Source organism: Myxococcus sp. AS-1-15 (genome assembly GCF_020037055.1).
GTDB lineage: Bacteria > Myxococcota > Myxococcia > Myxococcales > Myxococcaceae > Myxococcus > Myxococcus fulvus.
The window spans coordinates 286,483-344,153 of the sequence record NZ_JAIQDF010000001.1 but is presented as its reverse complement, the minus strand read 5'-3'; the positions used below and the strand labels follow the sequence as shown (position 1 = coordinate 344,153).

General features: G+C 70.3%; 49 protein-coding genes (2 of these 49 only partly in view). 27 read left to right on the top strand and 22 right to left on the bottom strand.

The features are described 5' to 3' along the window. The 6 genes from K8625_RS01390 to fabI all read right to left on the bottom strand — a co-directional run. Positions 1–1,732: the 5' portion of a response regulator gene (locus K8625_RS01390; RefSeq protein WP_223781624.1), read on the bottom strand. 431 nt of this gene lie to the left of the window's left edge; 1,732 of the gene's 2,163 nt are visible here — the first part of the coding sequence; its start codon is at positions 1,730–1,732; its stop codon lies beyond the left edge, outside the window. Further along, positions 1,722–2,267: a chemotaxis protein CheW gene (locus K8625_RS01385; protein ID WP_141330172.1), complete on the bottom strand. Its 546-nt coding sequence runs from the start codon at positions 2,265–2,267 to the stop codon at positions 1,722–1,724. Before K8625_RS01385 ends, K8625_RS01390 begins: the two co-directional genes overlap by 11 nt. Continuing rightward, positions 2,264–3,496 (bottom strand): protein-glutamate O-methyltransferase CheR, encoded by a 1,233-nt coding sequence (locus tag K8625_RS01380; protein ID WP_223748417.1) that lies wholly within the window; start codon positions 3,494–3,496, stop codon positions 2,264–2,266. Before K8625_RS01380 ends, K8625_RS01385 begins: the two co-directional genes overlap by 4 nt. After that, positions 3,493–4,359 (bottom strand): response regulator, encoded by an 867-nt coding sequence (locus tag K8625_RS01375; protein WP_141330176.1) that lies wholly within the window; start codon positions 4,357–4,359, stop codon positions 3,493–3,495. The genes K8625_RS01380 and K8625_RS01375 overlap by 4 nt, the downstream gene beginning before the upstream one ends. Positions 4,360–4,363: 4 nt before the next feature. Continuing rightward, entirely contained in the window at positions 4,364–4,750 is a 387-nt protein-coding gene (locus tag K8625_RS01370; RefSeq protein WP_141330178.1) for a response regulator, read from the bottom strand. 165 nt (positions 4,751–4,915) lie between these two features. After that, positions 4,916–5,746: an enoyl-ACP reductase FabI gene (gene fabI, locus K8625_RS01365; RefSeq protein WP_223748416.1), complete on the bottom strand. Its 831-nt coding sequence runs from the start codon at positions 5,744–5,746 to the stop codon at positions 4,916–4,918. Between the two features lie 255 nt (positions 5,747–6,001). On the opposite strand from fabI, the gene K8625_RS01360 reads away from it, so the two are divergent. The 3 genes from K8625_RS01360 (at position 6,002) to K8625_RS01350 (ending at position 10,486) form a co-directional block, all read left to right on the top strand. Beyond that, on the top strand, positions 6,002–8,893 hold the full coding sequence (locus K8625_RS01360) for a 2-oxoglutarate dehydrogenase E1 component (protein WP_223748415.1): 2,892 nt from the start codon (positions 6,002–6,004) through the stop codon (positions 8,891–8,893). Next, positions 8,883–10,097: a 2-oxoglutarate dehydrogenase complex dihydrolipoyllysine-residue succinyltransferase gene (gene odhB / locus K8625_RS01355; RefSeq protein WP_223748414.1), complete on the top strand. Its 1,215-nt coding sequence runs from the start codon at positions 8,883–8,885 to the stop codon at positions 10,095–10,097. The genes K8625_RS01360 and odhB overlap by 11 nt, the downstream gene beginning before the upstream one ends. Positions 10,098–10,282: 185 nt before the next feature. Continuing rightward, complete coding sequence (locus tag K8625_RS01350; protein WP_141332297.1) at positions 10,283–10,486, top strand: cold-shock protein; 204 nt, start codon at positions 10,283–10,285, stop codon at positions 10,484–10,486. Between the two features lie 123 nt (positions 10,487–10,609). Here K8625_RS01350 and K8625_RS01345 read toward each other — a convergent pair whose 3' ends face one another. Next, a complete protein-coding gene (locus K8625_RS01345; RefSeq protein ID WP_223748413.1) occupies positions 10,610–12,817 on the bottom strand; it encodes an alpha/beta fold hydrolase in 2,208 nt (735 codons plus the stop codon). A gap of 117 nt (positions 12,818–12,934) precedes the next feature. Here K8625_RS01345 and K8625_RS01340 point away from each other — a divergent pair, with 117 nt between their 5' ends. Continuing rightward, complete coding sequence (locus tag K8625_RS01340; protein ID WP_223781623.1) at positions 12,935–13,711, top strand: UPF0489 family protein; 777 nt, start codon at positions 12,935–12,937, stop codon at positions 13,709–13,711. 4 nt (positions 13,712–13,715) lie between these two features. On the opposite strand, the gene K8625_RS01335 is transcribed toward K8625_RS01340, so the two are convergent. Next, complete coding sequence (locus K8625_RS01335; RefSeq protein WP_370640365.1) at positions 13,716–15,542, bottom strand: BamA/TamA family outer membrane protein; 1,827 nt, start codon at positions 15,540–15,542, stop codon at positions 13,716–13,718. Positions 15,543–16,242: 700 nt separating this feature from the next. Between K8625_RS01335 and K8625_RS01330 the strand changes: the two genes are divergently transcribed. The 3 genes from K8625_RS01330 (at position 16,243) to K8625_RS01320 (ending at position 18,671) form a co-directional block, all read left to right on the top strand. Next, positions 16,243–17,160, top strand: coding sequence for a cation diffusion facilitator family transporter (locus tag K8625_RS01330; protein ID WP_223781622.1), 918 nt, complete (start codon positions 16,243–16,245; stop codon positions 17,158–17,160). 88 nt (positions 17,161–17,248) lie between these two features. Continuing rightward, on the top strand, positions 17,249–17,593 hold the full coding sequence (locus K8625_RS01325; RefSeq protein WP_223781621.1) for a DUF3703 domain-containing protein: 345 nt from the start codon (positions 17,249–17,251) through the stop codon (positions 17,591–17,593). A 136-nt stretch (positions 17,594–17,729) separates the two neighbouring features. Continuing rightward, on the top strand, positions 17,730–18,671 hold the full coding sequence (locus K8625_RS01320; RefSeq protein WP_223748409.1) for a sulfotransferase domain-containing protein: 942 nt from the start codon (positions 17,730–17,732) through the stop codon (positions 18,669–18,671). On the opposite strand, the gene K8625_RS01315 is transcribed toward K8625_RS01320, so the two are convergent. Beyond that, a complete protein-coding gene (locus tag K8625_RS01315) occupies positions 18,647–19,408 on the bottom strand; it encodes a sulfotransferase (RefSeq protein ID WP_223748408.1) in 762 nt (253 codons plus the stop codon). The genes K8625_RS01320 and K8625_RS01315 overlap by 25 nt on opposite strands. 63 nt (positions 19,409–19,471) lie before the next feature. Continuing rightward, a complete protein-coding gene (locus K8625_RS01310; RefSeq protein ID WP_223781620.1) occupies positions 19,472–20,719 on the bottom strand; it encodes an MFS transporter in 1,248 nt (415 codons plus the stop codon). Between the two features lie 135 nt (positions 20,720–20,854). Between K8625_RS01310 and K8625_RS01305 the strand changes: the two genes are divergently transcribed. Beyond that, a complete protein-coding gene (locus K8625_RS01305; RefSeq protein WP_223748406.1) occupies positions 20,855–21,274 on the top strand; it encodes a helix-turn-helix domain-containing protein in 420 nt (139 codons plus the stop codon). Positions 21,275–21,277: 3 nt separating this feature from the next. On the opposite strand, the gene K8625_RS01300 is transcribed toward K8625_RS01305, so the two are convergent. After that, positions 21,278–21,727, bottom strand: coding sequence for an OsmC family protein (locus K8625_RS01300; RefSeq protein WP_223748405.1), 450 nt, complete (start codon positions 21,725–21,727; stop codon positions 21,278–21,280). Positions 21,728–21,855: 128 nt separating this feature from the next. Continuing rightward, the gene (locus tag K8625_RS01295) at positions 21,856–22,719 is read right to left on the bottom strand and encodes an ABC transporter substrate-binding protein (RefSeq protein ID WP_223748404.1); all 864 of its coding nucleotides are present in this window, start codon (positions 22,717–22,719) and stop codon (positions 21,856–21,858) included. Positions 22,720–23,008: 289 nt separating this feature from the next. Between K8625_RS01295 and K8625_RS01290 the strand changes: the two genes are divergently transcribed. From K8625_RS01290 to K8625_RS01275, 4 genes are all read left to right on the top strand, one after another. After that, positions 23,009–24,610: a serine/threonine-protein kinase gene (locus tag K8625_RS01290; protein WP_223781619.1), complete on the top strand. Its 1,602-nt coding sequence runs from the start codon at positions 23,009–23,011 to the stop codon at positions 24,608–24,610. A 41-nt stretch (positions 24,611–24,651) separates the two neighbouring features. Then, a complete protein-coding gene (locus K8625_RS01285; RefSeq protein WP_223782046.1) occupies positions 24,652–27,123 on the top strand; it encodes a TonB-dependent receptor domain-containing protein in 2,472 nt (823 codons plus the stop codon). Beyond that, entirely contained in the window at positions 27,120–28,373 is a 1,254-nt protein-coding gene (locus tag K8625_RS01280; protein WP_223781618.1) for a hypothetical protein, read from the top strand. Before K8625_RS01285 ends, K8625_RS01280 begins: the two co-directional genes overlap by 4 nt. Positions 28,374–28,515: 142 nt before the next feature. Beyond that, positions 28,516–28,998: a response regulator gene (locus tag K8625_RS01275; protein ID WP_046715893.1), complete on the top strand. Its 483-nt coding sequence runs from the start codon at positions 28,516–28,518 to the stop codon at positions 28,996–28,998. 306 nt (positions 28,999–29,304) lie between these two features. On the opposite strand, the gene K8625_RS01270 is transcribed toward K8625_RS01275, so the two are convergent. The 4 genes from K8625_RS01270 to K8625_RS01255 all read right to left on the bottom strand — a co-directional run bounded on the left by K8625_RS01270 (position 29,305) and on the right by K8625_RS01255 (position 33,512). Next, on the bottom strand, positions 29,305–29,931 hold the full coding sequence (locus K8625_RS01270; protein ID WP_223748401.1) for a sulfite oxidase heme-binding subunit YedZ: 627 nt from the start codon (positions 29,929–29,931) through the stop codon (positions 29,305–29,307). Positions 29,932–29,935: 4 nt separating this feature from the next. Beyond that, positions 29,936–30,925 carry a protein-methionine-sulfoxide reductase catalytic subunit MsrP gene (gene msrP, locus K8625_RS01265; protein WP_223781617.1) on the bottom strand — a complete coding sequence of 330 codons (990 nt, stop codon included), beginning with the start codon at positions 30,923–30,925 and terminating at the stop codon, positions 29,936–29,938. Between the two features lie 6 nt (positions 30,926–30,931). Further along, positions 30,932–31,708: a fatty acid desaturase gene (locus K8625_RS01260; protein WP_223781616.1), complete on the bottom strand. Its 777-nt coding sequence runs from the start codon at positions 31,706–31,708 to the stop codon at positions 30,932–30,934. Between the two features lie 79 nt (positions 31,709–31,787). After that, the gene (locus K8625_RS01255; protein WP_223781615.1) at positions 31,788–33,512 is read right to left on the bottom strand and encodes a hypothetical protein; all 1,725 of its coding nucleotides are present in this window, start codon (positions 33,510–33,512) and stop codon (positions 31,788–31,790) included. Between the two features lie 178 nt (positions 33,513–33,690). Here K8625_RS01255 and K8625_RS01250 point away from each other — a divergent pair, with 178 nt between their 5' ends. The 3 genes from K8625_RS01250 to K8625_RS01240 all read left to right on the top strand — a co-directional run bounded on the left by K8625_RS01250 (position 33,691) and on the right by K8625_RS01240 (position 37,689). Further along, on the top strand, positions 33,691–34,491 hold the full coding sequence (locus K8625_RS01250; RefSeq protein WP_223781614.1) for a carbohydrate-binding protein: 801 nt from the start codon (positions 33,691–33,693) through the stop codon (positions 34,489–34,491). A 148-nt stretch (positions 34,492–34,639) separates the two neighbouring features. Then, positions 34,640–36,607 carry a molecular chaperone HtpG gene (htpG, locus tag K8625_RS01245; RefSeq protein ID WP_223748396.1) on the top strand — a complete coding sequence of 656 codons (1,968 nt, stop codon included), beginning with the start codon at positions 34,640–34,642 and terminating at the stop codon, positions 36,605–36,607. Between the two features lie 146 nt (positions 36,608–36,753). Next, positions 36,754–37,689, top strand: coding sequence for a hypothetical protein (locus K8625_RS01240; RefSeq protein ID WP_223748395.1), 936 nt, complete (start codon positions 36,754–36,756; stop codon positions 37,687–37,689). Between the two features lie 185 nt (positions 37,690–37,874). Here K8625_RS01240 and K8625_RS01235 read toward each other — a convergent pair whose 3' ends face one another. Then, positions 37,875–39,140, bottom strand: coding sequence for an NAD(P)/FAD-dependent oxidoreductase (locus K8625_RS01235; RefSeq protein WP_370641866.1), 1,266 nt, complete (start codon positions 39,138–39,140; stop codon positions 37,875–37,877). A gap of 174 nt (positions 39,141–39,314) precedes the next feature. On the opposite strand from K8625_RS01235, the gene aroF reads away from it, so the two are divergent. The 7 genes from aroF to K8625_RS01200 all read left to right on the top strand — a co-directional run bounded on the left by aroF (position 39,315) and on the right by K8625_RS01200 (position 45,498). After that, on the top strand, positions 39,315–40,340 hold the full coding sequence (gene aroF, locus K8625_RS01230; RefSeq protein ID WP_046715901.1) for a 3-deoxy-7-phosphoheptulonate synthase: 1,026 nt from the start codon (positions 39,315–39,317) through the stop codon (positions 40,338–40,340). A 6-nt stretch (positions 40,341–40,346) separates the two neighbouring features. Beyond that, entirely contained in the window at positions 40,347–41,363 is a 1,017-nt protein-coding gene (trpD, locus tag K8625_RS01225) for an anthranilate phosphoribosyltransferase (protein ID WP_223781613.1), read from the top strand. Between the two features lie 59 nt (positions 41,364–41,422). Further along, complete coding sequence (locus K8625_RS01220) at positions 41,423–42,181, top strand: indole-3-glycerol-phosphate synthase (protein WP_223781612.1); 759 nt, start codon at positions 41,423–41,425, stop codon at positions 42,179–42,181. Then, entirely contained in the window at positions 42,178–42,816 is a 639-nt protein-coding gene (locus K8625_RS01215; RefSeq protein WP_223781611.1) for a phosphoribosylanthranilate isomerase, read from the top strand. The genes K8625_RS01220 and K8625_RS01215 overlap by 4 nt, the downstream gene beginning before the upstream one ends. Before the next feature lie 5 nt (positions 42,817–42,821). Beyond that, positions 42,822–44,027 carry a tryptophan synthase subunit beta gene (gene trpB, locus K8625_RS01210; RefSeq protein ID WP_141333160.1) on the top strand — a complete coding sequence of 402 codons (1,206 nt, stop codon included), beginning with the start codon at positions 42,822–42,824 and terminating at the stop codon, positions 44,025–44,027. Beyond that, positions 44,024–44,815, top strand: a complete 792-nt coding sequence (gene trpA / locus K8625_RS01205; RefSeq protein ID WP_223748392.1) for a tryptophan synthase subunit alpha — start codon at positions 44,024–44,026, stop codon at positions 44,813–44,815. Before trpB ends, trpA begins: the two co-directional genes overlap by 4 nt. A 125-nt stretch (positions 44,816–44,940) precedes the next feature. After that, positions 44,941–45,498, top strand: a complete 558-nt coding sequence (locus K8625_RS01200) for a hypothetical protein (protein WP_223781610.1) — start codon at positions 44,941–44,943, stop codon at positions 45,496–45,498. A gap of 31 nt (positions 45,499–45,529) precedes the next feature. Here K8625_RS01200 and K8625_RS01195 read toward each other — a convergent pair whose 3' ends face one another. Both K8625_RS01195 and K8625_RS01190 read right to left on the bottom strand, forming a co-directional pair. Then, on the bottom strand, positions 45,530–47,857 hold the full coding sequence (locus tag K8625_RS01195; RefSeq protein WP_223781609.1) for a YfhO family protein: 2,328 nt from the start codon (positions 47,855–47,857) through the stop codon (positions 45,530–45,532). Between the two features lie 102 nt (positions 47,858–47,959). Next, the gene (locus K8625_RS01190) at positions 47,960–48,376 is read right to left on the bottom strand and encodes a hypothetical protein (protein WP_141329415.1); all 417 of its coding nucleotides are present in this window, start codon (positions 48,374–48,376) and stop codon (positions 47,960–47,962) included. Between the two features lie 84 nt (positions 48,377–48,460). On the opposite strand from K8625_RS01190, the gene K8625_RS01185 reads away from it, so the two are divergent. Next, positions 48,461–49,060 carry a histidine phosphatase family protein gene (locus K8625_RS01185; RefSeq protein ID WP_223781608.1) on the top strand — a complete coding sequence of 200 codons (600 nt, stop codon included), beginning with the start codon at positions 48,461–48,463 and terminating at the stop codon, positions 49,058–49,060. Positions 49,061–49,063: 3 nt separating this feature from the next. Here K8625_RS01185 and K8625_RS01180 read toward each other — a convergent pair whose 3' ends face one another. The 3 genes from K8625_RS01180 to K8625_RS01170 all read right to left on the bottom strand — a co-directional run bounded on the left by K8625_RS01180 (position 49,064) and on the right by K8625_RS01170 (position 51,753). Further along, positions 49,064–49,540 carry a hypothetical protein gene (locus tag K8625_RS01180; protein WP_223781607.1) on the bottom strand — a complete coding sequence of 159 codons (477 nt, stop codon included), beginning with the start codon at positions 49,538–49,540 and terminating at the stop codon, positions 49,064–49,066. A 159-nt stretch (positions 49,541–49,699) separates the two neighbouring features. After that, positions 49,700–50,263 carry an aminodeoxychorismate/anthranilate synthase component II gene (locus K8625_RS01175; RefSeq protein ID WP_223781606.1) on the bottom strand — a complete coding sequence of 188 codons (564 nt, stop codon included), beginning with the start codon at positions 50,261–50,263 and terminating at the stop codon, positions 49,700–49,702. Then, positions 50,260–51,753, bottom strand: coding sequence for an anthranilate synthase component I family protein (locus tag K8625_RS01170; protein WP_223782044.1), 1,494 nt, complete (start codon positions 51,751–51,753; stop codon positions 50,260–50,262). Before K8625_RS01170 ends, K8625_RS01175 begins: the two co-directional genes overlap by 4 nt. A gap of 259 nt (positions 51,754–52,012) precedes the next feature. Here K8625_RS01170 and K8625_RS01165 point away from each other — a divergent pair, with 259 nt between their 5' ends. The 4 genes from K8625_RS01165 to pdeM all read left to right on the top strand — a co-directional run. Further along, positions 52,013–53,077: a ligase-associated DNA damage response exonuclease gene (locus tag K8625_RS01165; protein ID WP_370641865.1), complete on the top strand. Its 1,065-nt coding sequence runs from the start codon at positions 52,013–52,015 to the stop codon at positions 53,075–53,077. A 3-nt stretch (positions 53,078–53,080) separates the two neighbouring features. Continuing rightward, positions 53,081–54,676, top strand: a complete 1,596-nt coding sequence (locus K8625_RS01160; protein ID WP_223781604.1) for an ATP-dependent DNA ligase — start codon at positions 53,081–53,083, stop codon at positions 54,674–54,676. A gap of 130 nt (positions 54,677–54,806) precedes the next feature. Continuing rightward, positions 54,807–57,230 (top strand): ligase-associated DNA damage response DEXH box helicase, encoded by a 2,424-nt coding sequence (locus K8625_RS01155; RefSeq protein ID WP_370641877.1) that lies wholly within the window; start codon positions 54,807–54,809, stop codon positions 57,228–57,230. Then, positions 57,200–57,671: the 5' portion of a ligase-associated DNA damage response endonuclease PdeM gene (gene pdeM / locus K8625_RS01150; RefSeq protein ID WP_223781602.1), read on the top strand. Its footprint extends 182 nt past the window's final position; the window shows 472 of its 654 coding nt (coding positions 1–472); it begins with the start codon at positions 57,200–57,202; the stop codon falls past the right edge of the window. The genes K8625_RS01155 and pdeM overlap by 31 nt, the downstream gene beginning before the upstream one ends.

The following is a 57,671-nucleotide window of genomic DNA, read 5'->3' as shown; positions in this document are numbered from 1 at the left end:
GGCAGATGAGCAAGAGCTCGCCTCGGCTCAGCGTCGCCGCGCCCTGCCACGCCGGCACGTCGCGGACCTCGGAGGGCAGCGGCCGGATGACCAGGTCGCGGTCCCCCACCACCGCGTCCACGCCCAGCGCCACGCGCTTGCCTCCGCTCTGCACGATGAGCAGCGGCTGGCCTTCCGCGGGCGGCGCCAGCGCGCGCAGGCCCAGCCTGGCGCCCAGGTCCACCACCGGCAACAGCTGCCCCTGGTACTCCAGATGCGCCTTGCGCTTGCCCAGCCGCAGCGAGTCCGCGCGCGCCAGCTGCGTGGCCTCCACCGCGAGCATCGGCAGGCCCACCAGCTGCTCCAGCGCGCGCACCACCAGCACGGGCGAGCTGCCCAGGTCCACCGGCAGCGTCATCACGAACCGCGTGCCCTGGCCCGGCGTGCTGTTCACCTCGATGCGGCCCTGCAGGCCCTCCACCGACGCGCGCACCGCGTCCAGGCCCACGCCCCGGCCCGACGTGTCCGTCACGTCCGAGCGCGTGCTGAAGCCCGGCCGGAAGATGAGGTCGCGCAGCTGGTTCTCGTTGAGCCGCTCCGCCTCGTCGGAGGCGATGACGCCGCGCGACTCGGCCACCTTGCGCACCCGCGTCACGTCGATGCCCGAGCCGTCGTCCGCGCACTCGAGGAAGAGCAGGTTGCCCTGCTGCTCCACGCGCAGCGTGAGCGCGCCCTCGTGGTGCTTGCCCGCCTTCTCGCGCTCGGACGGCAGCTCCAGGCCGTGGTCCACGGCGTTGCGCAAGAGGTGCACCAGCGCGCCCTGGAGCTTCTCCAGGAGGCGCCGGTCCAAGGACAGCTCCGAGCCCACCACCGACAGCCGCGCCTCCTTGCCCAACTGGCGCGACAAGTCACGCACCATGCGCTGCAGCGGGTCCAGGATGGTGCGCACCGGGCGCGTGGTGATGGCCTTGAGGCCCTCCTCCAGCGCGTCGACGATGTCGCTCGTCTCCTCGCCATCGGTGCGCAGCGAGCGCGACGTGCCGGACAGCAGCGTGCGCGCCTCGGCCGTCTCCGCCAGCAGGCCCTGCTTGGCCAGCACTGTCACCACGCGGTCCAGCTCGCGGCCGCGCTCCTCCACGCGCAGCCGCACCTCGCGCAGCCGCTCCACCTCGCGCATCAGCGCCGTCACCTGCCGCACGCTGACGCGCCAGCCCGTGTCCGCGGACTCCGCCTGCGCGTCCAGCTGGGCCGACAGCTCCTGGGCCCCGGCGTCCTCCGAGACGCCGTTCGTCTCCGGCTCCGCGGCGCCGTTCGAGCCCGCGGCCGCCTGCGCGCCCACCGACTCCGGCGCGGGGCCGTCCGCCACCAGCTGCGCCAGCGCGGCGGCCGGGTCCGGCAGCGAGTCCCCGCGTCCATCCGCGTGCGCCTGGGCGCGCAGCATGAACAGGTCCAGGCCGTGCAGCAGCACGTCCACCACGGACCGGGGCATCTTCTGCGTGGTGGCCTTCAGCGGCGCGAGCGCGTCCTCCAGCTTGTGGGCGATGTCGCCCAGGTCCTGCAGCCCCAGGCTGGACGCGCTGCCCTTGAGGGTGTGCAGGTGCCGGCCCAGCCGGACGTAGAGCTTCGCGAGCGCGCCCGAGTCCAGGCCCTCGCGCTCCAGCTCCAGCAGGTCCATGGTGACCTTCTGGATGACCTCCTGGGCCTCGACGGCGAACCCCGTGACGAGTCCCTGCAGCATCGGGTCAACGGGCATTGCGTCCTCCCGTCGAGCGGGTGGTGAACAGGCGCTTGAGGTCGATGAGGTGGATGAGCTGCCGGTCCTGGGTGAAGACCTCCATCACCGGCCCCTCGGCCCGCACGCGCGCGGCCTCCACCGCGCTCGCCGGCAGCGTGGTGGGGCGCGGAATGGCCTCGCAGTCCAGCGCGCACAGCTCGCCGTCGCCGCGGTCCACCACCAGCAGCACCGCCGGATCCTGCCGCCAGCCGTGCCCGCCCAGCATGGACGCGAGGCTCAGCGCGGAGAGCACCTGGCCCTGGAAGCGCAGCACACCCACGACATGCGGCGAGGACAGCGGCACCGGCGTCACCATCCGCAGGGGCAGCGCCGCGCGCAGCATCTCCAGCGACAGCGCGTAGCGCTCCTCGCCCAGCGGGAACTCGGCAATCCAGTGGACCGCCTCCTCCACCGTCGTCTCGGCCTGCTCGCGCAGACGCGAGGCGCGCCGCTCGAGCAGCTCGACGGCCTCCTGCTCCTGGGCCTCCTCCATGCTTCTGGGAAGGATTTTCATTCGAGGGCCCCTTGATTGAGGTAGGCGTCAGCGGACGCCTGATAGAACCGCGCCGGCAGGGCCTCGGGCCCGTCCACGAGGTGGTCCGGCGCCAGCCGCTCCGCGCGAACCCGCAGCGCGCGCATCAGCGGCACCGCCGCCTCGCGCGCCCCGGTGCGCTCCCGAAGCAGCGCGAGCTCGAGCAGCCCCGGCAGGTAGTCGGGAGCCTGACGCACCAGCGACTCCAGCACCGCCGCCGCGCCCTCCACGTCGCCCTCCTCGATGCGCTCCAGCGCCTCCAGGTGCAGCCGGGACGGCGGGGGCGGCGGCGTCACCCGCGCGGGCACCACCGGCACGGGCGTGGCCTTGGGCTTGCGGAACAACGGCGCGGGCGGCTCGGCGCGCTCCACCGGGCGCGGCGCGGGCGCGGGCGTGGTCAGCTCACCGGGCGCCAGCATGCGGAAGGTCTGCAGCTCCGGCGGGCCCTCGCGCACCATGCCGGGCGGCACCCGGTCCGCCTCCACGGCGCCCAGGAACAGGAAGCCGCCCGGGTTGAGCGCCCGCGTCAAGAGCGAGATGGCCTGCTCGCGCGCGGCCGGGGAGAAGTACGTGAGCACGTTGCGGCAGAGGATGAAGTCGAAGCGGCCGAAGCGCTCGGGCAAGGGTGCCAGCAGGTTCCCCTGCGCGAAGGTGGTGATGCGGCGCACCACGGGGAGGATGGTGACCTGCCGCTCCGGCGCATCCAGGTAGAGCGGGAACAGCCGCGGCGCCGACTCGCGCCGGGACCAGGTGCCGTAGGACGCGCGCCGCGCCGTCTCCAGGCTGGCCTCGTGCAGGTCCGTGCCCAGCACCTCCACCGGGAAGCCGTGCGGCACCGACGCCAGCAGCGCCGCCGCCAGCGAGTAGGCCTCCTCGCCCGTGGCGCAGCCCGCGCTCCAGCCGCGCAGCGCGAGCGCGCCCTTGCGCAGCGCCGCCGGCACGCCCACCTGCGAGATGAAGCGGAAGTGCTCGGGCTGCCGGAAGAAGTACGTCTCCCCCACCAGCGCCGCGCGCACCAGCGTCCCGGACAGGGGCGACTGGGGGAAGAGCATCTCCCCCAGGAGGTCCGCCGACGAGCGTCCGCGCGCGAGTTCCTGGCGCACCACGCGCTCCATGGCCTCGGAGGCGATGGCGTCGTCGCGGAAGCCGGTGATGGAGGACACCACTTCCCGCGCTCGGGTCAGAAGCCGCGGGTCGAGCTCTGCGCTCATGCGCTCCGCCTGGCCTCCGCGGCCTCCACCATCTTGGGCAGGTCCTGCAACAGGCCCCGCGCCACGAACACCCGCGGGTCCAGGATGGGCAATAGGTGCCCCCCGGCGCGCAACATCCCGATGAGCCCCTCGCGCAGCGGACCATGGTCCGTGCCGCCCACGCGCTCGCGCCGGTCGATGTCCGCCGCCGCGTACTCCTCCGGGTCCTTCACCGTGTCCACCGCGAGCGCCAGCGCCACCCCGTCCACCTGGATGACCACCAGCATCCGCTCCACGCGCGGCAGCGAGTGCTCCACGCTCAGGCGGCGCGCCACGTCCAGCACGCACAGCGCCTCGCCGCGCACCTCCACGTATTCGCGCAGGTACGAGGGCGCCGTGGGCAACGGCCGCGTCGCCGGATGCAGCAGCACCTCGCGCACCGCGTCCAGCGGCACCGCGAACTCCAGCGTGCCCACCGTCACCCGCAACACCAGGAGCGAGCCGGTGCGCGCGCGGCGGCGCGAGTTGGCCAGCGCCTCCCCCACCGCGTGCAAGAGCTCATCCGCGCGGAAGGGCTTGGCCAGGAACGTCTCCGCGCCCAACCCCAGACACGCCTCCGCGCGCGACTTCTCCGAGGAGATGATGATGACCGGGATGTCCGACGTGGCCGGGTCCGCCTTCATCCGCTGGAGGACCTCGTCGCCGTCCATCTCCGGCATCGACAGGTCCAGCAGCACCGCGGCGGGCCTGAGGCGGGAGACCTTCTCCAGCGCCTCGCGGCCGTTGCTCGCGGTGTGGATGGTGTAGTGGCCGGAGAGGATGGCGCGCTCGAGCGCCAGGATGGCGTCGCTGTCGTCGACGAGCAGCAGGGACGGCAGGCTCACGGCATCAAGCCTTGGTCAAGAACTGACGGACGGTCTCCGTCAGCTCGTGGTGGGAGACCGGCTTCTGGATGAACGCGTTGGCGCCCGCCTCCGTGCCCCGCTGGCGCAGGGCAACGTCCTTCTCCGCCGTCAGCAGCAGGATGGGCACGGTGCGCAGCTGCGCGTTCTTGCTGGCCCGGACCTCCTTGACGAAGGTGATGCCGTCCATCCCGGGCATGTTGATGTCCGCGATGACCAGATTCACCGGGACGAGTTTGAGGAGTTGCAGCGCACGAGATGCATCTTCCGCCTCCACCGTCCCTACCTTGAGGTTCATGAGGTAGATCTTGACGATGTTCCGAACGGTCGGGCTGTCGTCCACCAGCAAGATGTTGGTGCTGTTGGTGCTCACGGTGCCACGGCTCCTGCGCAGGGGTTGGGCCAATGCGGCCGTCCCCTGCGAAACGTGGGAGGACTCTACCGTGAGCGCTCTCACGGGAGAAAGCGGGGGGACCTGTCCGCATTCACGGCGGGCGGGCAGGTGTCGGATGACCTCGACGCCGGGAGCGGGTGGCGCCTACTCGCTCGGAGGCTTGGTGCCTGCGGGCTGGGCTCCCGCCACGGACTCCGGGGGCACCGGTGGCGCACCCACGGCGTGATAACCACCGTCCACGTGGATCATTTCGCCCGTGGTGGAGGGCAGCCAGTCCGACAGCAGGGCACACGCCGTCCTGGACACCATGTCGTGGCTGTCCTTGGCGCTCCAGCCCAGTGGGGCCTGGGTACCCCACCCCGCCTCCAGCGCCTTGAAGCCCGGGATGCCCTTGGCGGCCATGGTGGACAAGGGACCCGCCGCCAGCGCGTTGACCCGGATGCCCTTGGGGCCCAGGTCCCTGGCCAGGTAGCGGACGGTGGACTCCAGCGCGGCCTTGCACACGCCCATCCAGTCGTAGATGGGCCACGCGACGCGGTTGTCGAAGTCCAGCGTGACGATGGAGCCGCCCGGCGGCATCAGCGGCACGCACGCCACCGCGAGCTCCTTGAGGGAGAACGCGGAGATGCGGAACGCCGTCTGGACGCTCTCCCAGGGCGTGTTGAGGAAGTTGCCGCCCAGGGCGTCGTCCGGGGCGTAGGCGATGCCGTGGAGCACGCCGTCCACGCGGTCCCAGCGCTGCTTGAGCGACTCGGTGAGCGCCTTGAAGTGCTCGGGGTTCGTGACGTCCAGCTCCAGCACCTCGAGCCCCGGCTTGAGGCGCTTGGCGCTGCGCTCGGTGAGGGACTTGGCCCGACCGAAGCCCGTCAGGAGGATGTCCGCGCCCTGCTGGAGCGCGTGCTCGGCGATGCCATAGGCGAGGGACTGGGGGGTGAGCACCCCGGTGATGAGCAGCTTCTTGCCCTGGAGCAGCATGTGAGGCGGCCTCTTGGGAGGGAGAAGGGGTTGGGGGAGCGGGCTGTCTAGCACTCCTTTCGACCGAAACGGGACGAAACGGGTGCTGGGAGTCCCCGGGTGTCGGGGTGTTCCCAGGTGAAGCTGGGCTCAACAGCGGCATGACTTGGCCTGCTCCCCTGAACAGGCCCCTCCCCTGGGGTGCCGCCAGGGCCCAACAAAGACGCCTCGAAAAACCCCCAACGGGGCGGTCATCCAGTAAAAGACGACACCGCCATGGCGAACTTCCAGGACTCGTTCCTTTCCGGCGCCAACATCGACTTCATCGAGGGGCTCTACGCCCGCTACCTCGAGGACCCCGCCAGCGTGGATGCAAGCTGGCGAGAGATCTTCGAGCGAAACGATGGTGCCGGCCGTCCCATCTTCAGCACGAAGCTCTTGGAGGTGCCCGCGGCGGCCGTCGCGCCCGGCAAGGGCAACGGCAAGGCCGCGGGTGCCGCCCAGGCCCCCGCCGCCGCGCCGGCCGCGGCCCCCGTCGCCGCCCAGAGCACCGCCCAGGCCCAGGCGCTGGAGCTGCAGTCCAAGGTGGACCAGGCGCTCTTCGCGTTCCGGCTGCGCGGCCACCTGCGCGCCGACCTGGATCCGCTGAACCGTCCGCGTCCCGCGCTCGCCCACGTGGCGGACGTGAGCATGGTGGATGACGGCCACTTCTCGCCCAAGGAGCGCGAGCAGGAAGTGGAGACGCACAACGTCTTCCCGCAGCAGAAGGTGAAGCTGGACGAGCTGCTCGCGCGCCTGCACCGCACGTACACGGGCAGCGTCGGCGTGGAGTTCATGCAGATCCTCGACAGCGAGCGCCGCCGCTGGCTGATGCAGCGGATGGAGCACAGCGAGAACCGCACGGCGTTCTCCGTGGAGGACCAGCGGCACATCCTCACCAAGCTGTCCTACGCGGAGGGCTTCGAGAACTTCCTGCACACCAAGTACGTGGGCGCCAAGCGCTTCAGCCTGGACGGCGGCGAGGCCCTCATCCCCATGCTGGACGCCATCGCCGAGGTGGGCAGCGGCCTGGGGCTGAAGGAGGTCGTCATCGGCATGGCCCACCGCGGCCGCCTCAACGTGCTGACGAACATCCTGGGCAAGCAGCCGGGACAAATCTTCAGCGAGTTCGACGGCCCCAAGGACCCCCGGGCGTACCTGGGCCGCGGCGACGTGAAGTACCACATGGGCTTCTCGTCGGACCACACCACGCGCCAGGGCAAGAACGTGCACCTGTCGCTCGCGTTCAATCCCAGCCACCTGGAGGCCGTCAACCCGGTGGTCGAGGGCCGCGTGCGCGCCAAGCAGGAGCGCTTCGGCGACACCGAGCGCGTGGGCGTGATGCCCCTGCTCATCCACGGCGACGCGGCCTTCATGGGCCAGGGCGTCGTCGCGGAGACGCTCAACCTGTCGGGCCTCAAGGGCTACACGACGGGCGGCACGCTCCACGTCGTCATCAACAACCAGGTCGGCTTCACCACCGACCCCCACGACTCGCGCTCCTCCATCTACGCCACCGCCATCGCGCAGATGCTGGACATCCCCGTGTTCCACGTGAACGGCGATGACCCGGAGGCCTGCGTGCACGTGGCGCGGCTGGCGGCGGAGTACCGCCAGACGTTCCACAGCGACGTGGTCATCGACCTCATCTGCTACCGCCGCTACGGCCACAACGAGGGCGACGACCCCTCGTTCACCCAGCCGGCGATGTACGACATCATCCGCAAGCACCCCACGGTGCGCACGCGCTACGCGAAGGCGCTGGCGGACGGCAACCGCATCAGCGCGGAGGAGTCGGAGGCCATCAAGCAGCGCTGCCTGGCGGAGTTCGACGCGGCGCTGACCCGCGCGCGCCAGGAAAGCGAGTTCAAGGAGCCCAGCGCGCTGGAGGGCCTGTGGAAGGCCTACCAGGGCGGCTCGGTGAAGAGCGCGCCCCAGGTGTCCACCGCCGTGGACAAGGCGAAGCTGCGCGACGCGCTCCAGCGGCTGTGCACGGTGCCCGAGGGCTTCCACGTGCACCGCGACGTGGAGCGCACCGTCATCAAGAAGCGCCTGGGCATGCTCGACAGCGAGGAGCTGCAGTGGAGCGAGGGTGAGTCGCTGGCGTACGCCACGCTGCTCTCCGAGGGCCACCCGGTGCGCCTGTCCGGCCAGGACTGCGAGCGCGGCACGTTCAGCCACCGCCACGCGGTGCTGCACGACGTGCAGACGGGCGCCAAGTACACGCCCCTGCAGCAGTTCTCCACCGGCCGCGCCAGCTTCCAGGTCGTCAACAGCGCCCTGTCGGAGATGGGCGTGCTCGGCTTCGAGTACGGCTACAGCCTGGACGTCCCGGACGGCCTCACCCTCTGGGAGGCCCAGTTCGGCGACTTCGCCAACGGCGCCCAAATCATCATCGACCAGTTCATCGCCGCCGCGGAGAGCAAGTGGCGCCGGCTGAGCGGAATCACGCTGCTGTTGCCACACAGCTACGAGGGCCAGGGCCCCGAGCACTCCAGCGCGCGCCTGGAGCGCTTCCTGGACCTGTCCGCCGAGGACAACATCCAGGTCTGCTACCCCACGACGCCCGCGCAGATCTTCCACCTCCTGCGCCGTCAGGTGGTGCGCCCGGTGCGCAAGCCCCTGGTCATCATGTCGCCCAAGAGCCTGCTGCGCCGGCCGGAGGCCACCAGCAAGGTGGACGAGCTGGCCACGGGCGGCTTCCAGGAGGTCATCCTGGACAGCGTGGCGCCCGCGGGCGTGACGCGGCTGCTCCTGTGCAGCGGCAAGGTGTACTACGACCTGGTGAAGGCGCGGAACGAGCGCAAGGACGACAGCATCGCCATCGTCCGGGTGGAGCAGCTCTACCCGTTCCCGGCGGACGAGCTGGCGAACCTGGTGGCGAAGCTGCCCAGGCTCGCGGAGGTCTACTGGGTGCAGGAGGAGCCCCGCAACGCGGGCGCGTGGCACTTCATGTTCCCGCGCCTGCATGACCTGGTGTCGTCGCGCTCGCAGCAACCCGTGAAGTTGGGCTACATCGGGCGCGCGGAGGCCGCCAGCCCCGCAACCGGCTTCCCGAAGACTCACGAAATCGAGCAGCAGCTCATCATCGAGGAAGCCATCTTCCGAGGGACCAAGAATGGCCGTTGAACTGAAAGTACCCCCCCTGGGCGAGTCCATCACCGAGGCCGTCGTCGGCAAGTGGAACAAGAAGCCGGGTGACGCGGTGTCCGCGGACGAGCCGCTCGTCGTCCTGGAGACCGACAAGGTCACCATCGACGTGCCCGCGCCCGCGGCCGGTTCCCTGGCGTCGGTCGCCTTCAAGGAAGGTGACAAGGTGCGCGTGGGCGACGTGCTCGGCCTCATCGAGGCCGGTGCCGGCGCCGCCGCCAGGCCCGCGGCGGCCGCTGCTCCCGCCGCTCCGGCGGCCGCGCCCGTCGCCGCCGCGCCCGCGCAGGACGCCGCGTCCGACGCGCGCATCACCCCCACCGCCAGGAAGATGGCGGAGGAGAACAAGGTCGACGTCACCCAGCTGAAGGGCAGCGGCGCCGGCGGCCGCATCACCAAGGAGGACGTGCTCGGTCAGCTCAACCGCCCGGCCGCGCCCTCCCAGCCCGCCGCCCCGGCCCAGCCCGCGGGCCCGCGCCCCAACGCCGCGCGCGAGGAGCGCGTGCGCATGACGCCGCTTCGCAAGCGCGTCGCCGAGCGCCTGGTCCAGGCCCAGTCCAACGCCGCCCTGCTCACCACCTTCAACGAGGTGGACATGGGCGAGGTGATGGCGCTGCGCAAGAAGTACAACGACAAGTTCCAGGCCCGGCACGGCGTGAAGCTCGGCTTCATGAGCTTCTTCGTCCGCGCGTCCATCGAGGCCCTCAAGGCCTTCCCCCAGGTCAACGCGGAGATCGACGGCGAAGACGTCATCTTCAAGCACTACTACGACATCGGCGTGGCGGTGAGCGGCAGCCGCGGCCTGGTCGTGCCGGTCATCCGCAACGCGGACAAGCTGTCCCTGGCGGAGCTGGAGAAGGGCGTGGGCGACCTGGGCACCCGGGCGCGCAACGACAAGCTCACCCTGCCGGAGCTGCAGGGCGGCACCTTCACGATTACCAACGGCGGCATCTTCGGCTCCATGCTGTCCACGCCCATCATCAACCCGCCGCAGACGGGCATCCTGGGCATGCACAACATCGTCGAGCGCCCCGTCGCCCGCGACGGCCAGGTGGTCATCCGGCCCATCATGTACGTGGCCCTCACCTACGACCACCGCCTCATCGACGGCCGCGAGGCCGTCCAGTTCCTCGTGCGCGTGAAGGAGTGCATCGAGGACCCCGAGCGGCTCCTGCTCGACGTCTGAGGCCGCCAACGCGACGCGTCAGTATTGACTGAGATGCCCGGCCTCAATGCAAACCGGGCATTTCAGGTCGCTGGCTGGACTTCCAGGCAGGCGTTTCACTAAAACCGGACATGTCTCCCGGTCGTCGGGGGGCGGGAAGAACGGGCGACTCTCACGCGTCGCCCCGCGAGACTGAAGGAAGTGCAATGGCAACCGGTACCGTGAAGTGGTTCAACGACGCGAAGGGCTTCGGCTTCATCACCCAGGACGGCGGTGGTGAGGACGTGTTCTGCCACCACACCGCCATCAACATGGACGGCTTCCGCACCCTCGCCGAGGGTCAGAAGGTGGAGTTCGAAGTGACGCGTGGCCCCAAGGGCCTGCAGGCTCAGAACGTTCGCGCCGCCTGAGACGTCGTTGCGATGAGCCCTTCCCCGCGAGGGGCTCACGAACGGAGGCCCGGCCCCTGTCCCCAGGGAACCGGGCCTCTTGCTTTCCGGAGCGTCCCCCGGACGCGCCCGGGCCCGCGCCCGTCACAGGTTCTTCTTGAAGTGCTCCATCACGCGCTCCCACTGGCGCTGCTTCACCAGCGGGTCGGGCACCATGTGCGTCAGGCCGCTCAGCGGGAGCAGCTCGTGCGGCTTGCCGGCGCGGAACAGGGCGTCGCTCAGCTTCAGCGTGTGGAAGAAGTAGACGTTGTCATCCGCGGTGCCGTGGATGAGCAAGAGCTTGCCGATGGGCTTGTCCGCCTTGGCGTAGGTGAGCAGCGAGCTCTTCTCGTACGCCTCGGGGTGCTCCTGGGGCAGGCCCAGGTAGCGCTCGGTGTAGTGCGTGTCGTAGTCGAGCCAGTCCACCACGGGGGCGCCGGACACCGCGGCCTTGAAGACGTCCGGGCGCTTGAGGGCGGCCAGCGCGGCCATGTAGCCGCCGAAGCTCCAGCCCTGGATGCCCACGCGCTTGAGGTCCAGCTCGGGCAGCTCCTTGGCCAGCGCCTGGAGCGCGTCCACCTGGTCATCCAGGGTGACGGTGGCGAAGTCGTACTTCACCTCTCGCTCCCAGGCGGCGCCGCGCAGGGGGGTGCCGCGCACGTCGAACTTCACGACGAGGAAGCCCTGGTCCGCCATCCACTGGGACATCAGGTGCGCGGCCATGCTGTGGTGCACCACGGTGGTGGTGGGGCCGCCGTAGATGTCGACGATGACGGGCAGCTTCTTGCCGGGCTTGAAGTCGCGCGGGCGGGTGATGGACGCCCAGTAGCGCTTGGGGCCCACCTGCCTGAGCTCCGTGTTGGGGACGAAGGGCGGCTCCTGCGCCACCTCCGGCAGCTGGCCCACGCGCGTGCCGTCCGCGCGCAGCACCTCCGTGCGGCTCATGCTCTTGAGACTGGACGTGTTGACGACGAACACCCCGCCGTCGCGCGAGGCGGAGCCACCCTCGATGCCCTCGCCGTTCTTCGTCACGCGCTCGGGCACCCCGCCGTCCTTCACGCGCCAGAACACGCTCTGCGTGGGGTTGGGGCCGCCGTTGAAGAACAGCGTGCGGTCCTTCTGCACGAAGCGCGTCATGCCCCGGAAGCCCGCGTCCGGCTTGACGAAGCTCTTGTCGAGCGAGCCGTCCGCCTTTCGCAGCTCTACCTCCGGGCCGCCGTTGCGCTCGGTGTACCAGAGGAAGCCCGAGCCATCGTCCAGCCACAGCGGGAAGTCCTGGTCCAGGTTGAGCCAGGCCGAATCCTTCTCCACCAGCAGCTCCCGCGTCTTGCCCGTGGCCGGGTCGACGGCGAGCAGCTGCTGCTCCGTCTGGACGCGGTTCTGCACCAGGATGGTGAGCGGGCCGCCCTTGGGCCACACCACGGTGGCCAGGTACGGGTACTTCGCCGCGTCCCACTGCACCCACGTCGTCTTGCCACCGGTAACGGCCGTGACGCCCAGGCGCACCTTGGCGTTGGGCTTGCCGGGGCGCGGGTACGCGAAGATTTCGCCGCCGCGCTCGGGGTGCATCACGTCGACGATGGTGAGCTTCTCCACCTCCGAGGTGTCGGACTCGGTGTAGGCGACGCGCCTGGCATCGGGGCTCCACCAGTAGCCGGAGAAGCGGCTCATCTCCTCCTGGGCGACGAACTCGGCCACGCCGTGCGTCTTCTCGGCGGTGCCTCCCTTCGTCACGCGCTGCTCCTTGTTCGCCGCGATGTCGATTCGGTAGACGTCGTTCTCGCGGACGTAGGCCACCTGCTTGCCGTCCTGGGAGAAGCGCGGGTCCAGCACGCCGGGGCCCGTCTTGAGCTCGGTCACCTTGCCGCTCGCGCGCTCGACGACATAGAGCCGGCCGGAGAGCGGGACGAGCAGGCGCGTGCCGTCGTCGGAGATCTGGTACGAGGTGAAGCCCCGGGCGCTGACGCGCATGCGCTCACGGCGGGCCTTCTCCTCGGGGGTGAGCGTCTCCTCGGTGCCCTTGAGCAGCGCCTCGGGGGTGAGCACCTCCTTCACCTCCCCGGTCGCCACGTCGAACGCATAGAGCGTCTGGACGTTGGAGGTGTCCTGGGTGCGCAGGAAGAGGACCTGCTTCTCGTCCGGGGTGACCCGTACGCTCACCGGGCGGCCGCTGGAGAAGTTGCGGGTCTCCGACAGCTGCCTCAAGAAGGGGTCTTGCGAGTGCGCCGTCTGGGGCATGGTGAGGGGCTTCATCTCCTGGGCGTATACGGGCGCGCTCACGAAAATGAGCGCTGCGGCGAGGACCTGGCGCATGCGTAGTCGAACTCCCGCCAGCGGCGGGGCTCCTTTCACGGAAAGGTGCGGGGAAGCCTACACTCGGCCGCCGCGCAAGCTGAGCAAACCCGCGACGGACGCGAGGATTCCCGAGGCATGAAGACCGACGACGACGCCCTGCTCCACCTGCGCCTGGCGGGCATCATCCGGCTGGGGCTGGGAGGCGGCCGGGGGCCGCCGGACGCGTACGTCTTCGACCCCCACCGGCTCGCCCTGCCCTCCTGGGCCATGGCCCTGGGGGACTCCGGGCCCGCCGCGCTGCTCGTCACGCTGGACCGCCACCTGGACGTGGTGGTGCCCCGGAGGCCGGAGGCGGTGCCGGACCGCTCGGCGGGCCTGCGAGCGCTGGATGAGCACGCCCGGTGGGAGTTGGACGTGCGCAACTACGACCACATCCTCGCGGCGATGGAGGCGGGGCTGGTGGGGGATGCGTTGTTCATCGCCCGGACGCGGCCCCGGGGCGCCTTCGCGGGGGACACCTACGTGGACACGCGAGGCCGCTCGCACCGACTGGTGGTGGTGCCCACGGTGGACCGCGCGTCCGAGGCGTGGAGCCACCCTGCTCCGGGTGACGCGGTGCGGGACGTGCTGGAGGACGCGGAGCGGGTGCTGCTGGACGTGGACCTGGACTGCTTCACCTCGCTGAGCGACGCGGACCCGACGACGGTGCTGCCCTGGCCGCGCGCCATCATCCGAGAGTTCCTCCTGCCCGACGGCTCCGAGCCCTTCTGGGACGCGGTGCTCCAGCGCGCGGTGGCGCTGACGCTCGCGAGGGAGCCGCACCACTGCGGCGGACTGCTCGCGTCCGGGGAGCTGTTCCGGGATGTCGCCGAGGTGTTGTTCCGGGAGCTCTTGCGCGTCGAGCCGCCGTGAGCGGCTACAGCGGTGAGTCGAGGAAGCTGGGGCGCAGGTCCGTCACCTGGCCGCCGGCGAACGTGAAGCGGCTGCCGATGGGAGGCCGGTCGCCGTTGAGCACGTAGCCGAAGTCGATTCGGAACGGGTTGACGTTGAACTGAGGGAAGAGCAGCCGCAGGCCCACGCCCACGGACGTCACCATGTCCGGCCTGTCGTTGAACGCGCTGCCCGAGTCGAGGAAGAGCACGCCGCCCACGTGCACGGTCTTGATGACCAGCGGCGCGGTGCGGTACTCCACGTTCACGAGCAACATCCGCTTGCCGGAGTACTCGTCCGCGGGCGCGCCGCGAAGGCCGTTGCCTCCACCGAGGAGCGTCACCCGGTCGAACAGGTCGTCGATGTTGACGTCCAGCAGGCCGCGCGCGACGAAGCGTCCTCCGAGCACCTTGGGCGACACCTGCGTCAGCTCCGCGGCCCAGTGGCGGTTGTTCCAGGTCGCCGCGTCGCCCATCTGTCGACGGATGGAGCCGGAGGCGGCGACAGTGGTGAGCGCCTCGCCCCAGCGCAGGCGGTAGCGCGCGGCCAGCCCTGCCTCCGTGAAGTGCGTGTCGTCACCGAAGACGGGCGGCGCGTAGCGCAGCGTCGCGGAGAGCCAGTGCCCCATCTGGTAGTCCTCGGAGAGGACATAGGAGTCCACGTCGCGGAGGACTTCGTAGCGGGCCTCGAAGGCGCGCAGGGACATGGACACGTAGCCCGCGTCCTCGGCGCGCGGCAGGTAGTTGCGCCGGAACCAGGCGGACTGGTCCTCGGTCAACATCGACGACCTCGGCGGGTCGTAGGCGTAGTGGTACGCGCCCACGGAGCCGCTCAGGTTGAGCTTGTAGCGCAGGCCGAAGGAGCGCGTGTACGAGGCCGCGCCCGCGACCTCCTCCGTCCGGTACACGTAGGGCACCGTCGGGCCACCGGGGAACGGGAGCTGCCAGATGTCCGCGCCCCGGTAGACGCGATTGGTCTCCACGTTCCACGCCACGGATGAGCTGACGCTCCACGGCGTCGACAGCGAGTAGAGGGGCCGGCTCACGGAGACGCTGCCCCGCGAGCCCTCGGCCTGGCCGCTCTCGCGTCCGATGATGATGGCGGCGGACTCGGTGAACGACCAGCGACTGCCCAGCACGCGCGGGTCGGTGTAGCTCTGTCCGAGGCTGAGCGTGTCCAGGCGCAGGATGAAGTCCACCGCGAGCTTCTTGCCCCGGCCCAGGAAGTTCTGCTCCGTGCCCTGCAGCCGCAGGTACTGGAGCAGCGAGCCGACCGCGGAGAAGTCGCTGTTGAGTCGTAGCGACCAGATGTCCTTGGTGACGACGAGCAGCGACACCGTGCCGGGCGTCTTGCCGACGAGCGGGACGACTCGCACCACGGAGAACAGGCGCAGTGCGCGCAGGTTGCGCGCCGTCTCCTCCGCGAGGCGCGTGGAGTAGGGCTGACCGAGCGGCAGCAGCACCTCGCGCCGGACGACCTCGTCGCGCGTGCGCACGTGGAAGATGTTGAGGAAGTCAGGATACGGGTCGCTCTCGGCCACCACCTCCTCGGTGTCCACGAGCACATCCGAGAGCGGCTTTCCTTCCGGGGAGGGGTCCACCTGGCGGCCATGCCGGACGAGCGACTCGACGACGAGGGCCTCCTCGTAGTTCTCCTGCGTCAGCCCGGGTGCGCGCGCGGGTGGAGGCTCCACCGTGGCGCCCTCGGGCTGCTCACCCTGCTGTGTCGCGACGGGCGCGTCCGGCGGCGGAGTCGCGACGACGGGAGCCGGTGTCTCGGAGACGGGCTCCGCCAGTTCGCTTTGCTGCGTCACGCCCAGTAGCGGCGACGCAACGGCGGGAGTCGGGGTCTCCGAGACGGGCTCCGCCAGTTCGCTTTGCTGCGTCGCGACGAGCGCGACCCGTGGCGGAGACGCAACGACAGGCGCCCGCTTCTCGGGGCTGGGGGCCGCCTGCACGCCCTGTGGCGTCGCGACAAGCGCGGCAGGTGACAGCAACGCGACGACAGGCTCCGCCTGGAGTGGAGTCAGGGCAAGAGGAACGACGATGAGGGCAACCAGTGGTAGCGCCACCCCACCATCCTGGCATGCGCCGCATTCCTGGCGAGCATCTTCATCGCGGGAAGCTCGGATGGCGCGGTTCGTCGACGTCGGCCCCCTCCGTGATGTCCGGGCTATCGCTCGGGCGAGAACCGCCCAGGTCCAAGGACCCCAGACAGCACCACCACGTGCACGGAGCACCTCCTTCGGTGCGGCTCCTGGCGCGGGCCTCTCGGTGGTGGCTGTCGCCCGAGTCGCAGGACGACCAGGGCCCTGTGTCGGAACCGAATCCGCCGCGCGGAGCCTCCCGAGCAACGGGCCCGCTGGCAGCACGCTCGCCGTCGAAAACCCTCGGGAAATGCCGCTGTAATACCGCGCGAAAGGTGGCGTCTTCCTCGATGAACGGTGGGTCGCGGCTCGTGGGTCCTCGAGCGCTCGCCCCCGGAGCCATCCATTCCTGGAGGTCCCTTTCCCCATGTCGGGTTCACACAGCCACGCGCCCACGTCACACGGCCGAGCCTTCGCGCTCGGCGTCACGCTCAACCTGGCCTTCGTGGCCATCGAGGCGCTGTACGGCTTCCTCTCCGGCTCGCTGGCGCTGCTCGCGGACGCGGGCCACAACCTGAGCGACGTGCTGGGGCTCGTGCTCGCCTGGGGCGCCAGCATCCTCGCCCGACGCCAGCCCACCGAGCGGCGCAGCTACGGCCTGCGCGGTGCCTCCATCCTCGCGGCCCTCTTCAACGCGCTCATCCTGCTGGTCGCTGTCGGCGCCATCGGCTGGGAAGCCCTCCGCCGCTTCGGCGAGCCAGCGCCCGTCGCCAGCCTCACCGTCATGAGCGTCGCGGGCATCGGCGTCGTCATCAACACCGCCACGGCCCTGCTGTTCTGGAAGGGGCGCAGGAACGACCTCAACGTGCGGGGCGCGTTCCTGCACATGGCGGCCGACGCGGGCGTGTCGCTCGCCGTGGTGCTCAGCGGCGCGCTCATCTACTTCACGGGGCAGGCGTGGCTGGACCCGGTGGTGACGCTCGGCATCGCGCTGCTCATCCTCGTCAGCACGTGGAGGCTGCTGGTGGACTCCTTCAACCTCGCGCTGCAGGCCGTTCCCGCGAACATCGACCTGGGCGCGGTGCGAAGCCTCATGACGCAGGCGCCCGGCGTCACCGGCGTGCACGACCTCCACGTCTGGGCCTTGAGCACCACCGAGTCGGCCCTCACCGCCCACCTCGTGGTGGATGCGCCGTCCGGTGACGAGGCGCTCGTCCCCTCGCTGAAGGCCCGGCTGCACGACACGTTCGGCATCGAGCACGTCACACTCCAACTCGAACCCGCGCTCGCCGCGACCTGCCACCCCTGCGCCCCTGGTGACACCCGCCACGCCGCATGCGCCTGACGGCACCGTGCGAGTCCGGCCCCGCCGCCGACCTCGACTCCCTCGCCCTGACGATGCCCCCCTCGCCAGCGCCCCGCCGAGACCTCCGATGACCCCGACCCTGCGAACCCACTTCGACCTCGAGCTGCGCCGCGCCGAGCAAGCCCATGCACGCGGTGCCCATCAAGACGCCTGGCGCTTCCTGGAGCGCGCCCACGTCCTGAGTCAGGCCCATGCGTGGCCCCACCTGCGCGTCCACGGCGCCATGTTCCGTTGGGCCGTTCGACACGGAGACTGGCGGGAGCTGCTCGGACAGTTGCCGCGACTCATCCTGGCCGCGCCGGGCTCGTGGCTCGGTCGCGCGCCGCTGGGCAACACGGGCGGCGCCAACGTGGGCATCTTCACACCCATGGACATCCCCGAGGACCTCCGCGCCATCCTGACCGCGCGATAACTCCCCGCGTCGAAGTGACATCCCGCGTCGAACGGCCTTCGACCAAGGCCCGTGACGAACGCGGCACGCGATGCGGGCACGGACTGACGCTAGGCTCCCGCGCGGGTGGAGTCACTCCACCTGGGGGGCACGCCGCATGACCACGTCGGACGCCGCGCACCGTCAGCCATCATCTCGCCTGCCGAAATCGCTTCCGGAGCTGCAGGCCCTGCGCGCATGGCGCGAGCCCATCTCCGGCCCCGCGCACTTCCACGTGGAGCCGACAGACATCTTCGTCGCCACCTATCCCAAGTGCGGAACCACGTGGACGCAGCAAATCGTCCACGGCCTGCGCACGCGCGGCGACATGGGCTTCGAGGAGATCTCCCTCGTCGTCCCGTGGCTGGAGAGCCCACCCCTCCCGGGCGTCGACCTCGCGGGGCCCCAGGTCGCGAAACCGCGCGCGTTCAAGACGCACCTGCATTGGGAGCGGGTGCCGAAGGGCGGGCGCTACATCCACGTGATGCGAGACCCGGCGGACACGCTCACGTCCTTCTACCACTACGTGAACGGCTGGATGTTCGAGCCCGACTCCGTCAGCGTGGAGGAGTTCTGCTTCGGCATCTTCCTGAAGGACGCGCGCTTCGGCCGCTATTGGGAACACCTGCGCGCCTGGTGGAGCGTCCGCGAGCGCGACGACGTGCTGCTGCTCGCCTACGAGGACATGAAGGAGGACCTGGCGTCCGCGGTCCGACGCATCGGCGCCTTCATGGGCATCCCCCTGGACGACGCGCTCGTCGCGCTCGTGACGAAGCAGTCCACCTTCGAGTTCATGCACGCGCACGAGTCCCAGTTCGACGACCACCCGACGACCGAGGCCGTCAATCGACTCACCGCGCTCCCACCCGAGGTCCAGACCACCAAGGTCCGAGCCGGCCGCGTGGGAGACTCCTCGGAGCTGTCCGCGGCGGTGCACGACGCGCTCGCCGCGACCTGGCGCGCGGACATCGAGGTGCCACTCGGAATCCCCTCCTATGCACGGCTTCGCCAGCAACTGCGGTCATCCCCACCCGCTCAAGCCCGGACGAGGCGCTCGTAGCCCAGCGCCTCCAGCACGTCCTCATGACCCGCGAGCGCCGTGTTGATCTCCTCCAGGTCCGCGGCGCTCATGCGTCCGAGCGAGTCCCCGTTGAAGTCACGGATGGTGCTGCGCTCGCCCATGATGTCGAACGCGCGGCCGACATCCAGCCGCCCCAGCTCCGGGATGTACTCGAGGATTCTCGCGGCGATGGTCTCCGGGGACTGACAGAGGTCCTCGTACCGGAAGAAGAGCGAGCCTCGCAGCACGGCCCGGTTGCGGAGCTGCAGCCGGCTGGAGCGCACCCAATGCGCCGTCGCGACGGACAGCGGATAGCCGCGCTTGCGCCGCACGCCCTCGGCGAAGGCATACGGACTGCGCACCGAGACGATGAACCGCGCGGGCGCGAACTGCTCCTGCAACAGCGGCGCGGCCATCACCATGGGCGGGCTCTTCTCCACGAGCACCGCCTTGCCCAAGTCCCACGCGCGATGCCAGACAGCCTTGATGCGCTCCCAGTGGTAGCGCTGGGGGTCCGCGAACTTCGCCTCGTTCGTCGTCCAGTTGCGAAGCTCGTCCGACTCGGTGTCGGGGATGGGCATCGCCTCCGGGTCATCCCGGTGCACCAGCCACTGTCCCTCGTGGTTCATCGAGTCGAAGACGGAGACCTGGTCCGACGTGGCCAGCAGCCGCACCAGCAACGTGCTGCCGCTGTTGTTCGGACAGATGACGAATGTGTACAGCGGCGACCTGCGCACCACCTGCTCCACGAATCACCCCCGGGACCGGAGGGCAGGCGTCTCACGAATCGAGCACCCACGTCATGACGAGACGCGGCGAACCCTCGCGAATCCCCGCTCCCGCGCCGCCAGTCGCGTGACGCCCCAGAACCCCAGCGCCACGGCGGCGATGGTCGCCCCCTGCACGCACACGCCCACCCAACCCGCGTGCGCGAACACCACCGTGGACGCGAGCGAGCCCGCGCCACTGCCGATGGAATAGAAGACCATGTAGCCCGCCACCAACCGGCTGCGCGCCTCCGGGCGGACCGCGTACAGCTCGCTTTGGTTCGTCACATGCAACGCCTGGATGGCCAGGTCCAGACCGATGATTCCCAACCCCAGCGCCCACAGCGACTGGTGCGTCTGCGTCAGCACGATGGGAACCCACGACACCAGCAGCAGCCCGAGCGCGAACAGCGTCGTCCGATTCCCGAAGCCCCGGTCCGCCAGCCGCCCCGCCCTCGACGCCCCCAGCGCGCCCGCGACCCCCGCGAGGCCGAACAGGCCCACCTGCGTGTGCGAGAGCGAGAACGGCGGCGCCGCCAGCAGCAGCACCATCGGCGTCCACAAGGTGCTGAACGCGGCGAAGCCCAACAGCGCGAGCACCGCGCGGACCCGCAGCACGGGCTCCTCCACGAACAGCGTGAGCACCGAGCGCAGCAGCTCCGGATAGGACAGCCGCGTGCGCGCACGCTCGCGAGGCAGCACCCGCAGCAGCGCCAGCGCCACGAGCAACGTCGCGCCCGCCGACACGAGATAGACGGAGCGCCACCCGGCGACATCGGACAGGAAGCCCGCCACGGTGCGCGCCATCAGGATGCCTATCACCACCCCGCTCGTCACCAGCCCCACCACGCGGCCCCGCTCGGCAGGCGACGCGAGCGACGCGGAGAACGCCACCAACACCTGCGTGACGACCGCGAGCAGCCCCACCACCGCCAGCGCGCCGAGCAACACCGCGCCCGAGGGCGCCAGCCCCACCAGCGTCAACGCCGCCACCGACAGCAGCATCTGCAGGGCGACCAGCCGACGCCGCTCCACCAGGTCTCCCAGCGGCACCAGGAGCAACAGCCCCAACCCGTACCCCACCTGCGTGACAGTGACGACCACGCCCACCGTCGCGGGTTGCAACCCCAGCTCCCGCGCCATCGCATCCAACAACGGCTGCGCGTAGTAGACGTTGGCGACGGCCAGCCCGCAGGCCACCGCCAACAACCCCGTCACCGCGCCCGACAGCCCGGGCGCCCCCCTGCCCGCAGGCTCCGCCACCTTGGACTCCCGTCGCATCCACCACCTGCCCGCATCTGGTTTCAAAATGAAACCAGCGGGGAGTTAACGGGCCGGAGGGGATGTGGCAACCTCCGTTTCCGAATGGCGCAGCGAAAACCCCACAGCCAGGCCGAGTGCCCCGTCGAGCGGACCGTGGACATCCTCGGTGACGAGTGGTCCCTGCTCATCCTCCGGGACGTGTTCGACGGCCTGCGCCGCTTCGGAGAGCTCCAGAAGAACCTGGGCGTGGCGCGCAACATCCTCTCCGGCCGCCTGCGCAACCTGGTCGCGCACGGCATCCTGGAGACGGTGGCCGCGTCCGACGGGAGCGCGTTCCACGAGTACGCGCTGACGCCCAAGGGCAAGGACCTGTTCCAGGTCATCGTGGCCCTGCGGCAGTGGGGCGAGCACCACTGCTTCCAACCCGACGAGCCCCGCTCCCGACTGGTCGACACGGAGCACGGCAGGCCGGTGCGCCCCCTGGAGCTGCGCGCCGAGGACGGCCGGCCCCTGGCGTGCTCGGACGCCGTCGTGAAGAAGGTGTCCGAGCAGAAGCCGCGCAGGAAGCGCTGAGCGCTACGCCTCGGACTGCACCTCGATGGTCGGCTCCATCACCACCTCGGCGGTGATGCTCTGGCCGATGAAGCAGTACTTGTGCGCCTTCACGAACATCTCGCGCACCTTCTCCACGTCCGTGCCCGGCGCCACGCGGATGAGCGGCGCGAGGCGGACCTTGTTCACCCGCTTCACCTTCTCCACCGTGTCGAGGAACACCGTCACCTGGTCCTCGTACGAGCGCACATCCAGCCGCAGCTTCTTCGCCAGCGCCAGGAACGTGAGCAGGTGGCACTGCGCCACCGAGGCCCCTAGCAGGTCCTCCGGATTCCAGCGCGAGTCCTCACCGCCATACCCCGTCCCCGCGCTCACCAGGATGTCCGGCTTGCCATCCGTGCCAGCCACCGCGTTGCGGCTGTACTCGCTCGCGGTGGAGCCCTTCCACGTGAGCCTCAGCGGAAATCCTTCCACGTCCTGCCTCCTTGCGTTGCGTGTGTCCTCGGGCCCGAGCATAGGAGCCCCGCGTCGTTCCGGCTCGACTGTCGCACCGGCTCACTCCATCGAGGGAGCCCGTCCCCTACGCGGCGTCCGGACTTCCGTCATCCGCCGCGCAGGTCCGCGCCCTTCGGCACGGGCAGCTTCTCCCCGCGCGCAATCGCCGAGACGATGCGCGCGAGCTTCTCCACGCCGTCCGACAACGCCGCGGGGCCCGGCTGCAGGATGAGGCTGCTCTTCACCTCGTAGAGCTGGTCTTCCACCACCGCCGTCACCTTCTCCCAGCCCGGACGCGCGGCAATCTTGTCCCGCTTCGCCTTGCGGCCACACCAGCTGGCGATGACGCCGTCGGGGTTCCTGCGCGCCACCTCCTCGGGCTCGAAGATGCGCCCCTTCGCGCCCTGCGACGCGCGCGACTCGCGGCACACGTCCTCGCCGCCCACCAGCTCCACCAGCTCCGAGCACCAGCGGATGCCGGAGATGAGCGGCTCGTGCCACTCCTCGAAGAAGATGCGCGGCCGGCGCGGCAGCGCTTCCGCCGCGTCCGCGTGGCGCGTGAGGTTCGCCGTCAGCTCCTCCGCCAGCTTCTCCGCCGCCTCCGCGCGCCCCACCAGCGCGCCCGTCAGCCGCACCGACTGGAGGATCTCCGCCACCGAGCGCTGGTTGAACAGGTACACGGGCACGCCCCGCTTGCACAGCTCGCGGCCCAGGTCCGCCTGCAAGTCGGAGAAGCCCAACACCAGGTCCGGTTTGAGCTCCAAGATGCGCTCGAAGTTGGCGTCCAGGAACGACGACACCCGGGGCTTCTTGCGCGCCTCCGGCGGCCGCACCGTGAAGCCAGACACCCCCACCACCAGCTCCCCCGCGCCGATGCGGTAGAGCACCTCCGTCGTCTCCTCCGTCATGCACACCACCCGCCGGGGGTAGGCGGGCGCGCTGGAAAGCAACTCGGTCAGGTGGACGCTCATCCCGCCACCCTAACCGCGCGCACCCTCTTCGCGGAGGCTTCATGAAATCCCGAAAACCTTGTTCCACACTCCGAGTCGCTCACGCTCCCGCCCCCCAGTCCGCGTCTGCCGGCTGATCCACCGGCCGCGTGTCCGGTGCCGGACGTTGCGGCGCCCGGGCCGGTTTCTCGGCCGTTGATGCACTGCGCCAACCTGGCAGGTCGCTTGGGCAGTGGACGATTGCGGTGTTAGCATCCGCACGCATGTTCGACCGGAGCGTCGTGTGCCTTCCCGGTCGGTGGGGGCAGACATGATTGAAAACAACGCCCCGACGAATGGCGCGCCGCCCGACATGGTGGATCCGCTGCTGGGGCGCGTCCTCAACGAGCGCTTCCGCATCCTGGAGACCCTGGGCGCCGGAGGCATGGGCCGCGTCTACAAGGCGGTGCAGGCGCCGCTGGACCGGCTGGTCGCGCTGAAGGTCCTCAATCCCCACTACAACGACGAGGGCAAGGACCCGGGCTTCCAGAAGCGCTTCTTCCTGGAGGCCAGCGTCACCGCGAAGCTGCGCCACCCCAACACCGTCACCGTCATCGACTACGGCAAGACGGACGACGGCATCTACTACATCGCGATGGAGTACCTGGACGGGCTCACGCTCGGCCAGCTGCTCACGCAGGTGGGCCCGCTGCCGTGGGCGCGCGCGCTCAACATCACGCAGCAGATCGCCCGCTCGCTGCGCGAGGCGCACAAGGTCGGCCTCATCCACCGCGACCTGAAGCCCGCCAACGTGATGGTCCTCAACCAGGAGACGGACCACGACATCGTCAAGGTGCTCGACTTCGGCCTGGTGAAGTCCTTCATCGGCGACGCGGACGTGCCGCAGGACACGTCGCTCACCCAGGCGGGCATCATCCTGGGCTCGCCGCAGTACATGGCGCCGGAGCAGGCGCGCAACGTCGCCGACCCGCGCAGCGACGTGTACAGCATGGGCGTGGTGCTCTATCAGATGCTGATGGGCCAGCCGCCCTTCCTGGCCGCGCAGAGCATCGACGTCATCGTCAAGCACATCAACGAGCCCCCTCCCGCCTTCGGCGCCGTCTGGGCCAGCCATGGCGTGCCCGCGGAGGTGGAGGCGCTCGTCATGAAGTGCCTCGCCAAGATTCCCTCCGAGCGCTACCAGTCCATGGACGAGGTGCTGGAGGCCATGCGCCGCCTGTCGCACGTGGTGGGCGTCAGCGGCGTCTTCAGCGGCCCGCGCCTGACGGGCACCGGCAGCGGTCCTCGCAGCGGCCCCATCAGCGGGCCGGTGAACGCCGCCGGCTCCGGCCCCAGCACCATGGCGCTGGACATCGCCGTGGAGGAGCCGGCCGCGAAGTCCGGCAAGGGCCTGCTGCTGCCCCTGGCCATCCTCGGCGGCGCCATCGTGATCGGCGGCGGACTCTTCGCGGTGGCCATGATGATGCGCGAGCCCAAGCTCAAGCCGCTGCCGCCCGACTACGCCGCCACCCAGGCCGCCCTGCCCAAGGCGCCCGCCGCGCCCGCGAAGACGGCCCCGGGCCCGGCGGCCATCGCCGTGGACGACGAGCTGGCGCTGGCGCCGCTGGTGCCCGGCAACGTGCCCTCCGTGGTCTTCACCATCGAGAGCGAGCCCATGGGCGCCCGGGTGCGCGCGGGGAACAAGGACCTGGGTGTCACCCCCGTGAAGTACAAGGTCCGGCAGGACGGTGAGGGCCTTGCGAGCGCGGAGCTGACCTTCACGCTGGAGGGCTACCAGCCCCTCACGGTGAAGGCCGAGGGCACCGGCACCGAACAGACCATCCGCCACAGGCTCAAGAAGAAGCCGACTGCGCCGGCCCGCCCCCAACGGCCCGCTGAGTCGCGCGACAATTTCAAGGACAACCCCTACTAGTGAAACACTTCAAATCCCTTCGTCGAGTGGGCCTCGTGGCGCTGTGTCTTTGCGCGTCGCAGGCCCTGGCGGACGCACGCCTGGAAGCCCGTCGCCACTTCCGCACCGGCATGAGCCTCATCGCCCGGAAGGAGTACGACCAGGGCATCGCCGAGCTGGAGCAGGCGTACGCCATCAAGCCGCACCCCAACGTCCTCTTCAACATCGCGCGCGCGTACCAGGACGCGGGCCGCTCCGCGGAGGCGCTGGAGACCTACCGGCGCTACCTGGCGAGCAACCCGCCCGACGCGGCCACGGTGGAGACCACCGTCGCGGCGCTGGAGGCGAAGCAGCGCGAGGCGGAGGCCGCCGCCGGCGCGACGGACAACTCCGCGCTGCCCATGCCGCCGCCCCCCGCGAGCGTCCAGTCCCAGCAGCAGCTGGCGGGGCTCCTGGAGCGGCTGGAGAAGGCCATCGAGCGCGCGGAGTCCATGCCCTCGGGCCCCGCGACGCCCGCGCCCTCCACGTACGTGCCCTCCGTGCTGCCCGGCGTGTCCGAGGCGGCCACGGGCGACGACGGCGCGGTGCCCTACGAGGAGCGCGTGGTGACGGCCAGCCGCCGCGCCCAGTCCTCGCTGGAGGCGCCCAACGCCACCACCGTCATCACCGCGGAGGACATCCGCCTGTCGGGCGCCACCAGCCTGCCGGAGCTCTTGCGGCGCGTGCCGGGCGCGGACGTGATGTCGCTGGGCATCGGCAGCGCCAACGTGTCCATGCGCGGCTTCAACCAGCGCATCGCCAACAAGGTGCTCGTGCTCGTCGACGGCCGCACCGAGTACCAGGACTTCCTCGGCCTGACGCTCTGGTCGTCCATCCCCATCGGCCTGGATGAAATCGAGCGCATCGAGGTCATCCGCGGCCCGGGCAGCGCGCTCTACGGCGCCAACGCCATGTTGGGCGTCATCAACATCATCACCCAGGCCCCCGGCTCCGGCCCCCGCGCGCGCTTCACCGTGACGGGCGGCACCGGCCACAGCGTGGCGGGCTCGTTCCTGAGCCACGGCAGCTCCGGGGCGCTGCGCTACCGCGCGTCGGTGGCGTACTCGCAGGCGGACAAGTGGAGCCGCGACTACGCCAGCGACCGGCCGGACATCGTGCTCAGGGACCCGGACCCGGACATCGGCATGCGCGGGGCCCGGGCCACGCTGTCCACGGTGTACAGCTTCGCGGAGGGCCGCACGGTGGGCCTGTCCGGCGGCGTGCACCGCTACGCGACGGAAATCTACCCGCTGGGCCTTCTGCGCAACTACTTCATGGACGGCCTCAACGCGTACGCCAAGGGCGACGTGGAGCTGGGGCCGCTGAAGCTCAAGACGTTCTGGAACCACATCTCCGGCAGCGCCGGTCCCCAGTACGAGCCCATCGGTCAGCGCTCGCTGGGCACGGAGGTCAGCTCCAACCTGTTCAACGCGGAGCTGCTCTTCGCGCGCGCCTTCCACCTGGGCGGCGAGCACCAGCTCAACGTCGGCGTGGAGGGCCGCCTCAAGCGCGTGGGCTGGGACTACCTGGGCCCCTTGCGTGAGGAGGTCCACGCCGCCGCCTTCGTGCAGGACGAGTGGCGGCTGGCGGACCCGCTGCGCCTCATCGCCAGCTACCGCGTGGACCGGCACCCGCTGCTGGACGGGGGCTCGCCGGGCCTGGCGCACTCGCCGCGCGTGTCCGCGCTGTTCATGCCCGTGGAGGGCCACGCGTTCCGCATCAGCGCGGCGTCCGCCTTCCGCGAGCCCACGTTCCTGGAGAGCTACACGCGGCTGCTCGTCCCCGTGCAGGGCGTCAACGGCGCCAGCGCGCTGACGACGGGCAACACGGCCCTGCGCCCCGAGCGCCTCACCGCCTTCGAGCTGGGCTGGCGCGGCGAGTCCGCGGAGCTGGGCATGGACTGGGACGTGGCCCTGTACCAGAACCGGGTGAAGGACCTCATCGGCCTGTCCAACTTCGAGCGGCTGCCGGTGGGCGAGTCCTACGACGCGGCCACGGGCAACTACCTCATCGGCCGCTCGCGCTTCGTCAACGAGGACTCCATCTACACCGCGCGCGGCGCGGAGGCCGGCCTCACGCTGGCCCTCATCGACGGCCTGGGCATCAAGGCGAGCGCCGCCTTCCAGACGGTCTCCTCGGACCTGGAGGACAAGGCGGAGTGCGGCCCGTGCAGCCAGGTGCCGCAGCTCAAGCTGTACGGCGGCGTCACCTACCGCACCCAGGCGGACCTCGAGTTCGGCGTGGACCTGGCCTACACCTCGTCCACGACCTGGATTGAGCGCGAGCCCGCGGCGGCGGACCCGACCCGCATCGAGCTGGCCTCCAACCCGCTGGGCGCCCACACCATCATCAACGCGCGCGTGGGCTACACGGCGGTGAAGAACCTGGTGGACGTGGCGCTCATCGGCAGCCAGCTGGGCGCCGCGCACTCCCAACACCCCTTCGGCAACCGCATCGAGCGGCGCGTCTACGCGACGCTGACGGTGACTCCATGAGCCGCACCTCCTCGTTCAAGCACTCCGCGCTCGTCGCGCTCGCCTCGTCCCTGCTCGTGCTGGGCTGTGAGTCCCCGTCCGTGGTCCCCACGGCGGACGGCCAGCAGGCCCTGCACACCGCCCGCATCGAGGGCAGCCTCGTCGTGCAGTCGGCCCTCCGGGGCAACGCGGTGGTGTTCCTCTACGACGTGGAGAAGCGCCCGCTGCCGCCGCCCCAGGGCAGCGGTCGTCCGGTGGCCTTCACCGTCATCCCCGCGGCGCAGCTGTTCGGCCCGGCGCTCGGCACCCACTCGCCCGGCCCCTTCACCGCGCCCTTCGCGTTCAGCCTGGTGGGCGCGGGCAAGTACATGCTGCGCGGCTTCATCGACGTGGACACCTGCGCGACGGGCGTCACGCCCTGCCACGTCCCCGACTTCAACCCCTGGTACGGCGTCACCAGCGAGCCCAACACGGGCGACATCGGCGGCGCCGCGGTGGACCTGACCAACGGCCAGCCGCTGGTCCTGGAGGTCACCAAGGACGAGGAGGGCCATCCGCAGCCGCTCACCAACGTCACGGTGAGCTTCTCGCAGGCCACCGCGCAGGTGCCGGTGGACCGGCCCGCCTTCCAGGTCACCGTCGCCGGCGGCGGAGACAACACCCTGGCGGCGGGCGGGCCCATGAAGGTGCTGCGGCTGACGCCGCAGGTGGTGGAGGCCAGCCCGGTGACGCAGCGGCCCAAGGCCTTCCTCGTCAGCTACGTGGACGCCAACCGCGACGGCGTGCCGGACGACGCCAACCGCGACGGGGTGCCGGATGTCTGGCCGCGCGTCGTGGTGCGCAAGCTGGCGGATGAGCCGGGCCTGCTCGAGGACAACGACAAGGACCGCGACAGCGTCCTCGACGCGGACGGCATCGACTACCTGCGCGCCGACGGCACCCGTGACGGCAGGCCGGACCTGGTGGTGCTCGCGGCGGGGCTGGTGATGGACCCCATCCTCGCGGCGCTGACGGATGAGAACGGTCAGCCCCGGATGACGCCCGTCCCCCTGGCGGAGCTCCAGGTGGCCGTGCAGCCCATCGCCCTGGATGCCAGCGACGCGGCCGCCCCGGCCCGTCTGGACGGGCTGCCGAAGGGTCGCTACTCCGTGGTGCTGATCCAATCCACGGGGCAGACGTGGCGGGTCCCCAACGAGCTCGCCCCGCCGCTGGCGGCGAGCATCGGGATTCCGGGCGTCGAAAGTCAGGCCTTCGTGCTTGAGGTCCCCTGAGCCCCACCTCGTGGCGCGCAAGGGTGTGCGACGCCCCACATCGGGAAAAAAGAGAGGAAGGACGGTGCTTTGACTTCGCCATGTCCTTCCGTCAACATGCTTGGGTCTGCAGGGGGACAGCCCCACCTGAGGTCGTGATCCGATGAAGGCCGGTACCCTTCCCTCCCCAGAGCCCGTTCCCAACCGCACCACGACGGACCCGGCGCGCCCTGGTGGAAGCCGGACCGCGACGGGCGGCGCGCCGCAGCGCGTGCTGCTGGTGGACGACAGCCGCTCCATCCGGACGCTGCTGAAGATCTACCTCATGGCGCGCAACTTCGAGTTCCTGGAGGCGGAGTCCGCCGAAGAGGGACTGAAGGTCGCCGAGGCGGAGGGCATCGACCTCATCCTCACCGACTTCCACATGGACGGGATGAACGGCGCCGACTTCGCGGCGCAGATTCGCGCCAACGCCAACCCCCGGCTGGCCAAGGTCCCCATCCTGATGATGACGGGTGACCCGAACGTCGCCGAGGTGCGCGCGCTGGGTCAGAAGGCCGGCATCAGCGCCTTCGTCCGCAAGCCGGTGAGCTGCGCACAGCTCATGACGCTGGTGGACACCATCCTCCCGCTGCCGCGCAAGTAGCCCCGTCCTCACGCCAGGGGCAGGTCCGCGGGAGCAGAACGACTCCCTCGGCGAGCAGGTACCGTCCTCGCGAGGTCTCGCGAGCAGCACGACAGGCGAGCCGCCCTCACGTCAGGTTCCGGGACGCTGGAGCAGCGCGAGTCCCTCGGCGGGTGGACGCCTTCCTCCAGAGGCCTCGCGAGCAGCACGACGGGCGAGCCGCCCTCACCTCAGGCTCCGGCACGCTGGAGCAGCGCGAGTCCCTCGGCGGGTGGACGCCTTCTCCCGAGGCCTCGCGAGCAGCACGACGGGCGAGCCGCCCTCACCTCACGCCGGGTTACGGGCCGCCGCAGCGGCGCGGGCCCGGCGTTTTCGCATCGCCTCACCCACGCGCACCGCGAAGAGCAGCGCGAGCACCGCGCCGTAGATGAGCGGCTCGGTGACGTCCTGCTTCACCCGCCACACGAAGTGCACCACGCCCAGCACCGCGGCCACGTAGGCCAGCCGGTGCAAGCGCTGCCAGCGCGGGAAGCCGAGCCTCCTCACCCAGCGGTTCGTGGACGTGACGGCCAGCGGCACCAGCAGCACCCACGCGGTGAAGCCCACGGTGATGAAGGGCCGCTTCACCACGTCCTCCCCCAGCGCCCGCCACGCCAGCCCCTGGTCCAGCACCGCGTAGGTGAGCAGGTGCGCGCACGCGTACGTGAAGGCCAAAAGCCCCAGCGTGCGGCGCACGCGCGCGGGCCACGTCCACCGCGTGAGCAGCCGCACGGGCGTACACGCCAGCGACGCCAGCAACATCACCAGCGCGAGCAGCCCCGTCTGGTTGAGCGCCGCCTCGATGGCGTTGGGGCCCAGTTGTCCCAGCGGCCCCTGCACGGCCAGGAGCGCCAGGGGCAGCAGCCCGCCCACGGTGAGCGCGGGGTTCAGCCACGGATGGGGAGACGAGGCCATGGCGTCAGAAGTTCTCGCGCAGGTCCATGCCCGCGTAGAGGTGCGCCACCTGCTCGCCGTAGCCGTTGAAGGGCAGCGTGGGCCGGCGCTCGAAGTCGCCGATGCGCCGCTCGGAGGCCTGGCTCCAGCGCGGATGGGACACCGCGGGGTTCACGTTGGCGTAGAAGCCATACTCGTGCGGCGCCGCCATGTTCCAGGTGGTCATCGGCATGGTGCGCGTGAGCGAGATGCGCACGATGGACTTGCCCCCCTTGAACCCATACTTCCACGGCACCACCAGCCGCAGCGGCGCGCCGTTCTGCGCCGGCAGCTGCTTGCCGTACAACCCCATGGCCATGAACGTCAGCGGATGCATCGCCTCGTCCAGCCGCAGCCCCTCCAGGTAGGGCCAGTCCAGCACCGGCCGCTTCTGTCCGGGCAGCTGCTCCGGGTCCATCAGCGTGGTGAACGTCACGTAGCGCGCGTGGCTGGTGGGCTTCACCCGGGAGAGCAGCGCGGCCAGCGGAAAGCCCAGCCACGGAATCACCATGGACCAGGCCTCCACGCAGCGCATCCGGTAGACGCGCTCCTCCATGGTGAACCAGGACAACAGCTGGTCGATGTCCACCGTCTTCGGCTCGTGCACCTCCCCGTCCACGGTGACGGTCCACGGCCGGGGCTTCAAGTAGTGCGCGAGCCGGGCCGGGTCGTTCTTGTCCAGGCCCAGCTCGTAGAAGTTGTTGTACGTGGTGACGTCCTCGTACGGGGTGCGCGGCTCGTCCGTGTCGAACGCGCCCTTCGCCTTCACCACGGGCCCGGTGACGGCGCCCGCGTCCGGGACATATGCGTCCATGAAGCGGCGCTGCTTGCGGGTGAGCAGGTACAGGCCCCCCGCCACGGCGGCGGCCGTGCCCGTGAACAGGCCCGCGTTGCGCAGGAAGTCCCGGCGGCGCAGGTAGAGCCGTTCGGAGGTGATTTCGGAGCCGGGCGGCTCCACGGGCGGCTTGTCGCTCATGACCCTTTATAACGGCCCAGCGTCCCCGGCCGTTACATCGCCCGCCCGCTGCGGCACGGCGCGAGCATCCTTGACGCGCCACAGTCGCCACCAGGGCGTGCCGGGGGACTGGTGGTGCTCCCAGTGGTAGCCGAAGAAGTAGCAGGACAGCATGGCCCACACGTGGTTGCGCGGCAGCGTGCGCGCGTGGTGCGGCGCCATGTCCGGCGTGTCCGGGCGCCGGTGCGGCAGGTAGGTGCCGAAGTAGAAGAGCTGCAACGTCCCCAGCACGGCCGGCACCACCCAGCACACCAGCACGCGCGGCTGGGACACGCCCAGGAAGACGAGGATGTTGAACTTGGCCGCCATCACCCCCAGCTGCGGCAGCGTGGTGTAACGAACCATGAACGTCCCCAGCCACGGCCAGAAGGACTGGGTGCGGGCGGAGAAGTCCGGGTCGTCGTCGCCCGTGGGGTTCTGGTGGTGCGCGTGGTGGTTCAGCACCAGTCGCCGGTAGGACAGCCCCGCGAACAGGAAGCAGGCGAGCGTCCCCACCACCTCGTTCACCCAGCCCTGCCGGGCCACCGTGCCGTGCATGGCGTCATGGCCGGTTATGAACAGCCCCGTGCACAGCCACGCCTGGAAGGCGACGTGCATCCACGTGAGGGGCGAGTCCAGGGGCAGCCACCCCGGGGACATCAGCATCCACGTCAGGTGCGCGCCCCACGCGCCGATGATGACGAGCGCGATGACGACGCCCCAGGGGCCGAGCGGTGGTGCGCGATGACGGGCCGTGGTCTCCATCTCACCTGACTCATGGGGATGACGGCGCCGCCGCGCACGGGAAAGCACCCCGGCGCGGCGAGCGGGCCGTCGGCCGTGGCTACTTCCGCACGCCGGCGTCGGCCGCGGGGGCGGAGGCCTCGCGCACCAGTTCCTCCGCGGTGACGTAGCGCGGCTCGATGTCCACCGGCACGTCCTTGAGCCGCTCGAGCACCTTGCGCACCGGCGGACGAATCACGCCCATCTTCGCCAGGAGGGCCTCGGCCGCCTTGCGGTCACCCCTGGCCTGAATCTCCATCAACTGCTTCGTCAGCGCGGTGACGGACTTCTTCATCGTCTCCGGCACGACGGAGAAGGTGCCGTCGGCGGCGACCTTCACGGCGCCGGAGTCCAGGAAGTAGTTGAGCTGCAGCGCCACGCCCTTGCCGTGCGCCTCGTCGATGCCGAAGCGGATGGAGCGGAACGCGGAGGCCAGGAACGTCGTGTACATGGTGCGGCCCATCGCCTTGTCGATGAAGCCCGTGTCCATCAGTCGCTGCAGCGCCCACAGGCCGGAGACGTCCGCCTTGGCCTCCTCGAGCGCGCTGGAGGACACCTGGAGCGCCTGGCGCACCGTCGTCGCCTTGCCGCCCACGGTGATGTTGTGCGGCCCCAGCCCGTGCATCAGCTCGTGCATCAGGATGTGCGTGAAGAACGCGTCGAAGGCCACGTCCTGCTGGTCCTTGGCGGACAGCGCCACCTTGGCGATGGGCACCAGCACGCGCTGGAACTTGGCCTCCTGCACGTTCTTGAGCATCACACGCTTGGAGCCCATGGCCTCCGTGACGCGCTCGTCGTTGGGCAGGTTGTACGCGGCCGTCTGCACGCCCCGGTTGGCGTCACCGGCGGAGAACAGGCTGTTGACGACGCGGATGGGGGCCAGCGCGCCCAGCTTCGGGTTGCGCAGCTTCGCGTCGATGGGCAGGTGGTTCTCCAGGTCCTGCAGGTGGTCGCTGAACTTCGCGAGCTTCTGCGTCTCCGCGTCGTCGCGCAGGCCGACGAAGGCCTCGAACGCGGCCTTGTAGTTGAACCAGCCGTCCTCGTAGACCTCGTAGGGCCCCACGGTGGGCTCGATGCTCGCGTCCAGCTTCATCCACGCGACTTCGCTCGCGTAGTAGTCGTTCGAGCCGAACGCGTCCGCGCGCGACTCCAGGAACGCCTTGAGCGTGGGCTGCTTGGTCAGCTGTGCGGCCTCGCGGAACAGGCGCGCGGCCTCGGCCAGCTCACCCTGGTACTCGATGCTGTACGGCACGGAGACGAACTTGCCGTCGGTGCCCCGGCGGATGGTGGTGTAGAAGCCCGTGGCCTCCTTCTGCTGGGCCTCCGGCAGCGACTTCACCCACGCCTCCACCTGCTCCTTGGTGGCGCCGGCCGGATAGAAGTTGCCGGCCTCCGGCTTCGCGGGCACACCCGGCAGGAACGGCCGCCCCTCGTCCAGGCTGTTCCACGGGCCCTTGTCCAACACGAACGCGTGCAGACGCGCGCGGCCCAGCGGCGAGTCGTCTCGCGTGAGCCCCAGCAGCACCGTCTCGCTGCCCGCCCAGCGCTGGCGCAGGAAGAGCGCATCCATCAGCTGCGAGGCCTGGACGATGCGCGCGAGCGCCTGACGCTCGTTGGCGGGCAGCGCCTTCAAGTCCACCTTCAGCTCCACCGGGGCGAAGCGCGCGGTGAGGCGCTGCAATTCGGCGGCGTCGGGCAGGGCGACGGGGGCGGCGGCGTGCTCGGCGGCGAGGGCGGAGCCGGACAGCATCGCCGCACCGAGCACGGACAGGAGGGTTCGGTTCATGGCCCTTCCCTACCCCAACGTCGCGCCCCCTCCCAGCGCTCCCGTGCTCCTGTACGCATCGGAACATTCCAGCCAGGACGGTTTGGCGGCGCGCGTCGGAGCCGGCTGACAACATGCGCAAGCCTGGATTTCCCGGGCAACCCAGGTGCCCTTCAACCCGGGCACGCGAGGACTTCTCATGACGACGACTCGAACCGACCCTCTGGCCCGCCGGGGCGCGCTGCCGGGGCTGCTGGTGGCCCTGTGCGTGGGGCTGTTCTCCTCCTCCGCGCTGGCGGCGGACGAGGTGCGCCTGCTCAAGGCGGTGAGCACGGTGAGCAGCCGCTATGGGCAGACGTGGCAGGACGTCACCTACCTCCTGGTGGTGAAGAACCTGGCCTACGAGAAGCAGGTCGCCATCCACGACAAGCAGCCGGATGGGACGTGGCTCGATTTGGAGGCCAGCTACGCGGGCGACGCGGGCGCGGGCCACGAGCTGTGGAAGGTGACGCGGCAGTACCAGAGCTGGGGCACGTCCCCGCAGCCCACGCGGGACTTGGAGTTCGTGGCGAAGTACACGGTGAATGGCCAGACGTACTGGGACAACAACGGCGGGGCCAACTACCAGCTGGTGCGCACCAACGGGCCGCTGCTCCCGCGGGCCAACGTGCTGGTGGGCAGCAGCTACTGGCAGCCCACGGGTGAGGTGGACATCGGCATCGACGTGAAGAACCTCGCCTACACCAAGAGCGTCACGGTGGTGTACACGACGGACAACTGGGCCACGTCCCACGAGGTCGCCGCGTCCTTCGTCCCCGGCTACTCGGTGGGCTACGCGTACATCTCCAGCCCCAACGCGTACGGCGTGGAGCGCTGGCAGGCGCGCATCCCGGCCGTGTCCGGCACGCCGCTGTACTACATCCGGTACGAGGTGAACGGGCAGACGTACTGGGACAACAACTTCGGCTACAACTACCCGCCCATCTACCCTCCCCTCTAGCCCTCCCGAGGGCCGACCCGGGGGCCTGGCCGTCCAGCGCCGGGCCCGCCGGGGGGCATTCGGGCGAAGGCCCTCGACAGGCCGGTTTGCATGGTTATGGGGAGACGACGCTTCGCGCCCACACGGGGCGCCCGGAGGCCTTGAACCCATGACCGTCGACGCTTCCCCCCAGCGGGAAACCCACGCCTTCCAGGCGGAGATCAACCAGCTCCTCAGCCTGGTCATCAACTCGCTCTACAGCCACAAGGAGATCTTCCTCCGGGAGCTGGTCTCCAACGCCTCGGACGCGCTCGACAGGCTGCGCTTCCGCGCGATTACGGAGCCGGAGCTGCTCGCGGACGCGCCGGAGCTGGAGCTGCGCATCATCCCGGACGCCCAGAAGAACACCCTCACCATCGAGGACACCGGCGTCGGCATGTCGCACGACGAGCTGGTGAAGAACCTGGGCACCATCGCCCACTCCGGTTCGCGCGAGTTCATCCAGGCGATGACCCAGCGCGGCCAGAAGGACATGCAGCTCATCGGCCAGTTCGGCGTGGGCTTCTACAGCGCGTACCTCGTCGCCGACCGCGTGGAGGTCGTCAGCCGCGCCGCCGGCAAGGACAGCCAGGCGTGGAAGTGGACGTCCGAGGCGCACGGCACCTTCACCGTGGAGCCCGCCGAGCGCGCGGCCCGGGGCACCTCCGTCATCCTCCACCTCAAGGAGGACCAGAAGGAGTTCCTGGACGAGTGGCGCGTGCGCTCGCTGATTACGCAGTACTCCGACTACGTCGGCCACCCCATCAAGCTCCAGGTGACCAAGACGACGGGCACGGGGGACGACGCGAAGACGGAGAGTTCGCTGGAGGTGGTGAACAAGGCGAGCGCCCTGTGGCAGCGCGCCAGGTCGGACATCACCGACGAGCAGTACCAGGAGTTCTACAAGCACCTGACGCACGACTGGGAGAAGCCGCTCGCGTGGACGCACTTCAAGGCGGACGGCAACCAGCAGTTCACCGGGCTGCTCTTCCTGCCGAAGAACCCGCCGTTCGACCTGAACGCGCAGCAGCAGCGCGGGGTGCGGCTGTTCGTCAAGCGCGTGTTCATCATGGACCGCTGCGAGGAGCTGGTGCCGCAGTGGCTGCGCTTCGTGCGCGGCGTCATCGACTCGGATGACCTGCCGCTCAACGTGTCGCGCGAGCTGCTCCAGGACTCGCAGGTGGTGCGCGCCATCCGCAAGCACGTGGTGAAGAAGTCGCTGGACCTGCTCGAGAAGCTCGCCAAGGACAAGCCCGAGGACTACACGACGTTCTGGAAGGCCTTCGGCACGGTGCTCAAGGAGGCGCTGGCCACCGAGGCCGAGCACAAGGACAAGGTGGGCGGCCTCTTGCGCTACGAGAGCTCGCGCGACGAGGGGCTCACGTCCCTGGCGGACTACGTGTCGCGGATGAAGGAGGGCCAGGAGGCGCTCTATTACATCTACGGCGAGTCCCGGAAGGCGGTGGAGGACAGCCCGCACCTGGAGGCGCTCAAGCAGCGCGGCTACGAGGTCCTCTTCATGACGGACCCGGTGGACGAGTGGGCGGCGCAGGGCCTGCGCGAGTTCCAGGGCAAGCCGCTGGTGTCCGCGCTCCAGGCGGACCTGAAGCTGCAGTCCACGGACGAGCAGAAGAAGGAGCACGAGGAGAAGAGCGAGGGGCTCAAGGGGCTCACGTCGCGGATGAAGGACGTGCTGCAGGACTCGGTGCGCGAGGTGCGCGTGTCGGACCGGCTCACGGACTCGCCGGTGTGCCTGGTCGTCCCCGAGGGCGGCTCGCCCGCGTACCTGGAGCGGCTGCTGCAGCAGCGGGGTAAGGGAATGCCGAGGGTGAAGCGCATCCTCGAGGTCAATCCCAAGCATCCGGTCATCGAGCACCTGAAGACGCTCCACGCCCAGGACCCGGCCCAGGCGCAGGTGGCCGAGTGGATTGAGCTCTTGCATGACCAGGCGCTGCTCACCGAGGGCAGCACCATCTCCGACCCGAACCGCTTCGCGCGCCGGCTGACGACGCTGCTCACGCAGGTGGCGGGGCAGGCGGTGAAGGCGCCGGTGTCCGACGCGCCGAAGCCGGAGGCCCCGGCGCAGGCCGCGAGCTAGGGCACGGTACTGGGGTGAAAGGGCCTCCACTCGCGAGGGGTGGAGGTCCTCGTGCACCGGGCGCGGGAGGGGCCTTTCGCCGCCTTTCGCGCGATTCGCCGGCGCACAATTAGACAGCCTTGTGAGCGATAGGGAATGATGGCTGGATGTCCCAGACCTCCTTCGCCGTCTTCACTTGCGACATCCTCCCGACGGCGGACGCCTCTGTCCGCTCCGCCATCCAGGGAGTGGTCCGCGCGGAGCTCAGCAAGCCCCACCGTCGCGTGCGTCAGCCGCTCGGCAACCAGTGGCTGGTGCGCTTCGACGACGGTGGCTTCAATGCCTTCGTGCTGGTGCTGAGCACGCTGCGCGCGCGCTACCCGGAGTCCTTCCGCTACCTGGTCGTCGGCTGGAACGACATGGGCTCGGTGGCGCTCTATCCGTTGGGTGGGGCGACGCCCACGACGCTGAGCCTGGTCACCGCGATGGCCGCCGTGGCCTCGGGCGCGGACGAGCTGGCGGCGCCGCTGCTGCTCGCCTCGGGCCCGCTCACCGCGGACGACTTCCCGCTGCAGTGGGCGGACGAGGCCGGTGAGGCGCAGAGCCTCCTGGGCGCGTCGGCGCGGGCCCGGCGCGTGGCGACTCCCGGTCCTCGTCGGAGCGTGACTCGGAGGGCCCGCGCGGCAGCGCCCGTCATCAGCGCGGCGCCCGTGCAGGCCGAGGTGGTGGTGAGCGCGGTCGAGGTGGCGCCCGCGCCCGTGGTGAGCGAGGCCCCCGCGACGGAGGCCACCGAGGCCACGAGCGGCGGACGCAAGGGTGCGCGTCGCAAGGGCGCGCGCAAGGCTGGCACCGCGCGGGCGAAGAAGGCCGCGGGCGGCAAGGCGCGCGGGAAGCAGGCCGCCAAGGTGGCCCGGACGGAGCGCACGGAGGAGGCCGCGAAGCGTCGGCGTCCCACCGCGACGAGCAAGCGGACCGGTGGCAAGCGCCGGGGCACCGCGGTCAGCGCGAAGCGCTCCACGTCCGGCAAGCCCAAGGCGGCCAAGGCGAAGACCAAGACCGCTCGCGCGGCGACGAAGCGCAAGGGCAAGAAGGGCGCTCGCTGAAGCGAGGTCCGTGACGCCGCGCGCGGCTGACGTGCGCGGCGGCTTGCTTCACAACCGACGGTGGCTTCATGCGCTGGAGAGCCGGGCGCGCCTCCATGGTGTGCTCTCCGCGCGGCACCTTCGCGTTCACTCGCACCATTCGCGGCGCATCGCGCAGGGATGCTTCGCCGCGCGAGCCCACCCCATCACAACCCCATGTCGAGCAGCACCGCCTCCGCCGCGCGCCGCCCCGAGCCGAGCGCGCCATGGATGGACGCGCTGTCCCGGTGGTCACCACACACGTAGAGCCCCGGTGACAGTCGCACCGGCCGATGCGGCGGCTCCAGCGCGGCCATCGTCTGCGCCGGCAGCGCGAACGGCAGCGAGTACGTGCGCAGGTGCCGCCAGTCCGCCACCGCGGCGCCGAACCACTCCGCCAGCTCCACGCACACCTGCTCGCGCAACGCGGCCTCATCCGAGTGCACGCCCAGCACCGACACGGACACGAGCGCCTGTCCCGGGGGCGCATACGCGGGCGACACCTCGCTCATCACCGCGACGTTGTTCACCACGCCCTTCCCGTCACCATTGAGCAGCAGCCACGGCCCCTCCACCGGCGGCTCCGGCGCGGCGAAGTACAGACACGTCACCGCGTTCATCATCGGCACCGGCATCCCGGGGAGCAGCCGCGCCGCGGCCAACGGGTCCGTGGCCACCACCACCGCCTTCGCGCCCAGCATCTCCCCGTCCTCCAGTCGCACCCGGTGGCCCCACACATCGGCCACGGGTGCATGCCTGCGCAGCGCGACAGGAGGCAGCTTCGCGGCGAGCTGCTCCGCAATCACCCCCATCCCCTGCTCCGGCACCCCGGCCTCGCCCGAGGCGAACATCCGGAAGACGAACTCGAGGAAGCGACTGGACGTGTTCAGCGAGCGGTCCAGGAAGACGCCCGCGAGGAAGGGCCGCAGGAAGCCCTCCACCATCTCCTCCGTGAAGCCCAGCTCCTCCAGGTAGCGCCGCGAGGTGCGCTGGGGACGCAGCCACACGTCCTCGTCCTCGCCCGAGCGCGAGAGCTGCCGCAGCTCCAGCACACGCAGCTTGTCGCCGAACGTCCCGGGCACGTCGAGCAGGTGCGAGAGCGCCGTCACCGGCTGACGCAGCGGGTCCGCCACCGTGCACAGCCTCCCCTGTCGCCACACCTTCGCGCCCGGCATGAAGCGCCGCAGCCGCAGCGCCTCCAGGTCGAGCAGCTTCCGCCCCTCCGGGTAGGCCGTCAGGTACACCTGGAACCCACGGTCCAGCAGGAAGCCCTCATGAGCATCCGTGCGGACGCGGCCACCGGGAGCATCCCCGGCTTCCAGGACCACCACTTTCAAGCGGGATTGGACGAGCGCTCGCGCGCACGCCAGCCCCGCGAGACCCGCGCCCACGACGATGACGTCCGGGTTCGACACGCGCTCTCCCACATCCACGCTGGCTCCCCTCCATGCTGGTGCGGCGAGCGCGCGGGCCGCAACCCGTACCGTCGTCCGGGTTGCTCGGGAGCGAACACTTGTGCAGAACTGGGAGGCGAGGCGCCACATGCAAGAGCCTCGAAACGCCGGGCTTCCCGGCGTCACCTGAGTGGAGAGAAGGCGGGTTACCCCATGTTGATCGTGATGCGACCAGACGCGACGGCCCAGGACATCGAGCGTGTGAACGACGAGATCCGCCGCCGTGGCTGGCAACCGCACGCGATTCCAGGGGGCACTCGCACGGCCATCGGCATCACCGGCAACCCCGGCGCGGTGGAGCCCGAACCCTTCCGAGTGCTGCCCGGAGTCGCGGACGCGGTCTCCATCTCCCAGCCGTTCAAGCTCGTCAGCCGTGAGGTGAAGCCGGACGACACGCAGCTGCGCGTGGGCAACCTCACCATCGGCGGCGCGTCCTTCCACGTCATCGCCGGGCCGTGCTCGGTGGAGTCGCGCGAGCAGATTCTGTCGACCGCGCACGCGGTGAAGAAGTCGGGCGCCACCATGCTGCGCGGCGGCGCGTTCAAGCCGCGCACCAGCCCCTACGAGTTCCAGGGCCTCAAGGGTGACGGCCTCGCGCTCTTGGCCGAGGCGCGCCAGGAGACGGGCCTGCTCGTCACCACCGAGGTGAAGGACACCGCGACGCTGGACGCGGTGGCGGACGCCACGGACATCCTCCAGATTGGCGCGCGCAACATGCAGAACTTCAGCCTGCTGGAGGCGGTGGGCGAGCGGCGCAAGCCCGTGCTGCTCAAGCGCGGCATGAGCGCGACCATCAAGGAGCTGTTGATGGCGGCCGAGTACATCGTCGCGCGCGGCAACACCCAGGTCATCCTCTGCGAGCGCGGCATCCGCACGTTCGAGACGATGACGCGCAACACGCTGGACCTGAACGCCGTGCCCATGCTCAAGCAGCTGTCGCACCTGCCTGTCTTCGTGGACCCCTCGCACGGCATCGGCGTGCGCAAGGCGGTGCCGGCGATGATGCGGGCGGCGGTGGCGGTGGGCGCCGACGGCATCATCGTGGAAGTGCACCCCGACCCGCCGCGCGCGAAGTCGGACGGCGCCCAGTCGTTGGACTTCTCCGAGTTCGACAAGTCCATGAACGAAGTACGGGCGATTGCACAGGCCATGGGCCGTGAAGTCGTGCGGTTGGGATAGCGCGCGATGACCCTCAAGGAAGCGCTGGGCAAGGTGGTGGGCCGGCGCGACCTCACCCGCGAGGAGATGGCCCGGGTCATGGGCCTGATGCTCGCGGGCGAGGCTTCGCCTGCTCAAGTGGGGGCGCTGGCGACGGCGCTCAAGATGAAGGGTGAGACCGAGGACGAGATCCTCGGCGCCGCGGAGGCCATGCGGGCCTGCGCGGCGAAGCTGTCTCCGCGCGCGCAGGTGGTGCTCGACACCTGCGGCACGGGCGGGGACGGCGCGCACACCTTCAACATCTCCACCGCGGTGGCCTTCGTGGCCGCCGGGGCGGGGGTGACGGTGGCCAAGCACGGCAACCGCGCGGTCTCCAGTCGGTGCGGCAGCGCGGACGTGCTCGCCGCGCTGGGTGTGTCCATGGAGCGGCCGCATGAGCGCGTCGCGCTCGACATCGACGAATACGGCGTGGGGTTCCTCTTCGCGCCCTCGCATCACAGCGCGCTCAAGCACGTGGCGCAGGCGCGGCGGGACATGGGCTTCCACAGCATGTTCAACCTGCTGGGACCGCTGACCAACCCGGCCGGCGCGCGCTATCAGCTGCTGGGCACCTTCGACGGCAAGCGCGTGGAGCAGACGGCGCGAGTGCTGGGGCGATTGGGCAGTCGGCGCGCGTGGGTGGTGCATGGCCACGACGGGCTGGACGAAATCTCGCCCTGCGCGCCCACCGAGGTGGCGGAGCTACGCGAGGACGGCACCGTGCACTGCTTCACGGTGAGGCCCGAGGACGCGGGGCTCGAAGTGGTGCCGCGCGAGGCCATCGCTGGCGGTGACGCGGACGAGAACGCGAAGCGGCTGCGCTCGTTGCTGGACGGTGAGCGCTCCGGGCTGCGCACGGCGGTGCTGCTCAACGCGGCGGCGTCGCTCGTCGTGGTCGGGCAAGCGAACGACTTGCGCGAGGGCGTGAAGAAGGCGGAGCACGCCATCGACTCGGGCGCGGCGTCGCGCAAGCTCGCCTCGCTCATCCATGGGGCCGTGTCGTGAGCGGGGGCCAGCGCGGTAGCACGTCGTCTCCGGTCGCGCCGGGGACGCTGGACCTCATCATGGCGCGCAAGCGACGGGAGCTGGCGGAGCGGCCTCCCCTGTCGCCGCGCCCCCGTCCCGAGCCGCGTGACTTCGCGGGCGGCCTGCTGCGACGAGCACCGGGGCGCCCGGTGAGCGTCATCGCGGAGGTGAAGCGCAAGAGTCCGTCCGGCGGAGCGTTTCCACACGCGGACGTGGTGGCAGTGGCGAGGGCCTACGAGGCCGCAGGCGCCAGCGCCATCAGCGTGCTGACGGACGGGCCGGACTTCGGTGGCGCGCTGGAGGACCTCGTCGCGGTGCGAGCCGCGGTGTCGGTGCCGGTGCTGCGCAAGGACTTCCTCGTCGCGGCACGCGAGGTCGAGGAGAGCGCGCTGTGGGGCGCGGACGCGGTGCTGCTCATCGCGGATGCGCTGGAGGACGGAGAGCTGCGCGAGATGCTGGCCACGGCGCGCGCGGTGAACGTCGCCGCGCTGGTGGAGGCGCACACGGAGGCGCACGCCGAGCGGGCGCTGGCGGCGGGCGCGGAGCTGGTGGGCATCAACAACCGGGACCTGGCCACGTTGAAGACGGACGTGGGCACGGCGCTGCGGGTGATGCCCAGGCTGCGCTCGCGGGCCCGCGTGCTCGTGGCGGAGAGCGGGCTCAAGTCGGTGACGGAGCTGGTCGCCGCGCGAGAGGCCGGCGCCGACGCGGTGCTGGTGGGCGAGTCGCTCCTGCGCGACGCGGAGCCGGGACGGGCGCTCACGCGGCTGCTCGGACAGGAAGGCACGCCGCCGTGAGTGTCCGGGTGAAGGTGTGTGGGGTGACGCGGCTCGAGGATGCTCGGGCCGCGTGGGACGCGGGGGTGGACGCGCTGGGGCTCAACTTCTATCCGCCCTCCCCTCGATATCTGGACCTGGCCACGGCGGCGAAGCTCGCGCGCACGCGGCCGCCCCTGGGCGCGCTGATTGGAGTGTTCGTCAACGCGGCGGCGGAGGACATCCGGCGGGCGGTGACGGAGTGTGGCCTCACGGCCGTGCAGCTCCATGGGGACGAGCCACCGGAGGCCTGCTCGGGGTTCGGGGTGCCGGTCATCAAGGCGCTGCGGGTGCGCGGCGCGGATGACGTGGCGCGGACGCGGGCGTACGTGGGAGTGGGCGACGTGACGGGGTTGCTGCTGGACGGGGCGGCGCCTGGGTATGGCGGTGGGGGCGTGGGGTTCGACTGGTCGCTGGTGGCGGGAGTGTCGGGCAGCGGCGTGCCGGTGTTGGTGGCGGGAGGGCTGAAGCCCTCCAACGTGGCGGAGGCGGTGCGCGCGACGCGGCCTTACGGAGTGGATGTGGCCAGTGGGGTGGAGTCGGCCCCGGGCATCAAGGACATGGACGCGGTGCGCGCCTTCGTGCGGGCCGCGAAGTCCATCAACCTCTGGGAGTGACAGGGATGAACACGGAGACTTCCACCGGCCGCTTCGGCCGCTTCGGTGGGCGCTACGTGCCGGAGACGCTCGTCCCGGCGCTGATGGAGTTGGAAGAGGCGTATACGGCCGCCAGGGCGGACCCGACGTTCGACGCCGAGGTGGCGCGGGTGCTGCGTGAGTTCGTGGGTCGTCCCACGACGCTGACGCCGGCGCGCAGGCTCACCGAGGCGTGGGGCGGCGCGAACGTGTGGCTCAAGCGCGAGGACCTGGCGCACACGGGCGCGCACAAAATCAACAACACCGTGGGTCAGGTGCTGCTCGCGAAGCGGATGGGCAAGAAGCGCATCATCGCGGAGACGGGCGCGGGCCAGCACGGCGTCGCGACGGCCACCGCGTGTGCGCTCTTCGGGCTGCCGTGCGAGGTGTACATGGGCGCGCTGGACGTGGAGCGGCAGGCGCTCAACGTCTTCCGGATGCGGGCGCTCGGCGCGGTGGTGCGGCCGGTGGAGTCGGGCTCGCGGACGCTGAAGGACGCGATGAACGAGGCGATGCGCACGTGGGTGTCGCAGGTCTCGGACACGCACTACGTCATCGGCAGCGCGGCGGGGCCGCACCCGTATCCGTCGGTGGTGCGCGACTTCCAGTCCATCATCGGGAAGGAGCTGCGCACGCAGGCGATGGCGGCGTTCGGGCAGCTGCCGGATGCGATTGTCGCGTGCGTGGGGGGCGGCTCGAATGCGATTGGCGTGCTGCATCCGTTCATCGGCGATGCGAGCGTGCGGCTCATCGGCGTGGAGGCGGGTGGGCACGGGCTGGACTCGGGCCAGCACGGGGCGTCGTTGACGCTGGGGACGGAGGGCGTGTTGCACGGCTCGCGCTCGCTGGTGCTCCAGGACGCGGATGGACAGATTCAGGAGGCGCACAGCATCAGCGCGGGTCTGGACTATCCAGGCGTGGGGCCGGAGCTGGCGCACCTGGCGAAGATTGGGCGGATGGAGGTGCGCACGGCGACGGACGACGAGGCGTTGGCGTCGTTCTACGAGGTGGCGCGCATGGAGGGCATCCTCCCGGCGCTGGAGACGTCGCATGCGTTCGCGCGAGGCAGGGAGCTGGCGCGGGAGCTGGGCGCGGGCAAGTACCTGGTCATCAACTGCTCGGGTCGAGGGGACAAGGACGTCGCGACGATTTCGGCACGCGGGGTTCCGCCGGCGGTGGGGGTGAAGGCGTGAGCGGCGAAATCGCGAAGGCGTTCGCGCGGGCGAAGGCTCGGGGCGAGGGCGCGCTGGTGGCGTACGGGATGGCGGGAGACCCGGACCTGGCGCGCTCGGTGGAGGTCTTCACGGCGATGGTGGAGGGAGGCGCGGACATCCTCGAGGTGGGCGTGGCGTTCAGCGACCCCATCGCGGACGGGCCGGTCATCCAGGGTGCATCGGAGCGCGCGTTGAAGGCGGGCTCCACGCTCAAGCGGGTGCTCGACGAGGTGGTGCCGGAGGTGCATCGGCGCTGCCCGGAGACGCCGCTGGTCATCATGACGTATGTGAATGTCATCATGGCGATGGGCGAGGAGCGGTTCGCGAAGCTGGCGCGGGAGCGCGGCGTGTCGGGAGCCATCCTGCCGGACCTGCCGCCCGAGGAGAGCGGGGCCTTGCGCGCCACGTTCGACGCGGCGGGCGTGGACCTGATTCCGCTGTGCGCGCCGACGACCCCGCGTGCGCGAGCCGAGGCCATCGCGAAGGATGGGCGCGGCTTCGTGTACTGCGTGTCGGTAGCGGGAGTGACGGGCATGCGCGCGGAGCTGCCACCGGACCTGTCACAGCGGTTGGACCTGGTGCGCAAGGCGTCACCGGTGCCGGTGGTGGCGGGCTTCGGCATCTCCAGCGCGGAGCAGGCGCGGACGCTGTCGGCGCACGCGGATGGCGTGGTGGTGGGCAGCGCGCTCGTCCGGGCCGCGCACTCGGATGGACCGCAGGCCGTCAAGGCGCTGTGCGCGGACATCAAGCGCGGCTTGAAGCGCTAAGGTCGAGCGGGCACGGAAGCGCTGCGTGCCCGTGCTACCCACATGATGAGGCCGTGATGCTTCCGTGAGGAAGCCGTCCACGCGACATCGCTTTCATGGGCGCTCTTTCAACGAAGGAGCGACCCATGCGTGGCAAGCGATGGACGGTGAGCGGGCTTCTCGTGGCACTGGTGACCAGCCCCTGCCTCGCGGAAGAGCAATGGCGGCCACAACGGGAGTTCTCTCCCGAGTGCCTGCTCAACGCCTCACATGCAGCCGTGAAGCTCCGCTTCGCTCAGGCCCATTGCTATGGCGGCAATCATGGGTCACTCATGCTGACCCACACTCCCGTCGCGTCACGCATTGAGGGACGCTTCTGGGAGCCTCGCTACACCAGCCTCAACGTGCCATCCCGGGTCGTCTCCTCTTTCGTCTCACAGCAAATGCTTCGGGCCCTGGTGGACGGAGCACTCCAGCCAGAGGGAGATCCGAAATGCCATCCCTCCACCTGGAACTACGTCGTCACCTTCGAGTGGACGTGCGACACGAGAGACTCCGCCGCATGGCAGGCGGCGACTTTCGATGCGCAGATTTGCGACGACGATGAGTTCCCCAATCTGCCCATTCCAGACCCACTCCATGCAACGAGCGCCCAGCGTCTCTATCGCATCGCGCACCTGATGCTCCGCGAGGCGCTCCGTTGAGGTCAGCGGCGCTCGCCAAGAACCCGAGACCTCACGAAGCTTCACGCGGCCGACGCACCACCGCGAACCCGAGCAGTCCCAGGAACGTCATCGCGGAGACGCCCAGTCCCCACCGCGCGGCAACATCCCGATAGGTCAATGTCACCCGATGTCGCCCAGCCTTCACGGGCACCGCGCGCACCGCGACGTTGGCCGGGAGAATCGGCGTCTCCACGCCATCCACCATCGCCGTCCACCCGGGGAACCACGCGTCGTTCACGATGAGCACCGCGTCGCGAGGACTCTCCACCTCGAAATCCAAGGTCTCCGCCTCGTAGCGCTCCACCTTCACCTGTCCCCCCACGGGAGACGTGTCTCCAGAGGCAAGCCCGGCCCCACCCTCGCCACACTCGACCAACGCCACCTGTCCGGCACGAACGAGCGGATCCGCCAGCCCCGGCATCGCGGCCTCGTACGACGCGACACAGCGCGCATTCGCCAGGAACACCCGAGGCAGCACCCCCGGGTGCTCCACCAACACCGCCTTGATGGACCGGTCCGTGACGGCGTTCTTCTTCCCAGCCGCCTCCAGCGCCTGCCACTCCACGAGCGGATGCACCGAGTACGCGACGGAGAACAGCGGCGCGCGCTCCAGGAACCACGGCGTCACATCCCAGACGACCGCACGCACCCGTCGACTCGTGGCGGGCAGGGTTCCATCCGCGCTCTCCATGCCCCACAGCCCCGGCGTGTCCGGCATGAGCGTCTGCGCCGCGACCAGCGAGCGCCACTGCCGAGCATCCATCCCCGGGATGAGCGACGTCACGCCAGCGACGTCGTAGTGCGAGGCCACCCGGATGGGCACCCGTGAATCCTCGCGAGGCTGCGAGAGGATGTGCTCGGCGAACGGAGGCGGCGTGGACAACACCTCCGGCGTGAGCAGCTCGTAGCTCCCGAACCCCACCACGAAGCCCGACACGAACTGCGTCACCAACAACACCCCGGCGCTCCCACGCGTCCACAGCACCCCACCCACACAGAGCACCGCGCTCACCAGCGCCACCCCAGAGACGAGCACGAACTGCCGCGACAGCAGCTCGCGCAGCTCCCCGGGCATCTCCGGCCAGCGAGGCACCAGCAGCAACGCGGTGAACCCCCGCCCCAGGGACTCGCCCGCGATGAGCACCAGACACCCCACGCCCACCGCCGCCGCGAGCCGGAGGAACACCCGCCGGCCCTCCACCTCGAACACGTGCTTCCACCCCAAGGCCGCCAGGAAACAGACCCCCAGCCCCAGGAACGGAACGAGCTTCGACGGATAGCGGAACACGCGCCACGGAGGCACCCACGTGTACATCGCCTCGTAGAGCGGCAGCGCGGGCCCCAGCGACAGCCCTACGACGAACAGCCACACGCCGCCCCAGAGCCACAACCTCCGGGAGCGGCGATTCAACCAGGCCGCCACCCCCGCGAGCAGCAGCACGGGCACACCCAGATACAGAGAGCCCACCCAGAAGCTCGCGTATCCCGAGGGCGCAAGCTTCGTGACGATGGCCAGCGTCACGTCCGGACGCTCGTCCGGCATCTCCAGATAGGCCCCCAGCAACGGCTCGAGCAGCCGCAGTGGATGCACCGCGTACTCCTGCGCGATGTCGAGCGACCTGCCACCCGCCTGCGCCGTCCCCATCAACGCCGCGGACGAGAACAACTGCGGCGAGGCCAGCAGCGTCCCCACCCCCAGCGCACCCAACACGGACACGAACCGCGCCCGTCGTGACGCCACGGGCGACGAGAGCGCCAGCAACACCACCAACCCATACGTCACGCAGAACGCCTGCACGTCCCCCGCGAGCAGCACCAGCGCCAGCACCAGCCCCGCGAGCAGCAACCTCCCCGCCCCCGGCGCACGAAGGTGACGCTCCGTGGCCCACAGCGCCCACGGCACCGTGGCTGCGGCCATCAGGTAGCAGAGGTTGTTGGTGATGCAGACCAGGTAGCCGCTGAAGGCATACGCCATCCCCGCGAGGAACGCCCCCGCGCGAGGCACCTCCCACAGCCGCGTCAGCGCATACATCCCCAGCAGCGCGACCGGGAAGCACAGCAGGATGTTCGCGTTGAAGGCGTGGTTCAGCGAGAGCAGCAGGTACAGCAGCTTGCTCGGATGGAAGGGCGCGACGACCAGCGTGCCCGCGAAGGGCTGACCGAAGCCATCCAGCGTCAGCCACTCCGGAATCCGCCCGCCCAGCACCGCCTCGCGCCAGTAATGGAACGCCGGCAGGTAGACGTACAGCGAGTCGCGCGCGCTGAACATCCCGCCGGTGGCGAACACCCGGGAGAAGTAGAGCGCCGTCAGCGCCAACGCACAGGTCACCAGCAACAAGCACTGGGGCACCCGCGCGTCACGCGGCGGAACACTCGGAGGCAGGGCGGGGGCAGGAGGCTCTGGAGAAGACACGCGAGCCACGAGCATACCCAACCCCGCTCACGGCGTGGCGGAGCGCGTCTTCTCCCAGATGGGCCGGTAATCGTACGTCGGGTAGAACTCCGTGCGGAACGCGCCCCACGCGCCCTTCTCGAACGCGAGGTTCACCTCGCGCAGCTTCTCGGGAGGCAGGCGCACCGTGACGACCTGCCCCACGCCCATCATCACGTACCAGGACACCACCTCCACGCCCGCGGGCGGGAAGCTCTTGCGAAAGCCCGTGCGGTCCAGGTGCGCGTTGATCTCCTCCAGCGTCTTGCCCTGGTCGTGCTTCATGAAGATGGTCAGCAACATCGTGCCGTCCGCTCCACCACCCTTCGCCGCGGCGGACTGCGCGTGTCCGGGCAGGGCCAGCGTCAGCGCCAAAAACGACGCGAGGACGAACGACACATGGGGAATCGAACGAAGGGAGTGCATGGACGCGAGGCTACTGTCCGATCGCCACCGCGTGTTTCATGAAACGCGCGCCGAGCCCTCGCCGGGTGGCACAATCCGGCCCCTATGAAAACGCGCGGTCCCAAGGTGGTGCTCGTTCGTCACGGAGAGACAGCATGGAGCCGGGGTGGGCAGCACACGGGGCGCACCGATGTCCCGCTGCTCGAGGCCGGCCGGACGATGGCGGCGAAGCTCGGTGAGCCCCTGCGCGCGTGGGACTTCGCCCAGGTGTGGACCAGCCCCTTGAGTCGCGCGTTCGAGACCTGCGCGCTCGCGGGCTACGGCGAAGGCGCCGTGCGCCGCGACGACTTGATGGAGTGGGACTACGGCGACCACGAGGGCCGCACCGGCGCGGAGATTCGCGTGGAGCATCCCGGCTGGACGGTGTGGAAGGACGGCGTCCCCAACGGCGAGACGGCACAGCAGGTGGGCGCTCGCGCGGACCGCGTCATCTCCGACCTGCGTCAGCAGACCGGCGACATCCTCATCTTCTCCCACGGCCACTTCCTGCGAGTGCTCGCGGCGCGGTGGCTGGGGCTCGCGCCCTCCGAGGGGCGCCTGTTCCTATTGAGCACCGGCTCCATCAGCGTGCTCGGCGCGGACGGGCCGGATGCCGCCCAGCCGGCGCTCGCCGGCTGGAACGACACCACCCATCTCAAGCCATGAGGCTCAGCAGCCGCAGCTCAACACCCCGCCGCTGGTCTGCTCGTAGTCGGTGCACGACGCACCCGCCGGATTGAAGCAGACGCGGTAGCGCTCCTGCGTACCGATGAGCGCCGGGTTGGGCTCGCGATAGAGGATGCCGCAACACGGGGGCAGCAGCTCCTGGCCATCCTTGGACACGGTCGCCTCGGGAGCCACGCCGTTCGGACAGCCCCAGGGGTCCTCCTCGCAGACCCAGGTCGAGCCGCAGGTGCTGGCGTTGGCGCCGCAGTAGCTGCCACCCACCGCGTACCAGGGGGACCAGTTCGCGCAGGAGTCGTAGCCCGGGCACTGGCCCAGCGACGAGTCCACCGTGGTCAGCTCCGCCTCGTCCATCGGGACGCCCGCGCCGGCCTCGGCGGACGGCTCCCCACCACACGCGCCCAGCACCAGCGCGCCGAACATCGCGACCAGACCGCGAGACATCGCACTTCGCACGTTCATCGTGGGCTCCTCCCGGCGCCGACTCCTGGATGGAGCCTCGGTCGCCGGAAGGGCCCACGCTATGCGTGTGGTTTTTCCGTCAAGAACGTCGGAATTGTCGGGCGCCAGACAGTGTCGCCAGCCCGACAATCCCCTCGTACCCCAGGGCGATGTCCCCTCTCAGAAACGCCCCTCCAGGAAGTTGCGGACCAGGGTGGGGCCCTCGGGAGTGAGCACGCTCTCGGGGTGGAACTGGAAGCCCACGACGGGCCGCTCGCGGTGGCGCAGCGCCATGATGAGCCCGTCCTGACTCCACGCCGTGGCCTCCAGTGACGCGGGCAACGAGGACGCCTCCACCACCAGCGAGTGGTAGCGCGCGGCCTGGAAGCCCTGGCTCGCGCCGGTGAACACGCCCGAGCCCTCGTGCCGGATGCGCGCGGACTTGCCATGCACCGGCTCGGGCGCGCGGATGACGTTGCCGCCGAAGGCCGCGCCGATGGACTGGTGCCCCAGACACACGCCGAGCACCGGCACCTTCGATTGCGCGATGGCGGCCACGCTGACCCCGGCCTCGTGCGGCGTGCAGGGCCCTGGGGAGATGACCAGGTGCGACGCGCCCTCGGCGGCGATGGCCTCCACGGTGAGCGCGTCGTTGCGCACCACCTTCACCTCGGCGCCCAGCGTGTAGAGGAGCTGGACGAGGTTGAAGGTGAACGAGTCGTAGTTGTCGATGACGAGAATCATCGCCCACCTCCCTCACGGGCCAGCCGGAGCGCGGCGGCCATGGCGCCGGCCTTGGCCTCCGTCTCATCGGCTTCCTTCGACGGCACCGAGTCCGCGACCAGCCCGGCGCCCGCGGTCCAGAACGTCTTGTCACCGTCGACGATGAAGGTGCGCAGCGCGATGGCCACGTCCAGCGTGCCGCAGAAGGACAGGTAGCCCACCGCGCCCGAGTACGGCCCGCGTCGCTGCACCTCCAGCTCGTCGATGATCTGCATCGCGCGAATCTTCGGAGCCCCGGACACGGTGCCCGCGGGGAACGTGCTGGCCAGCGCGTCGAGCGCATCGAACTTCGAGTCCAGCTTGCCGCGCACCTGCGAGACGATGTGCATCACGTGGCTGTAGCGCTCGATGACCATCAGGTCCTCGACGCGCACCGAGCCGGGCGCCGCCACGCGACCCACGTCGTTGCGGCCCAGGTCCACCAGCATGATGTGCTCGGCGCGCTCCTTCTCGTCCGCGAGCAGCTCCTTCTCCAGCGCCAGGTCCTCCGCCTCGGAGGCCCCACGTCGACGCGTCCCCGCGATGGGCCGCACCACCACATCCCCATCTCGCACCTGCACCAGCAACTCCGGGGAGGCACCCACCAGCGCGCGGGCCTCGCCCATCTCCACCAGGAACAGGTACGGCGAGGGATTCACCCGTCGCAGCGCGCGGTAGAGCGACAGCGGCGGAGGCGCACCGCGAGACTCGAAGCGCCGGGCGAGCACCACCTGGAAGATGTCACCCGCGCGGATGTACTCCTTGGAGCGCTCCACTGCGGCCTCGTAGCCGGCGCGGTCCCAACAGGCGATGGGCGCCGAGTCCCCCTTCATGCGAGGCGACGGCACGTAGGCCTCGGGAGGCAGCGGCTTGAGCAGCTTCTCCGCCATGGCCTGCGCGCGCTCCTCCGCGTCCTTCAGCGCGTGGGCCACGCTGCCATGGAGCGACGGCCGGGCAATCGCGGTGACCTTGAGCGTCCCGGTGCGCGAGTCGTGGGTGACGAAGTCCTCGCAGATGAGCCACTCGGAGTCCGGGAACGAGGTGTCGCGCGGGTGCCGGTCCGGGACGGTGGGCTCCATCCACGAGATGCAGTTGTAGCCCATGTACCCCACGAGGCCGCCGAGGAACGGCGCCTCGCCCGGCAGTCGCGCCACGGCGAGCTCGCGCCACAACGTGCGCAGGACGTCCAGCGGCTTGCCCTCGCGTCGCTCCTCGCGCGAGCCACGCCACAACGTGGCCCCCTGCGCGTCCAGCCGCACACGCCCCGCGGCGTGGGTGCCCACGTGGCTGTAGCGCCCGAAGCGCTCGCCGCCGTAGCACGACTCGAGGATGAAGCCGCGCGAGCCTCCGCCCAGCTTCAGATACGCCGACAGCGGCGTGTCGAGGTCCGCCGGCAACTCCACCGACACCGGCACCGACTCGCCCTGCTCCGCGCGTTGGCGATACGCCGCCTTCCGCTCCTGTGCATCCATCGTCATGACCTTTCCCCCGCGACCAGTATCACCCGTCCCGGACAGCGACGGGGAGCCGCGCCCGCGCCTCACTCCTCGCGAGCAGAAACCACGGTTCGCGACGGCCCCACCGGTGTAGCGCGGAGCCCCGCCCCGGGCGAGGGACATCGCACCCTTTCACGACGACGGGATGTTTCCGTGCGCGGCAAGCCGGCTCGGGCGATGGGCGCCTGGCGAGCATGCCGGCGAGCGACCCAGGTGAGAGGCACGCGCACCCTGGGTGGTCACCCCTGGAAGCCCTCGTTATTTCAGAAGGACTGTGGACGCCTCCGTCTCCTTCAACCCTCGAAGGCCGCTCGTCACGGTGACGCCCCAGGGGCTCTTCTGTGAGCCTGGGGGCTTCCACATCGACCCCTGGCAGCCGGTGGAGCGGGCCCTCATCACCCACGCCCATGGCGACCACGCGCGCTCCGGCCATCAGCGCTACCTGGGCGCTCGAGCAGGCGAGTCCCTGCTGCGGCGCCGCGTGGGGGCCACTTCCGCCATCGACACCCTGGACTATGGCGAGCCGCTGAAGATTGGCGACGTCACCGTCAGCTTCCATCCCGCGGGGCACGTATTGGGCAGCGCGCAGCTCCGCCTGGAGCACCGGGGCGAGGTATGGGTCGTCTCGGGCGACTACAAGCGCGCGGCGGACCCGACGTGCGCGCCGTTCGAGGTGGTGCGCTGCCACACGTTCATCACCGAGGCGACGTTCGGCCTGCCCATCTTCCGCTGGGACGACACGCGGCTGGTGGCGGAAGACATCCTGCGGTGGTGGGACGCCAACCGCGCGTTGGGGCGCTCGGTGGTGTTGTTCTGCTACGCGCTGGGCAAGGCGCAGCGAATCCTCGCGGAGCTGGCGCGGCTGACGGGCCGGCCCGCCTTCATCCACGGGGCGATGCACGGCCTGGTGGATGCGTACCGGGAGGCGGGGGTGAAGATGATTCCCACGCAGCTCGTGTCGGAGGTGGAGAAGGGCACGTCCTTCGCGGGGGCGCTGGTGCTCGCGCCGCCGAGCGCGGGCGGCTCCACGTGGATGCGCCGGTTCGGGGAGATGGAGACAGGCTTCGCCTCGGGGTGGATGCGGGTGCGCGGCAACCGGCGCAGGCGCGGCTTCGACCGGGGCTTCGTGTTGTCGGACCACGCGGACTGGCCGGACCTGCTGCGCACGGTGGAGGACACTGGGGCGCAGCGCGTGCTGACCACGCACGGCTCCGCGGAACCGTTGGCGCGCTACCTCCGAGAGAAGGGTGTGGATGCCTCCCCGCTGGCCACGCCCTTCGAGGGCGAGGCGGAGGACTGACGCGTGCGAAGACTCGCGGACCTGTACGAACGGCTGGACCAGACCATGTCCACCAACGCGAAGGTGGACGCGCTCACGCGCTACGTCACGGAGGCGCCCCCGGAGGACGCCGCGTGGGCGCTGTACTTCCTCACGGGACAGAAGCTGAAGCGGCTGCTCACCACGAAGCTGCTCGTCGGATGGACGCAGGAGCTGACGGGCATCCCCGACTGGCTCTTCGCGGAGGTGTACGCGTCCGTCGGAGATCTGGCCGAGGTCATCGCGCTGTTGCTGGACAACCTGGAGCGGCCCGCCGAGCCGGAGGAGCTGCCGCTCTCGGTGTGGCTCACCCAGCGACTGTTGCCCTTGCGCGAGTTGGACGTGGCCGAGCAGCGCGAACAGGTCGTGTCCTGGTGGCGCTCGATGCCCCGGCGCGAGGTGTTCCTCTTGAACAAGATGCTCACGGGCGAGCTGCGCGTGGGCGTGTCCTCCACGTTGGTGGTGCGCGCGGTGGCGAAGGTCGCGGGGCTGCCCGCGCCAGATGTCGCGCATCGACTGATGGGCACCTGGACGCCGTCGCGCGAGTTCTTCCAGCAGCTCATCTCGCCGGATGTCTCGGACGCAGAGAGCTCCAGGCCGTATCCGTTCTATCTGGCCTCGCCCCTGGAGCAGCCCCCCGAGGCGTTGGGCGAGCTGTCGGATTGGCTGGTCGAATGGAAGTGGGACGGCATCCGAGGCCAGCTCATCCACCGCCACGGAGACGTGTACCTGTGGAGCCGGGGCGAGGAGCTGCTCACCGAGCGCTTCCCCGAAATCACCGAGGCCGCGAAGGCCCTGCCGGAAGGCACGGTGCTGGACGGCGAGGTGCTCGCGTACGAGGACGGCAAGCCCCTGCCCTTCGCGCGGCTCCAGCGTCGCATCGGCAGACAGAAGCTGACGGCCAAGGTGCTCGCGGAGGCCCCCGCGGCCTTCATCGTCTACGACCTGCTGGAGCACGAAGGACAGGACATCCGCTCGCTGCCGCTGAACGAGCGACGCGCACGCCTCGAGACCGTGCTGAAGGCGCATCCCCGCTTCCCCATCTCGCCCGCGGTCGAGGCGGAGTCATGGGAGGCGCTGGCGCACACGCGAAGCGAGGCCCGCGAGCGCAACGTCGAGGGCTTCATGCTCAAGCGCAAGAGCTCCGCATACCTCACGGGCCGCAAGCGGGGCGACTGGTGGAAGTGGAAGATCGACCCGTTCACCGTGGACGCGGTGCTGCTCTACGCGCATCCGGGACACGGGCGACGCTCGTCGCTGTACACGGACTACACCTTCGCGGTGTGGAACGGGACGGACCTGCTGCCGGTGACGAAGGCGTACTCGGGGCTGACGGACGAGGAGATTGGCAAGCTGGACCGGTGGATTCGCTCGCACACGCGGGAGAAGTTCGGACCGGTGCGCTCGGTGGAGCCCGAGCAGGTCTTCGAGCTGCACTTCGAGGGCATCCAGTCTTCACCGCGTCACAAGTCCGGCGTCGCGCTGCGCTTCCCACGCATCGCCCGGTGGCGCACGGACAAGAAGCCCCAGGACGCCGACTCACTGGACTCGCTCAAGGAGCTGCTCCATGCCGGCGCGTAGGTCGCCTTCGCTGAAGGCGCAGCTCCAGGCCCGACGCAAGGCGCTCCGAGGCGAAACCCAGACACCCTCCCCTCCCAAGCGCCGCAAGCGGACGACCCCACGTGAGCGAGTCACCGGAGGCCCGCCGCCGATGGAGCGGCTGCGCGCCTGGTTCTCGTCGAAGGGCTGGACGCCCCATGCGTTCCAGGAGGAGTCCTGGGCCGCGTACGGCAGAGGCGACAGCGGGCTCATCCACGTCCCCACCGGCGCGGGGAAGACCTATGCCGCGTATCTCGGCCCGCTCGCGGACGTGGTGGAGCATGGCGAGACGGGGCTCCAGATTCTCTACGTGACGCCGCTGCGCGCGGTGTCGCGAGACGTGGAGCGGGCGCTCCTCGAACCCTTGAGCGTGCTGGACACGGACCTGGACGTGGAGAGCCGTACCGGGGACACCTCGTCATCCGTGCGTCAGCGTCAGCGCGAGCGGCTCCCCGAGGTGCTCATCACCACCCCGGAGTCCCTCTCCGTGATGCTGTCGAACGAGCGGGCACCGGAGCTGTTCTCCTGCCTGCGCGCCGTCATCGTCGACGAGTGGCACGAGCTGCTCGGCTCCAAGCGGGGAACACAGACAGAGCTTGCCCTGGCGCGGCTTCGGCACTTCGCGCCGAGACTTCGCACCTGGGCCCTGTCCGCGACGCTGGCCAACCTGGACGAGGCCACGCGCCATGTCGTCGGCACCGGGCACACACCCACGCTCATCAGCGCGAACATGGAACGTCCCGTCGAAGTGGAGACGCTGCTGCCGGAGGCGGTCGACAGCTTCCCCTGGGCGGGCCACCTGGGCTTCACCATGCTGGCCGGCGTGGCGGCGAGGCTGGACCCGAAGCAGTCCACGCTCATCTTCACCAACACGCGCTCACAGGCGGAGCGCTGGTACGAAGGTCTCCGTTTCGCGCGCCCCGATTGGGAACACCTGCTCGCCCTGCACCACGGCTCCATCGACAAGGAGGAGCGCGAGCGCGTGGAGCGCGGCCTCAAGGACGGCACGCTGCGCTTCGTGGTGTGCACCTCCTCCCTGGACCTCGGCGTGGACTTCGGCCCCGTGGAGCGCGTGGTCCAGGTCGGAAGCCCCAAGGGCATCGGCCGGACGCTCCAGCGCGCGGGGCGCGGAGCCCATCGTCCTGGCGCCACCTGCAACATCCTCTTCGTGCCCACGCACGCGCTGGAGCTGGTGGAGATGGCCGCAGCCAGGGACGCCCTCGCGCGCAAGGAGGTGGAGCCACGCCTTCCACCCAGCAAGCCTTTGGATGTACTCGCGCAACACCTCGTCACCTGCGCGCTCGGCGGCGGATTCACCCGCGAGGCGCTGCGAGAGGAAGTCCGGAGCGCCTCCGCCTACGCGAGCCTCGCCGACGAGGAGTTCGACTGGACGCTTACGCTGGTGCGCGAGGGCGGCCCCACGCTGAGCGCCTACCCCGAGTTCCGCCGCGTGGAGGAGCACGACGGCCGCTTCGTCGTGAAGGACCCACGCGTCGCGCGGCTGCACCGGCTCAACATCGGCACCATCACCTCGGACGCGATGGTGGAGCTGCGCTACTGGACCGGGGGCCGCCTGGGCAGCGTGGAGGAGTCCTATGTCAGCCGCCTGCGCCCCGGAGACACCTTCCAGTTCGGCGGCAAGAAGCTCGAGTTCAACCGACTCCAGGGTCTCACCGCGTACGTGCGCCCCGCGAAGACGAAGGTGACGCGAACCCCGCGCTGGGGCGGAAGCAGGCTGCCGCTGTCCACCTCCCTGGCCGCCGCGGTGCGACGCACGCTCGATGCCGCGCGCCACGGTGACGTCACCTCCGATGAGCTGGCCGCCGCGTGGCCCGTGCTGGAGACCCAGGAGAAGCTGTCCCGCATCCCCGCGGCGAACGCGGTGCTCGCGGAGCTGTGCCACACGCGCGACGGTCACCACCTCTTCCTCTACCCCTTCGAGGGCCGACGGGTGCACGAGGGCCTGGCCGCCCTGCTCGCCCTGAGACTGACGCGGCTGCAGAAGGCCACCTTCAGCGTGTCGGTGAACGACTACGGCCTGGAGTTGGTCACCCCCGCGCCCTTCCCCTTCGAGGAGGCGCTGCGCCCCGCGCTCTTCACGCGCGAGCATCTGGAGGAGGACGTGCTGGAGAGCGTCAACGTGGGTGAGCTGACGAAGCGCCAGTTCCGCGACATCGCCCGCGTCGCCGGGCTGGTGCTCCCGGGCCTCCCCGGCGCCCGCAAGTCCACGCGACAGGTGCAGACGAGCGCCGCCCTCCTCCACGACGTCTTCGCCCGCCATGACCCCGGACACCTGCTGCTGCTCCAGGCCCGACGCGAGGTGCTCGAACAGCAATTCGAGCAGGGCCGCCTGGAGCACGCCCTGGAGCGACTGGAGGCGGGCCCCGTGGAGCAGGTCCATGTCCGCAGGCCCACACCCCTGGCCTTCCCGCTGGTCGTCGAGCGCATCAGCGCCAGCGTCTCCAACGAGTCCCTCCTGGAGCGCGTGGAGCGAATGAAGGAGCGATGGACCCGCGACGATGCCAGGTCCGCGTAGGCGGCACCCCGCTGGAGCTCCTCCCGGAGCGGGCCCTCTTCTGGCCCGAAGCCCGCACGCTCGCCGTGGCCGACCTCCACTGGGGCAAGACGGAGAGCTTCCAGCGCCACGGCATCCCCCTCCCCCTGGGCGTGCTCGACGAGGACCTGGCCCGGCTGTCCTCCGCGCTCAGCTCCACCGAAGCGCGCCGGCTGCTCGTCCTGGGCGACCTGGTCCACGCCCGCGAGGGCCTCACCCCCACCCTCGTCCAAAGACTCGCCGCCTGGCGTGAGTCCCACGCCGACGTGACGATGGTCCTCATCCGGGGCAACCATGACCTCAGGGCCGGCCCGCCGCCGGACGCGTGGCGCCTGGACGTCCACGAGTCCCACCTGGATGAGGGGCCCTTCCGCTTCGCCCACCACCCCACCCCCGAGACAGGTCGCTACGTGTGGGCGGGGC

Bases quoted from the DNA above. Each gene is read 5' to 3' on its own strand.
- K8625_RS01385 (WP_141330172.1), bottom strand. From the start codon at position 2,267: ATGAAAATCCTTCCCAGAAGCATGGAGGAGGCCCAGGAGCAGGAGGCC.
- K8625_RS01380 (WP_223748417.1), bottom strand. From the start codon at position 3,496: ATGAGCGCAGAGCTCGACCCGCGGCTTCTGACCCGAGCGCGGGAAGTG.
- fabI (WP_223748416.1), bottom strand. From the start codon at position 5,746: ATGCTGCTCCAGGGCAAGAAGCTGCTCATCACCGGGGTGCTCACCCCC.
- K8625_RS01360 (WP_223748415.1), top strand. From the start codon at position 6,002: ATGGCGAACTTCCAGGACTCGTTCCTTTCCGGCGCCAACATCGACTTC.
- odhB (WP_223748414.1), top strand. From the start codon at position 8,883: ATGGCCGTTGAACTGAAAGTACCCCCCCTGGGCGAGTCCATCACCGAG.
- K8625_RS01350 (WP_141332297.1), top strand. From the start codon at position 10,283: ATGGCAACCGGTACCGTGAAGTGGTTCAACGACGCGAAGGGCTTCGGC.
- K8625_RS01345 (WP_223748413.1), bottom strand. From the start codon at position 12,817: ATGCGCCAGGTCCTCGCCGCAGCGCTCATTTTCGTGAGCGCGCCCGTA.
- K8625_RS01340 (WP_223781623.1), top strand. From the start codon at position 12,935: ATGAAGACCGACGACGACGCCCTGCTCCACCTGCGCCTGGCGGGCATC.
- K8625_RS01330 (WP_223781622.1), top strand. From the start codon at position 16,243: ATGTCGGGTTCACACAGCCACGCGCCCACGTCACACGGCCGAGCCTTC.
- K8625_RS01325 (WP_223781621.1), top strand. From the start codon at position 17,249: ATGACCCCGACCCTGCGAACCCACTTCGACCTCGAGCTGCGCCGCGCC.
- K8625_RS01320 (WP_223748409.1), top strand. From the start codon at position 17,730: ATGACCACGTCGGACGCCGCGCACCGTCAGCCATCATCTCGCCTGCCG.
- K8625_RS01310 (WP_223781620.1), bottom strand. From the start codon at position 20,719: ATGCGACGGGAGTCCAAGGTGGCGGAGCCTGCGGGCAGGGGGGCGCCC.
- K8625_RS01295 (WP_223748404.1), bottom strand. From the start codon at position 22,719: ATGAGCGTCCACCTGACCGAGTTGCTTTCCAGCGCGCCCGCCTACCCC.
- K8625_RS01290 (WP_223781619.1), top strand. From the start codon at position 23,009: ATGATTGAAAACAACGCCCCGACGAATGGCGCGCCGCCCGACATGGTG.
- K8625_RS01280 (WP_223781618.1), top strand. From the start codon at position 27,120: ATGAGCCGCACCTCCTCGTTCAAGCACTCCGCGCTCGTCGCGCTCGCC.
- K8625_RS01275 (WP_046715893.1), top strand. From the start codon at position 28,516: ATGAAGGCCGGTACCCTTCCCTCCCCAGAGCCCGTTCCCAACCGCACC.
- K8625_RS01270 (WP_223748401.1), bottom strand. From the start codon at position 29,931: ATGGCCTCGTCTCCCCATCCGTGGCTGAACCCCGCGCTCACCGTGGGC.
- msrP (WP_223781617.1), bottom strand. From the start codon at position 30,925: ATGAGCGACAAGCCGCCCGTGGAGCCGCCCGGCTCCGAAATCACCTCC.
- K8625_RS01260 (WP_223781616.1), bottom strand. From the start codon at position 31,708: ATGGAGACCACGGCCCGTCATCGCGCACCACCGCTCGGCCCCTGGGGC.
- K8625_RS01255 (WP_223781615.1), bottom strand. From the start codon at position 33,512: ATGAACCGAACCCTCCTGTCCGTGCTCGGTGCGGCGATGCTGTCCGGC.
- K8625_RS01250 (WP_223781614.1), top strand. From the start codon at position 33,691: ATGACGACGACTCGAACCGACCCTCTGGCCCGCCGGGGCGCGCTGCCG.
- htpG (WP_223748396.1), top strand. From the start codon at position 34,640: ATGACCGTCGACGCTTCCCCCCAGCGGGAAACCCACGCCTTCCAGGCG.
- K8625_RS01240 (WP_223748395.1), top strand. From the start codon at position 36,754: ATGTCCCAGACCTCCTTCGCCGTCTTCACTTGCGACATCCTCCCGACG.
- aroF (WP_046715901.1), top strand. From the start codon at position 39,315: ATGTTGATCGTGATGCGACCAGACGCGACGGCCCAGGACATCGAGCGT.
- trpD (WP_223781613.1), top strand. From the start codon at position 40,347: ATGACCCTCAAGGAAGCGCTGGGCAAGGTGGTGGGCCGGCGCGACCTC.
- K8625_RS01220 (WP_223781612.1), top strand. From the start codon at position 41,423: ATGGCGCGCAAGCGACGGGAGCTGGCGGAGCGGCCTCCCCTGTCGCCG.
- trpB (WP_141333160.1), top strand. From the start codon at position 42,822: ATGAACACGGAGACTTCCACCGGCCGCTTCGGCCGCTTCGGTGGGCGC.
- K8625_RS01200 (WP_223781610.1), top strand. From the start codon at position 44,941: ATGCGTGGCAAGCGATGGACGGTGAGCGGGCTTCTCGTGGCACTGGTG.
- K8625_RS01190 (WP_141329415.1), bottom strand. From the start codon at position 48,376: ATGCACTCCCTTCGTTCGATTCCCCATGTGTCGTTCGTCCTCGCGTCG.
- K8625_RS01185 (WP_223781608.1), top strand. From the start codon at position 48,461: ATGAAAACGCGCGGTCCCAAGGTGGTGCTCGTTCGTCACGGAGAGACA.
- K8625_RS01180 (WP_223781607.1), bottom strand. From the start codon at position 49,540: ATGAACGTGCGAAGTGCGATGTCTCGCGGTCTGGTCGCGATGTTCGGC.
- K8625_RS01175 (WP_223781606.1), bottom strand. From the start codon at position 50,263: ATGATTCTCGTCATCGACAACTACGACTCGTTCACCTTCAACCTCGTC.
- K8625_RS01170 (WP_223782044.1), bottom strand. From the start codon at position 51,753: ATGGATGCACAGGAGCGGAAGGCGGCGTATCGCCAACGCGCGGAGCAG.
- K8625_RS01155 (WP_370641877.1), top strand. From the start codon at position 54,807: ATGGAGCGGCTGCGCGCCTGGTTCTCGTCGAAGGGCTGGACGCCCCAT.